Here is a 53,953-nt window from a genome sequence, read left to right as displayed (position 1 = left end):
CCGTGGCCGTGCGGGCGGAATCTTGAAGCCATTCTCGAACCTGACGATCGTCGTTCGTCAGGTCGAGGCGAGCGCATAACGGGCGCGGGAGAGAACGATGGGTCAGAAGATCAATCCGATCGGGCTGCGTCTCGGCATCAACCGGACCTGGGATTCGCGCTGGTTCGCCGGCAAGAGCGAGTACGGCAAGCTGCTGCATGAGGACGTGGAAATCCGCAAGATCCTGATGAAGGAGCTGAAGCAGGCTGCTGTCGCCCGCATCGTGATCGAGCGGCCGCACAAGAAGTGTCGCGTGACGATCCACTCGGCGCGTCCCGGTGTCGTGATCGGCAAGAAGGGCGCCGACATCGACAAGCTGCGCAAGCGGGTGGCCGACATCACTGCGTCCGATGTGGTCATCAACATCGTCGAGATCCGCAAGCCGGAACTCGACGCGACGCTGGTCGCCGAATCGATCGCCCAGCAGCTCGAGCGCCGCGTGGCGTTCCGCCGGGCGATGAAGCGGGCGGTGCAGTCGGCGATGCGTCTCGGCGCCGAAGGCATCCGGATCAACTGCTCGGGCCGTCTCGGCGGCGCCGAAATCGCTCGCATGGAGTGGTATCGCGAAGGCCGCGTGCCGCTGCATACGCTTCGCGCCGACGTCGACTACGGCGTTGCGACGGCGTTTACGACCTTCGGCACCTGCGGCGTCAAGGTGTGGATCTTCAAGGGCGAGATTCTCGAGCATGATCCGATGGCGCAGGACAAGCGCATGGCCGAAGGCGATAGCGGTCGTCCGCGTCGCGACGCGGCATAAGGAATTGAAGGCTTAACAACCATGCTGCAACCCAAGCGCACCAAATTCCGCAAGGCCCACAAGGGCCGGATTCACGGCGTCGCCTCTTCGGGCGCGACGCTGTCGTTCGGTCAGTTCGGGTTGAAGGCGATGGAGCCGGATCGTGTCACAGCGCGCCAGATCGAGGCAGCCCGCCGCGCACTGACGCGCCACATGAAGCGCGCCGGACGCGTCTGGATCCGCGTGTTCCCGGACGTGCCGGTATCGAAGAAGCCCGCCGAAGTGCGGATGGGCTCGGGCAAGGGCACCCCGGAATTGTGGGTCGCGCGTGTCAAGCCGGGCCGCATCCTGTTCGAGATCGACGGCGTGACGAACCAGACCGCGCGTGAGGCGCTGGATCTGGCCGCCGCCAAGCTTCCGATCAAGACGCGCTTCGTCGCGCGTATCGCGGAGTGAGTGAGATGGCCGAATTGAAGGTCGAGGATATCCGGCGGATGACCGCCGACCAGATGGATGACGAGATCCTGAAGCTGAAGAAGGAGCGTTTCAACCTCCGCTTCCAGCGCGCAACGGGTCAGCTCGAGAATACTTCGCGCATGCGCGAGGCGCGTCGTGACATCGCACGAATCAAGACAATCGCCCGGCAGAAGCGCCAGGCCGACAGCAAGAAGGCTTAAGGGGTTCAGATGCCGAAGCGAACTCTTCAAGGCGTCGTGGTCAGCGACAAGCAGAACAAGACGGTCGTGGTGCGCGTCGATCGCCGATTCACGCACCCGATCTACAAGAAGACGATCCGCCGTTCGAAGAACTTTCACGCGCACGACGAGAACAACGAGTACGCGCCGGGCGACGTGGTGTGGATCCAGGAAAGCAAGCCGATTTCGAAGCTCAAGCGCTGGGTCGTGACCCAGGGCGAGAAGAAGACAACCGCCTGAGCGCATTTTGCGCTTCAAGGCTTAGATGAAAGAGGACGAGGTGCATCAATGATTCAGATGCAGACCAACCTCGACGTGGCCGATAATTCCGGCGCGCGCCGTGTCATGTGCATCAAGGTGCTGGGCGGCTCGAAGCGTAAATACGCCAGCGTCGGTGATGTGATTGTCGTGTCGGTCAAGGAAGCGATTCCGCGCGGGCGCGTGAAGAAGGGCGACGTGATGAAAGCCGTCATCGTTCGTGTGGCGAAGGACATTCGCCGCGCCGACGGCTCCGTCATCCGCTTCGACCGCAATGCGGCCGTGCTGATCAACAATCAGGCGGAGCCGGTCGGCACCCGCATCTTCGGGCCGGTGCCGCGCGAGTTGCGCGCCAAGAACCACATGAAGATCATTTCGCTTGCGCCGGAGGTGCTGTGATGGCTGCCAAGATCCGGAAGGGCGACAGGGTGATGGTGCTGAGCGGCCGTGAGAAGGGCCGCACGGGTGAAGTGTTTGAAGTGCGCCCCACGGAGAACCGCGCGCTCGTTCGCGGCATCAACATGGTCAAGCGCCACCAGAAGCAGACGGCCCAGCAGGAGGGCGGCATCATCTCGAAAGAGGCGCCGATCCACCTGTCGAACCTCGCTTACGTTGGCAAGGACGGCAAGCCGACCCGCGTCGGCTTCAAGATTCAGGCGGACGGCACCAAGGTGCGCGTCGCCAAGCGCTCAGGAGCCGAGATCGATGGCTGAGACCGCATATATTCCGCGGCTGCGCACGCAGTTCGACAAGGAAATCCGGACCAAGCTCACCGAGCAGTTCGGTTACGAGAACCCCATGCAGGTGCCGACCCTGGAAAAGGTCGTGCTCAACATGGGCGTCGGCGAAGCCGTCAATGACCGCAAGAAGGTCGAGCTCGCCTCCGCCGATCTTGCGCTGATCGCCGGCCAGAAAGCGATCGTGACCCATTCGCGCAAGGCGATCGCCACCTTCAAGCTGCGCGAGGGACAGGCGATCGGCTGCAAGGTCACGCTGCGCAAGGCGCGTATGTACGAGTTCATCGACCGTCTGGTGAACATCGCGCTGCCGCGCGTCCGCGATTTCCGCGGCCTCAATCCGAAGAGCTTCGACGGTCGCGGCAACTATTCGCTCGGCCTGAAAGAGCACATCGTGTTCCCGGAGATCGACTTCGAGAAGTCGGGCGAGACCTGGGGCATGGACATCACGGTCTGCACGACGGCGTCTGACGACGAGCAGGCGCGGGCGCTGCTGACCGCATTCAATTTCCCGTTCCGGCAGTGAAAGCTGACTGACGCTTTCAAACGCGGAACCTCTGGAGAGACGCATGGCGAAGAAGAGTTCGATCGAGAAGAACAACCGGCGGCAGAAGATGGCCAAGCTGGCCCAGGCCAAACGCGCCAGGCTGAAGGCGATCATCGCCGACAAGAAGAAGCCGATGGAAGAGCGGTTCGCGGCGACGCTCAAGCTCGCGGCCTTGCCGCGCAATTCGTCGCCGACCCGTATCCGCAACCGTTGCGAGCTGACGGGACGTCCGCGCTCGGTCTATCGTAAGACCAAGCTCAGCCGTATCGCGATGCGCGAACTGGGCTCGAAGGGGCTTGTTCCGGGCCTCGTGAAGTCGAGCTGGTGAGGGAGGATCGAGCATGAGCACACACGATCCCATCAGCGATCTGATCACCCGCATCCGCAATGCGCAGATGCGTAACAAGTCCAAGATCTCGACGCCCGGCTCGCGCATGCGCGCCAACGTCCTCGAAGTGCTGAAGTCGGAAGGCTACATCCGCGGTTACGCCACCGTAGAGCATGCCGGCGGACGCAGCGAGATCGAGATCGAACTGAAGTATTCCGACGGCGAGCCGGTAATCCGCGAGATCGACCGGGTTTCGAAGCCGGGCCGGCGGGTCTACGTGTCGGCAAAGAACCTGCCGCGCGTAAACAACGGCCTCGGCATCTCGGTGCTGTCGACGCCGAAGGGAATCATGGCTGACCACGACGCTCGCGAAGCGAATGTGGGCGGCGAAGTTCTCTTCACGGTGTTCTAAAGGAACGCGCCATGTCCCGTGTAGGCAAAAGACCGATTACCATCCCGACCGGCGTTACTGCCAACGTCGAAGGGCAGACCGTGAAGGTGAAGGGGCCGAAGGGCCAGCTTCAATTCGTGGTTCACGATGACGTCGCGGTGAAGTTCGACAAGGGCGAGATCACCGTCGATCCGCGCTTCGAGACCAAGCGCTCACGCTCGCTGTACGGCACCTCGCGCGCGTCGATCGCCAACCTGGTCGAGGGTGTGACCAAGGGTTTCGAGAAGAAGCTCGAGATCACCGGCGTCGGCTATCGCGCGGCAGTGCAGGGCAAGAACCTGCAGCTCTCGCTCGGCTACAGCCACGATGTGAACTATCCGATCCCGGAAGGGATCGCCATCACGACGCCGAAGCCGACCGAGATCCTCGTCGTCGGCACCGACATCCAGCGGGTCGGCCAGGTCGCAGCCGAGATCCGCGACTACCGTCCGCCGGAGCCCTACAAGGGCAAGGGTGTGAAGTACGCCGACGAGTTCATCTTCCGCAAGGAAGGCAAGAAGAAATGACGACGGCTACGTTGTTCGAGTTGTTGCTGCCGGGCGAACTGCTCGTCCGTCGCGAGGACGGATCGCTGTTGCGGACCATGACGGTCAGCGACATCCACGTCGCCCGCGAGCTGGGTCCGGTGAATGTGCGCAAGCTGATGCGCAAGCTCACCGTGGTGAAGCCAGTCAAGAAGAGGTAACTGGTAATGTCGAAGATGAAGATCACGAACGCGCGGCGCAAAGTTCGTGTACGGAACTCGATCAAGCGAGCCGCGGGCGGTCGTCTGCGCCTGTCGGTGTTCCGCTCGTCGAAGCACATCTACGCGCAGGTCATCGACGACGCGAAGGGCGAGACGCTCGCTGCCGCCTCGTCGATGGAAAAGGCGTTGCGCGAGTCCGGTAAGACCGGCGCGAACATCGAGGCTGCGGCGGCGGTCGGCAAGCTCGTGGCCGAACGTGCAGTGAAGGGCGGGGTGAAGGAAGTGGTCTTCGACCGCGGCCAGTATCTCTACCATGGACGCGTCAAGGCGCTCGCCGATGCGGCGCGCGAAGGCGGACTGAGTTTCTAACGGCGGCGGCGGTTTTTCGAAAAGCGGCTAACGTTTTTCGGTCGGATCGCATCCCATAGATAAAGATGATGAAGGGTTCGAGGGCAGCGGCTCTCGTGAACAGATCGGAACAACACCATGGCAGGTGAACGCGAACGCGGCGGACGCGAACGGAGCAGGGATCGGGAAGAGCGCGACAGCGAATTCGTTGACAAGCTCGTCCATATCAACCGTGTCGCCAAAGTTGTGAAGGGCGGACGCCGTTTCGGCTTCGCAGCACTCGTCGTTGTCGGCGACCAGAAAGGCCGTGTCGGCTTCGGCCACGGCAAGGCGCGCGAAGTGCCGGAGGCCATCCGCAAGGCGACCGACTCGGCGAAGCGCAACCTGACGCGCGTTCCCTTGCGCGAAGGCCGGACGTTGCATCATGACGTCGCCGGCCGTCACGGCGCGGGCAAGGTGTTCCTGCGCGCCGCACCTCCAGGCACCGGCATTATCGCCGGCGGCCCGATGCGCGCCGTGTTCGAGACGCTCGGGATGCAGGACGTCGTGGCGAAGTCGCTCGGCTCGTCGAACCCCTACAACATGGTGCGGGCGACGTTCGATGCGCTGAAGCATCAGGATTCGCCGCGTTCGGTTGCGGCACGCCGGAACATCAAGGTGTCCACTTTGCAGTCGCGCCGCGTTGGTGGCGACGCTGAAGCGGCTGCCGACTAAGCGGCGCCGTCAGGAGTAGAGAGCCATGGCCAAGGCCACGAAAACCATCAAGGTCGAGCAGGTCGGCAGCGCGATCCGCCGCCATCACTCGCAGCGCGAGACGCTGGTCGGCCTCAAGCTCAACAAGATCGGCCGGGTCGCTGAACTTCAGGACACGCCTGAGATTCGCGGCATGATCGACAAGGTCAGACACCTCGTCCGTGTCGTGGACGGGAAGTAAGGAAGAGCGAACGATGAAACTCACCGATCTCGCCGACAACCCCGGCTCGCGCAAGAAGCGTATGCGCGTCGGCCGCGGCATCGGCTCCGGCAAGGGCAAGCAGGCCGGCCGCGGCGGCAAGGGCCAGACCGCGCGTTCGGGCGTGCGCATCAAGGGCTTTGAAGGCGGCCAGATGCCGCTGCACCGCCGGCTGCCGAAGCGCGGATTCAACAATATCTTTGCGCTGGATCTGGTTGAGATCAATCTCGATCGTGTCCAGGACGCCATCGATTCCGGCAAGCTCGACGCCAAGGGCGTGGTCAACGCCGAGGTGCTGGTGAAGGCCGGCGCGCTGCGCCGTGCACGCGATGGTGTGCGGTTGCTGGGCCGCGGAGAAATCAAGTCCAAGGTGTCGTTCGAGGTGCATGGCGCGTCGAAGTCGGCGATCGCGGCGGTCGAAAAGGCCGGCGGTTCGGTGAAGATTCTGGCGCCGAAGAAGGAAGAAGAGGCGGCCTAGCGCGTATCGCGCGAGGTTGGAAAGCGGGTTTTGCGACAGGGGATACGCGCCAGCCGGCATTGGTCACTTTGCTGTCATTTGCGGCCGCAGCCCCTAGGCTGTGGGATCAGCCCGTGGATTTTGCGGCAGGCCCATATCATATTGGGCGCGGTGGCTACCGGACGGTCCTTCTCGGGCGACGGTGAAAGAGGCGCGGGAGAAGTCCGAAGATGGTCTCGGCAGCGGAACAGTTAGCGGCGAATATCAACTTCTCCTCCTTCGCGAAGGCGGATGAGCTGAAGAAGCGAATCTGGTTCACGCTCGGCGCGCTCCTCGTCTACCGACTCGGCACCTACATCCCGCTTCCCGGCATCGACCCCAACATCTGGGACCAGGTGTTCCGCTCCCAGGCGGGCGGCATCCTCGGCATGTTCAACATGTTCGCCGGCGGCGGTATCAACCGCATGGCGATCTTCGCGCTGAACATCATGCCGTACATCTCGGCATCGATCATCATTCAGCTTTTGACGACCGTTTCGCCCCAGCTCGAAGCCCTGAAAAAGGAAGGCGAGGCCGGGCGCAAGACGCTCAACCAGTACACGCGCTACCTGACGGTGATCCTGTCGGTTTTCCAGGCCTATGGCATCGCCATCGGTCTCGAAGGCGCCGGCAACGTGGTTGCCGATCCCGGCTGGTTCTTCCGAATCTCCACCGTGATCACGCTGACCGGCGGCACGATGTTCCTGATGTGGCTCGGCGAGCAGATCACCGCGCGCGGCATCGGCAACGGTATTTCGCTGATCATCATGGCAGGCATCGTCGCGGAGCTTCCGTCGGCGATTGCCGGAACCCTCGAGCTCGGCCGTCAGGGCGCGCTGTCGACCGGACTGATCCTCCTGGTCATCGTCATGGCGGTGGCCGTGATCGCCTTCATCGTGTTCATGGAGCGTGCGCAACGCCGCCTGTTGATCCAGTATCCGAAGCGTCAGGTGGGCAACAAGATGTTCGAGGGGCAGTCCTCGCACCTGCCACTCAAGCTCAATACCTCTGGCGTGATCCCGCCGATCTTCGCATCGTCGCTGCTGTTGCTGCCGACGACGATCGCGAGCTTCAATGCCGGCAAGGGCCCGGAATGGTTCCAGTGGCTCGTGACTCAGTTGGGCCACGGCCGGCCGCTGTTCCTCATTCTCTATATCTCGTTGATCATCTTCTTCGCGTTCTTCTACACGGCGATCGTTTTCAATCCGACCGAGACGGCCGACAACCTGAAGAAGCACGGCGGCTTCATTCCGGGCATTCGCCCCGGCGAGCGCACGGCCGAATACATCGACTACGTGCTGTCGCGCATTACTGTCCTCGGCGCCGCGTATCTTTCGGTCGTTTGTCTCATTCCGGAAATTCTGATTTCCTACGCATCGGTGCCGTTCTACTTCGGCGGCACGTCGCTGTTGATCGTCGTCAGCGTGACGATGGACACGGTGGCGCAGGTGCAAGGCTATCTGCTGGCGCACCAGTATGAGGGTCTGATCAAGCGTTCGAAACTGAAAGGCCGTCGCAGATGAGGCTGATCCTTCTCGGGCCACCGGGGGCAGGCAAGGGAACCCAGGCACAGCGTCTCGTTCAGAAATACGGCATCGTTCAGCTTTCGACAGGCGACATGCTGCGCGCCGCGGTCGCGGCCGAGACGCCGATCGGCCTCAAGGCCAAAGACGTCATGGCGAATGGCGGCCTGGTCAGCGACGATATCGTTATTGGAATCATCTCCGACCGCCTCGATCAGGAGGACGCCAGGAACGGCTTCATCCTCGATGGCTTTCCGCGCACGGTGCCGCAGGCCGAAGCGCTCGATCGTCTTCTCAAGGAAAAGGGCCTCAGGCTTGATTCGGTAATCGAATTGCGCGTCAACGAGGCTGTTCTGCTCCAGCGGGTGGAAACCCGTATCGCCGAAATGCAGGCACGCGGCGAGGCCGTCCGGGCGGACGACAATGCGCAGGCGCTGGGCAAGCGCCTTGAGGCCTACCGCGCGCAGACCGAGCCGCTGGTGCACTATTATGGTGACAAGCGGGCGCTGGCGACCGTGGATGGCATGGCCTCGATCGACGAGGTGACCGCCCAGATCAGCCGGATTCTGGAGGCCCAAGTCCAGCCGAAGCCAAAAAAGGCAGCCAATGCGGCCCGAAAAACGGCCCCAGCGGTGAAATCGCCAGCGAAGGCCAAATCTGCCGGCAAGAAGGGCAAGAAGGCCGCCACGGCCAAAAGGCCCGCCCTGAGGGCGAAATCCAAGGCCAAATCGAGGGCGGGAACCCGGACTGCGGCAAAGGCCAAAAAAGCCGCAAAGAAAGTCACCAAAAAGGCCAAGAAGACGGCCGCTAAACGGCGGAATCGGTTGACGAAACGCCGTTGAATACCTTAATAACCCGGACATCCAGTCGGAGAGCTTCAGACGATGCCGGGCCCCGAAAGACCTGCGGGGACGGGCGTCGTATTCGCGTTTGTGGCCCGACGATGATTGAAGCTCAAGACGAACAGCCGAACCGAACAGGACCGGCAACAGGAGAATAAGCCGTGGCTCGTATTGCCGGCGTCAACATTCCGACCAACAAGCGCGTGCTGATCGCGCTCCAATACATTCATGGCATCGGCCAGAAGAACGCGGCCGAGATCATCGAGAAGGTCAACATTCCGGTCGATCGCCGCGTGTCGCAGTTGAGCGACCAGGAAGTGTTGCAGATCCGCGAAGTGATCGACCGCGACTACATGGTCGAGGGCGACCTGCGCCGCGAGGTCGGTATCAACATCAAGCGTCTGATGGATCTTGGCTGCTATCGCGGTCTGCGCCATCGGCGCGGCCTGCCGGTTCGCGGCCAGCGTACGCACACGAATGCGCGCACGCGTAAAGGTCCGGCGAAGGCGATTGCCGGCAAGAAGAAGTAATCAAGCGAATAGTGAGTGGCGAATGGCGAGTAGGGTCCTTCTGCTCGCTGTACGCTTATCAGGTGGAGCCGCTGGCATTACGGCGGTGTCGAGATCGTAAGAAAGGTTTGCAATGGGTAAAGAGGCTGTCGCGCGCGTTCGGCGCCGTGAACGCAAGAACATCGCTTCCGGCGTCGCGCATGTGAACTCGTCGTTCAACAACACGACGATCACCATCACCGACGCGCAGGGCAACACCATCGCCTGGTCGTCGGCCGGTACGATGGGCTTCAAGGGTTCGCGCAAGTCGACGCCGTATGCGGCACAGGTTGCCGCTGAGGACGTGTCGAAGAAGGCGCAGGAGCACGGCATGCGTACCCTCGAGGTCGAGGTCGCAGGCCCGGGTTCAGGACGCGAGTCGGCGCTTCGTGCATTGCAGGCAGCGGGCTTCACGGTGACGTCGATCCGCGACGTGACGCCGATCCCGCACAATGGTTGCCGTCCGCGCAAGCGCAGGCGCGTCTGATTTTTCCTCGCGGGTCGACGTGTGTGGCCCGCGATTTCCACGTAGGTGAGTGAAGCGACGCCGTTCTTCGAACGGCTATGTGTTGAGCGGGCTGGTCCGCAGTCTCCAACGTGATGGGTGAAGAGAGTGACGATCCAGAAGAACTGGCAAGAACTGATCCGTCCGAACAAGCTGCAGGTGACTGCCGGCAGTGATCCGACGCGTATTGCGACGATGGTCGCCGAGCCGCTCGAGCGTGGCTTCGGCCAGACGCTCGGCAATGCGCTTCGCCGCATCCTGCTGTCGTCGCTTCAGGGCGCCGCGGTGCAATCGGTGCACATCGACGGTGTGCTGCACGAATTCTCCTCGATCGCCGGTGTGCGCGAGGACGTGACCGACATCGTGCTGAACATCAAGGACATCTCGATCAAGATGCAGGGCGAAGGCCCGAAGCGGATGGTCGTCAAGAAGTCCGGCCCCGGAGCCGTCACCGCCGGTGACATTCAGACCGTGGGCGATATCACGGTTCTGAACCCGGAGCTGCAGCTCTGCACCCTCGACGAGGGCGCGGAAATCCGCATGGAGTTCACGGTCAACACCGGCAAGGGCTATGTCGCCGCCGAGCGCAACCGTCCCGAGGATGCGCCGATCGGTCTGATCCCGGTCGACAGCCTGTTCTCGCCGGTGAAGAAGGTGTCCTACAAGGTTGAGAATACGCGCGAAGGCCAGATCCTCGATTTCGACAAGCTGACGCTGACGGTCGAGACCAACGGCGCGGTGACGCCCGAGGACGCGCTCGCTTATGCAGCGCGCATCCTGCAGGATCAGCTCAACGTGTTCGTCAACTTCGAAGAGCCCCGCAAGGAAGTCGCGCAGGAGGTCATCCCCGATCTCGCGTTCAATCCGGCTTTCCTCAAGAAGGTGGACGAGCTGGAGCTGTCGGTCCGTTCGGCAAACTGCCTGAAGAACGACAACATCGTCTACATCGGTGACCTCGTGCAGAAGTCGGAAGCGGAAATGCTGCGCACCCCGAACTTCGGCCGCAAGTCGTTGAACGAGATCAAGGAGGTGCTGGCGCAAATGGGCCTGCATCTCGGCATGGAAGTGCCCGGTTGGCCGCCGGAGAACATCGACGAGCTGGCCAAGCGGTTCGAGGACCACTACTGATCGAAAGATCATCGTCATGGCCGGGCATAGCCGTTCGAAGAACGGCTTCGCTAGCCTATGCCGGCCATTTATCTGGGCGAACGCAGGCAGCCCACCTGAGCAGCACGTCCGGCGTACCGTCGCGACGAGAGAAAAGAGAGACAAGACCATGCGTCACGGCAAGGTACACCGCAAACTCAATCGCACCGCCGAGCACCGGCGTGCGATGTTCGCCAACATGTCGGCGGCGCTGATCAAGCATGAGCAGATCGTCACCACGCTGCCGAAGGCGAAGGAGCTTCGCCCGATCGTCGAGAAGCTGGTGACCCTCGGCAAGCGCGGCGGGCTGAGCCTGCGCCGCCAGGCAATCGGCGAGCTGCGTGATCCCGCAATGGTCAGGAAGCTCTTCGACGTGCTCGCGGTTCGCTACAAGGACCGTCAGGGTGGCTACACCCGCATCATCAAGGCCGGCTTCCGCTATGGCGACAACGCTCCCATGGCGGTGATCGAATTCGTCGACCGCGACGAGGATGCCAAGGGCCAGGATTCTGGTCCGGAGCAGGAGAAGGCGGCGGAAGCGGCATAATTTCGCGAACCCGAGCAGATCTGAAAAGGGCGGCGCACAGGCCGCCCTTTTTTGTGCGTCCCTCACGTCTGCGTGCGACGTGTTGCGAGGCGGACGACCGGCGCTGATATCAGGCGAGCAACAGACAGGGCTCGTATCTCATGAATATCGATCTTTCCGGCAAGACGGCGCTGGTGACCGGTTCGACCAGTGGCATCGGCTTTGCCATTGCAAAGGGATTGGCCGAGTGCGGCGCCGAAGTCGTTGTCAACGGCCGCACGCAGGCCAATGTCGACAAGGCGCGAACCGCGATCACGAAGGCGGTGCCGAAGGCGAAAGCCGCAGGAATTGCCGCCGACGTCTCGACAGCCAAAGGCCACGAGCAGCTTCTGGCGGCGATGCCCGAGGTGGATATCCTGGTCAACAACGCCGGGATTTTCGAGCCCAAGGATTTCTTCGATATTTCCGACGAGGAGTGGCGAAGATTTTTCGACGTGAACGTTCTGTCCGGTGTGCGACTGTCGCGCGCCTATCTGAAGGATATGCTGCAGCGGAACTGGGGACGCATTGTTTTCATCTCCTCGGAATCGGCGCTGCATATCCCACCCGAGATGATCCACTACGGCGTCAGCAAGACGGCACAGCTCGGCGTATCGCGCGGGCTTGCTGAGCTGACGGCGGGCACCGGCGTGACGGTCAACGCAGTGCTGCCGGGGCCGACGCTGTCGGAAGGCGTCGAGGAGTTCGTCGCGGCCCTCGCAAAGCAATCGGGTCAGAACGCCGAGACCGCGGCCGCTTCGTTCATCAAGCAGCACCGGCCGACGTCATTGATCCAGCGCTTTGCGACCGTCGAGGAGGTCGCCAACATGGTCGTCTACGTCTGCTCGAAGGAAGCCTCTGCCACGAATGGCGCGGCGCTGCGTGTCGATGGCGGCGTCGTGAGAACGATAGCCTGATGACCGCCTACGTCATTTCCGAGGTTGAGGCACGCGACACCGTTGCTTTCGAACGCTATCGGCGACTTGCGGCGGACTCGATCGTGGCGCATGGCGGGCGCTACCTGGTTCGGGGCGGCGCCGCAGAGACGGTGGAGGGAGGGCCGCCGCCAAAGACCCTGATCGTCGTCGAATTTCCCTCCATTGCTCAGGCGCGCGAATGGTACGCATCGGCCGATTACGCAGAGGCCCTGAAGGTTCGAGGGGCCGCCCTGGATCGCCGCCTGATCTTTGTCGAAGGTGTGCCGCCCAGTGATTGATTCGCGCCGGCCATTGGCTCGTTTTGCCTTCAAATGAAGGCCTGCGGCGATTATATCTAGGGAAATGGCTGCTTCGCCCCAGGTCTTGTCGGGAGACGTCCTCAATGCCCCACGCATCGCGGCTGCTGCTTGCAGCGATGGCGCTCATTTCAGTCGCCTTTCCCGCCCTGGCCCAGGATCGACGGGTTCCGGCATCGCCGACTGAACTGAAGCTCTCATTCGCGCCGATCGTGCAACGGACGACGCCTGCGGTCGTCAACGTCTACGCCGCGAAGATGGTGCAGAACCGCAATCCGCTGCTCGACGATCCGATCTTCCGACGCTTCTTCGGCATTCCTGGCAACCAGTCGCCGGAGCAGATGCAACGCTCGCTCGGCTCTGGCGTAATTGTCGATCCCTCCGGCCTGGTCGTCACCAACAACCATGTCATTGAGGGCGCCGATCAGGTGAAGGTTTCGCTCGCCGACAAGCGCGAGTTCGAGGCAGAAATCGTGCTGAAGGACAGCCGCACCGATCTCGCCGTGCTGAGGTTGAAAGCGGCGCGTGAACAGTTCCCCGCACTCGAGCTGTCCAACTCCGACGAACTGCTGGTCGGCGACGTGGTGCTCGCAATCGGCAACCCGTTCGGCGTCGGCCAAACGGTGACGCACGGTATCGTCTCCGCGCTTGCTCGCACCCAGGTCGGCATCACCGACTACCAGTTCTTCATTCAGACCGACGCTGCGATCAATCCCGGCAATTCGGGTGGCGCGCTGGTCGATCTCTCCGGCAAGCTGATTGGCATCAATACCGCGATCTTCTCGCGCTCGGGCGGTTCGCAAGGTATCGGCTTTGCGATTCCGACCAATATGGTGCGCGTCGTCGTCGCCTCCGCAAAGAGCGGCGGCAACGCCGTCCGCCGGCCATGGCTCGGTGCGCGGCTGCAGGCCGTCACGTCGGAAATCGCCGATTCGCTCGGACTGACGCGACCGTCTGGCGCGCTGGTGGCGAATGTCGCGCAAGGCAGTCCCGCCGCGCGCGCCGGCCTTCGTCTGAGTGATCTCATCACCGGCATCGACGGGCAGGTGGTCGACGATCCCAATGCTTTCGACTATCGTTTCGCCACGCGGCCGCTTGGCGGCACTGCGCATATCGATATCGTTCGCGCCGGCAAGCCTCAGCGCCTTACGATCGCACTCGAAACTCCCCCCGATACCGGCCGCAACGAGATCGTCATCAAGTCACGCTCGCCGTTTCAGGGCGCGAAAGTCTCCAACATCTCGCCGGCGGTTGCGGACGAGTTGCGGCTCGATTCGAACATTGAAGGTGTCGTGATCGTCGACGTCGGTGACGATGGACCCGCCCAGGGCGTCGGCTTTCGGAAGGGTGATGTGATCCTGAACGTCAACAACCAGAAGATTGCCAAGACCGCCGATCTTGATCGGGTGACACGTGAGCCCGCTCGGCTCTGGCGGATCACGGTTCTGCGTGACGGGCAGCAGATTTCCGTCACGCTCGGCGGATGAGCGCCAAACGCCCGCGCGAAGGCCCGTCGCTGTTCACGGCCGCAGGTCTTGAACAGGACGCACCGCGCCCGCTTGCCGATAAGCTGCGGCCGCGCTCGCTTGCCGACGTCGTAGGGCAGGATCGCATTCTCGGGCCCGATGGCGCGTTGACGCGCATGCTCGAGACCCGCACGCTCGGGTCGCTGATCTTCTGGGGACCGCCGGGGACCGGCAAGACCACAGTGGCGCGGCTGCTCGCGGACGCCACTGAGCTGGAATTCGAGCAGATTTCCGCGGTGTTTTCTGGCGTCGCCGATCTGAAGAAGGTGTTCGATGCTGCGCGCGCCCGCCGCGAGGTCGGCAGGGGCACGCTGCTGTTCGTCGATGAGGTGCACCGGTTCAATCGTGCCCAGCAGGATTCGTTTCTGCCGGTGATGGAAGACGGCACCGTCGTGCTCGTCGGCGCGACCACTGAGAATCCATCGTTCGAGCTGAATGCGGCGCTCCTGTCGCGCGCGCGGGTGCTGGTGTTTCAGTCGCTCGATGCGGAAGCCATCGAAAAGCTGTTTGCGCGGGCGGAGGAGGTGGAGGGTCGCAAGCTGCCGCTTGACGCCGACGCTCGCGCCTCGCTGGTGCGCATGGCCGACGGCGACGGTCGCGCCGCACTGACACTCGTTGAGGAGGTCTGGCGGGCGGCGCGCGAAGGCGAGGTCTTCAATGCCGACGAGTTGCAGGATGTGCTGCAACGAAGGGCGCCGATCTACGACAAGTCGGCCGATGGCCACTACAACCTGATATCGGCGCTGCATAAGTCGGTCCGCGGCTCCGATCCGGATGCGGCCCTGTACTATCTCGCCCGGATGCTTGATGCCGGCGAAGATCCGCTCTATCTCGCGCGGCGGATCGTGCGCATGGCGATCGAGGACATTGGACTTGCCGATCCGCAAGCGCTTATCGTCGCCAATGCGGCGAAAGACGCCTACGACTTCCTGGGCTCGCCGGAGGGTGAGCTGGCAATCGCGCAAGCCGTGATCTACGTCGCCACCGCGCCGAAATCGAATGCGGCCTACACCGCCTTTGGCGCAGCCAAGCGGGTGGCCAAAGAACACGGCTCGCTATTGCCGCCGAAGCATATCCTGAACTCGCCGACCCGGCTGATGCAGGATGAGGGTTACGGTGCGGGCTACGAATATGATCACGATACGGCCGAAGGCTTTTCCGGACAGAATTATTTCCCCGATCAGCTCGAACGGCAGACATTCTACGATCCGCCCGAGCGTGGGTTCGAACGAGAAATCAGGAAGCGGCTGGACTATTGGGCCAAGTTGCGCAGTGGAAAGAAGACATGAGCCGCAGAGACAAGAAGCCGCTTGCAAAAGGATCGCGGCGACCAGGCGACCGGCCGCGCGGCGCACGTCCCTTTGTGGACAAGGTGCGGGGCGACAGGAGCAAAGGCAAATCCACTTTCGGCGATCGAGCCGGCGGCAAGGCTTCGGTTCGTTCGACGCCTGCGGCCCCGCAGCGGTTGCGATCTTCGGCACCTGCCGAGGAGCCGCGAAGAAAGGCGCCTGATGCAAAGCCGCTGCCGACCAAAGTGCAGACGGTCACGGTGACCGCGGACGAAGCCAACATGCGCGTTGACCGGTTTCTCGAGGCGCGGTTTCCGGGGCTCAGTTACTCGCACATCCAGCGCATAGTACGGAAAGGCGAGCTGCGCCTCGACGGCAAGCGCGCCGACAGCAAGGACCGGTTGAAGGCCGGGCAGGCGGTGCGCATTCCGCCGCTGCATCTGGAGGCGCCGAAGAAGTCGTCGGGCCTGAGTGAGGCGGAGCAAAAGACGCTTGCTGCACTCCAAGAGATGACGCTGTTCGAGGACGACGATGTGCTGGTGCTGAACAAGCCGGCCGGGCTTGCGGTGCAGGGCGGTTCGGGTACGACACATCATGTCGATAGGATGCTGGAGGTGATGCGCGACGCGAAGGGGCAGAAGCCGCGCCTCGTGCACCGACTCGACAAGGAGACGTCCGGCTGCCTGCTCGTCGCCAAGACACGCTTTGCCGCGTCGATGCTGACCGGCGCATTCCGCTCGCGTTCAGCACGCAAGATCTACTGGGCGTTGGTCGCCGGCGTGCCGAAACCGAAACAAGGCCGGATCTCCACCTTCCTTGCCAAGGAGGAACGCGAGGATGATTCATTCATGCGGATCGCCGAGCACGGCGACGAGGGCGCAAGCCACGCGGTGACGTACTACGCGGTGGTGGAAACGGCGGCGCAGAAACTCGCCTGGGTGTCGTTGAAGCCGGTGACCGGACGCACGCATCAACTGCGCGCGCACATGGAGCATATCGAGCATCCGATCGTCGGTGATCCGAAGTATTTTGACATCGAGAACTGGGAGTTGCCTGGCGGCATCCAGAACCGGCTGCATCTGCTGGCGCGGCGGATCGTCATTCCCCATCCGCGCGGCGGGCTCATCGATGCGTCGGCGCCGCTGCCGCCTCACATGCAGCAGTCCTGGAACCTGCTGGGACTCGATACCTCGCGGTTCGATCCGATCGAGGACGCGCCGGAAGAGTAGGGGGCTTGCCCGGCGCGGTTGCGATGACGATATCTTTGTCATGAGGACAATCGCCGCCTGTCTGCTGTCGATCGTCGTGAGCCTGCTGGTCATTCACGGGAGCGTGATACCTGCAGCGCTGGCGCAGGACCTCAGGTCACCGCCGCCAAAGATACTGCCGCCGCCTCCACCACCTCCACCGCCACCACGAATCGAAGTGCCGCGGGTTCCGCAACTGAACGAAATCCCACCTTCGCCGAGGGCGGCCGTACCGCGGCCGACGTCTTACAGCGATCGCGTGCGCGGATGCATCCACCAGGGTGCCGCGATGGGGCTCCGCCCGAACGCTCGCGCCGCCTATACCCGCGCGTGCGCGAACAGGTAAGGCGAACCAATTCGTGGCGAAGAACTGAGGTGCGCTAGCGCAGGCTGGCGTTCAGCTTTTCCAGTGCGCTTTGGCCCGGGCACAGCTCCTTTGCGTTGAGCTGATTGAGCGGCGTTTCGACCGTGCCGAAGCTTGCGTGCAGATCGTCGGGATCCGGCTCGATGTAGAGGAGGCCTGTGACCACTTCGCCCTTGGCGGCGTGGCGCTGCAGGAAATTCTGTGCGGCGAGCCGATCCGTCGGATCATAGTCGTTGTTCAGCTTGCGCAGATTGATCGACGAGCCGTCATGCTGCTGCACCGTAACGACGTTGCCCGGCTCGTAGTCGACGGTGATCGCTGCACGCCCGATCATGATGTCGAGAGCATTGACGGCTTCATTGTGCTCACGCACGTAGTCGAAGCTTTTGGTCGAGCCGGCGTGATTGTTGAAGGCGATACAAGGCGAGATCACGTCGATGAACGCGGCGCCGCGGTGCTGGATCGCGGCCTTGATCAGCGGCACGAGCTGCGTCTTGTCGCCGGAGAAGGAACGCGCGACGAAGGTCGCACCGAGCTGCAACGCGATCGCAACGAGGTCGATCGAGGAGTCGCTGTTGAGGACACCCTTCTTCGACTTCGAGCCCCGGTCGGCCGTCGCCGAGAACTGCCCCTTGGTCAGGCCATACACGCCATTGTTTTCGACGATATAGGTCATGTTGACGCCGCGCCGCATCGCGTGGCCGAACTGGCCGAAGCCGATCGATGCGCTGTCGCCATCGCCGGACACCCCGAGATAGATCAGGTCCCGGTTGGCGAGATTTGCTCCCGTCAGGACCGACGGCATTCGCCCGTGCACCGAGTTGAAGCCGTGGCTCTGCCCGAGGAAGTAGTCCGGCGTCTTTGACGAGCAGCCGATACCGGAAATCTTGGCCACACGATGGGGTTCGATCGCCAGCTCGAAGCAGGCTTCGATGATGGCGGCCGAGATCGAATCGTGTCCGCAGCCCGCGCAGAGCGTCGAGGTGGAGGCCTCGTAGTCGCGGCGGGTAAAGCCGAGTTTGTTGGTCGGCAGGGACGGGTGGTGGAATTTCGGCTTCGTCAAATAGGTCATGGGCGAAATATACCCATGTTTTCACTTACTTGACCAGCCTTTCGCCGTTATAGTCCGCCGCGTTTCCAGGGCTGCAGGTATGCTTTTCAACTCACCGCAATTCATCTTCGGCTTCCTGCCTGTCTCCCTGATCGGTTTCTTCCTCCTCGGTCAATTTGGATGGTATCGGCTGGCGATCCTGTGGCTCGGGTTTGTTTCGCTCGTCTTTTACGGCTTCGACAATCCCGCACTGCAACTGCCGCTGATTCTGGCGTCCATAACCTTCAATTTTACCGTAGGCCGGTATCTCGCGACTGCGAAAAGCCGCAACCTGTTGATCGCGGGCGTTGCTGGAAATCTGCTGCTTCTGGGCTTCTTCAAATATGCAGGCCTGCTGGCCAGCACGTTCAATGCGATCACCGGCCTTGCTGTGCCCGATCCGCACATCCCGCTGCCGATCGGCATCTCCTTCTACACGTTCACGCAGATTGCCTTTCTGGTCGATGTCTACCGCAGGGAGGCGCGCGAGTACGAATTCGCCAAGTACGGCCTGTTCGTCACCTTCTTCCCGCATCTGATCGCCGGTCCGATCCTGCATCACAAGGAGACGGTGCCGCAGTTCGATCATCCGAAGGTCTTTCGTCCCCAGCCCGACCGCATCGCGCTTGGGACAGGCTGGCTCGCGATCGGCATGTTCAAGAAGGTGATGCTGGCCGACAGCGTTGCGCCGTTCGCCGACGCGGTGTTCGGCGCGGCACAGAAGGGGGCGGCAATCGATTTTGCTGACGCCTGGATCGGCACGCTCTGCTACACGCTGCAAATCTATTTTGACTTCTCCGGCTATTCCGACATGGCGATCGGGCTGGCGCTGCTTTTCGGCATCACCTTTCCGCTGAACTTCAATTCGCCCTACAAGGCGCAGTCACTGATCGAGTTCTGGCGATGCTGGCACATGACGCTCTCGCGTTTCCTGCGCGATTATCTTTACGTGCCGCTGGGCGGAAATCGACGCGGCGCGCTGCGCCGCTATATCAACTTGTTCATCACCATGGTGCTTGGCGGGCTTTGGCATGGCGCAAGCTGGAATTTTGCGATCTGGGGTGCTCTGCATGGTGCAGGACTGGCGCTGAACCATCTTTGGCGAGGCATCGCGGCGCGGACCGGGCTAGGCATTCCCGCCGGTTTTGGCTGGCTTCTGACCTTTGGCGTCGTGGCTTTCGCCTGGGTGCCCTTTCGTGCCGATACGTTGGCGGCCTCGACCACCATCTGGCAGGCAATGCTGGGACTCGGGGAGCCTGCAGCCGCGCTGGGCGGCAATCCGCTTCTGCCGGTGATCTGGATTGTCGGTCTCGGCGCGATTGCGCTGTTCGCGCCCAATACGCAGCAGATCATGTCACATCCCTGGATCGATGAGCGCGCCCGGATTTCCTGGACACCACGGCCGGTATGGGCGATCGCCCTCGGCTGCCTGTTTGGTATTGCCGTTGCCGGCACGTTCGGGCGGGAAACTGTGTTCCTGTATTTCCGGTTTTAAGATGCGAACGAGCCTGCGTGCGTACCTTGCGATGTTCATCGTCGCCGCCGGCATCGTCGGCCTCGGCTATCGAGCCGTCGATCGCTGGTGGGCATCGATCGGATGCTATCCGCAGGCACCGGCGGGGTATTTCCTGGCCTACTGCGCATCGCCGCAGTTCGGCAACTTCGAGCATGGCGCCTACTACTACAATCTCGAGCCGGAAGCCGTTGCTTCGCTGAAGCGGAGCGAGGTCCTGTTCTTCGGGACGAGCCGCGCGCAATTCGCGCTGTCGACGCGCAAGCTGTCCGATTTCTTCGCAAGTCTCGGCATCGCACCGTATCTGCTCGGGTTTGGCTACAATGAAGCGGGGGCGTTTCCGTTGGCGCTGATCCGCGAGTATGAGCTGAAGCCGAAGGCCATCGTCATCCTTGCGGACCCGTTTTTTCGCGACTGGAGCACGTCGCACATCCGCGTCACGCAGTATTTTCGCTGGCGCGTCATCACTGAGCTCTATGAGTATCTGCAGAAGCAGGCATTCATTCAGGTCGGGTCCCGGCTGTGCGGTTTGCGGCCCTCGCTGTGCGAGACGACGGACCCGGTCGTCTATCGGTCCAAAAGCGACGGCTGGTGGCGGCCGGTGAGGTTCGATTTCGCCCGGCAATCCGCGGTCGGCCAAGAAGCGGCGATCACCTACACGGCCGCGATGGCATCCGCAGATGTGGCCTTCGCCGAACGCTTTCTTGCTGCAACCGGCGTTTCGCGATCCTGCGTCGTGCTGTCGGCCGCACCGAGCGCATCGGTGAATTCCGACGCCTATGTGACCGAGATGGGCAGGCTACTGGGCGTTCGCGTATCGCTTCCGCGGCTGGATGGGCTGACGTCGTTCGACGGCAGCCACCTCACGCCGGCAAGCGCGGAGCGCTGGTCGGCGGCGCTTCTGGCCGATATCGGCAAGACGGTCTCAGCCTGCGCGGGAAAATAAGGCGGCTTGCCCGAGGACGCGCCTCACGTTTCATTTTCGTTAGGGCGCGAACACATTCTCTTCATTCATTGTGCGAGCGGGAGATCCGTCAGACTCCGCGAGCGCCTGTCGAACAGTTTCGATGAGATCCACGGCGACCGGCGACGGGCTGCGCTGTACAGGAAGAACGGCAGCGAACTCGAATTCGATCCGCGGAAGAAAAGGCCGCGTGACGACGCCGCGCGTTGCAAACTCCTGCGCAGTGAAGGGATCGCAGATTGCAACGCCGAGCCCGGACGAGACCAGACCGCACATGATCTCCGACAAAGCTGTCTCCACGCGCAAAACGCGGCGGACGTCGTCGCGGTTAAAGGCCTGGTCGATCAGATGCCGACCGCTCGATCCAGCGGACAGCGAAATGAACGTTTCGCCCTCAAAATCGCGTGGCTGCAAAACCTGCTTCGCCGTCAGGCGATGCCCGACCGGCAGAATGGCGACGCGCGGCGGCGACGGCATCCGCAGGCTCGGCAGACCGGAATGGGCGATGGGGACTTCGGCGAAACCAATGTCGCACTGATTGTTCAGCACCCAATCGACAACAAGCGGTGAGATCACCCCGAAGAAGGAGAGTTTCAGGTTGGGACGTTCCTTAAGAAAATGGCCGGCAAGACGTGGCAGGTAGCCATTCGAGAGCGCCGGCAACGCCGCGATCCGCAAAGTGCCGGTCCGGCGGCCGCGTATTTCTTCGGCCGCAGCGGTGATGCGCTCGAGGCCCACAAACGAGCGCTCCACCTCCGTATAAAGCGCCGTCGCGGCCGCGGTGGGCACGAGCCCGGTGCCACGGCGTTCGAACAACTCCATTTTCAAGAGTGCCTGGAAGTCACGCAGGAGCCGGCTGACCGCGGGCTGCGTCACGGCCATCAACTTCGCTGCCTCGGTCACGCTGCCCGTCAGCATCGTCGCGCGGAAGGCTTCAACCTGTCGCGAATTGATCCGCGCCATTCCGGAACCTTTTTCCATAACATTTAGGTATGCAGAGGGTGCCATTATTCATTGGACGGCGAAAGCGTTGATTGCGATCTTTTTCATCAACACTGGAGGCCGCCTGTTTTTTCGGCAGTGCCGGTCAGGCCGGGGACGTTGCCCAGAACGACAGCCCTTGAGAGGCCTTGCCGTGACTGCCGGTCGCTTTGGCCGTCAGATCGTCAGCACATCGCCTCGTCCACGAATGGAGATGGATCCCATGAAGCTCCTCAACCTCCTGACAGCGGCCAGCATCACGGCGCTCACCGTGCTCCCGTCAGGCGCTTCGGCTCAGCAGAAGACGCTCTATGTCGCCGGCTACGGCGGATCGTTCGAGAAGACGATGCGCGATGAGGTGATTCCGGAGTTCGAGAAGGCAAATGGCGTCAAGGTCGAATATGTCGCCGGCAATTCAACCGACACGCTGGCCAAACTGCAGGCGCAGAAGGGCAATCAGCAGATCGACGTCGCCATTGTCGACGACGGGCCGATGTACCAGGCGATCCAGCTGGGCTTCTGCGGCAAGGTCGACGGCCTGCCTGCCGACCTCTACGACGCGGCCCGTTTCAAGGATGACCGGGCGGTCGGCGTCGGCCTGGTCGCGACCGGCCTGATGTACAATACGAAGGTCTTTGCGGAGAAGGGCTGGGCACCGCCGACCTCCTGGAATGACCTGAAGGATCCGAAGTACCAGAAGCAGATCGTCATTCCGCCGATCAACAACACATATGGTCTGCACACGTTGTTGATGCTGGCCAAGATGAACGGCGGCAGCGAGAGCAATGTCACCGCCGGTTTCAAGATATTGAAGGACGAGGTCAATCCCAACGTCCTGGCCTATGAGCCGTCGCCGGGCAAAATGACGGAGCTGTTCCAGTCCGGTCAGGCTGTGCTGGCGGTGTGGGGTTCGGCCCGCGTGCAGAGCTTTGCCAACACCGGCTTCCCGGTTGATTTCGTCTATCCCAGGGAAGGCGCAGTGACCCTGCTGACGACGGCCTGTCCGATTGCGAAGCCGAACGCCTCGCCGTTGGCATCGAGTTTCGTCAAGCTGCTGCTCGATCCGAAGGTCCAGCTCGTGATGCTGAAGGAGTATGGTTACGGGCCGGTGGTGAAATCGGTCGTCGTGCCGCCGGAACTCGGCAAAATGGCTCCGATCGGTGAGCGCACCACCAAGCTCTACACGCCTGACTGGAGCATCATCAACGAGAAGCGCGAGGAGTGGACCAAGCGCTGGAATCGCGAGGTCGAGCGCTGAACCACGATCGAACAACGGAGAGAGACTGATGTCTTTTCTCGAGCTCGACCGAGTGGGCAAACGCTTCGGCCCGACGACTGTCGTCGACGACTTCAGTCTTGTGGTCCGCAAAGGGGAGTTCATCTCCTTCCTTGGTCCGTCCGGCTGCGGCAAGACCACCACCTTGCAGATGATCGCAGGCTTCCTTGACCCATCCCGAGGCGCAATCCGGCTGGAAGGGAAGGATCTGACTGCAGTGCCTCCGGCGAAGCGCGGGCTTGGCATCGTGTTTCAGAGCTACGCGCTGTTTCCGCACCTGACGGCGGCTGAAAATGTCGCCTTCGGTCTCGAGATGCGGCGCGTGCCACGCGCCGAGCGCGGTGAGCGTGTTCGCGCGACCCTCGCCATGGTCGGGCTCGAAGGCTTCGAGGAGCGCTATCCGCGCCGGATGTCGGGTGGTCAGCAACAGCGCGTGGCGCTCGCCCGCGCTCTCGTCATCCGCCCGAGTGTCCTTCTACTCGACGAGCCGCTCTCGAACCTCGATGCCAAGCTGCGCGAGGAGATGCAGATCGAATTGCGGCAGATCCAGCGCAATCTCGGCACCACCACTATTCTCGTGACCCACGACCAGAGCGAGGCAATGTCCTTGTCCGATCGGATTGTCGTCATGAGCCAGGGACGCATCGAGCAGATCGGCACGCCGCAGGAGACTTATGAGCGGCCGGCCACGACCTTTGTGTCCCAGTTCCTCGGCAAGACCAATGATTTCGCCGCGGAGATTGATCGCGGCACGGCTCCGGCGCGGCTGATTGCAGGATCCTGGAGCGCGCCCGCGCCACCCGGAGTTGCTGGCCCCGTGACCATCAGCGTGCGCCCCGAACGGATCGGCTTCGGCGAGGCGGGGCTGACCGCTGCGGTGGTCACCCGCATCTTCCAGGGCAACCACTGGCTGTTCCAGTGCGACAGCGAATGCGGCCCGGCGATCGTCATCCGTCAGAATGATGGGACGCCGCAGCCGGCCGAAGGTGAAGCGGTGCGGCTCACCTGGCGGACCGAAGACATGAGCTTGCGCGCTCGAGGGTCCGTATGAGCGCGATGGTCGACACGGCTCCGGCGCATCCCGTTGCACCGGCGCGCGATGAGGGCCGTGCGTCGGCGCCGTGGGCGCTTGCAGCGCCGGCGCTGATGCTGTTCCTCGGCGTGCTGGTGATTCCGCTCGCGATGACGGTACTTCTGTCGTTCCATGACTGGGGCCAGTACAAAGGCATCGAGCCGGTGCTCATCCTGAAGAACTGGCACGAGATCGCGACCGATCCATACTATCTGGAGATGTTCGGGCGGACCTTCCGGATCGCTCTCCTTACCACCCTGATTACGGCCGTGCTCGGGGCGCCCGAGGCGTACATCCTCAACCGCATGGCCGGGCCCTGGAAGAGCTTCTTCCTGCTCGTGATCCTCGGCCCATTGCTGATCTCCGTCGTGGCGCGCACGCTTGGCTGGGCGTTGCTGTTCGGCGGCAACAACGGGCTCGTCAACAAGCTCCTGATGTCGCTCGGGCTGATCGATGCGCCGCTGCCTTTCATGTTCACCGAGACCGGCGTGGTCGTGGCGCTGGCGCATGTGATGATGCCGTTCATGGTGTTGTCGGTCTGGGCCGCGCTCCAACGCCTCGACCCGCAGATCGAGAATGCCGCGACCTCGCTCGGCGCCGGCTCGTTCACGATCATGCGGCGCATCATCATGCCGCAGATCATGCCGGGCGTGCTGGCGGGGGCCATTATCGTGTTCTCGCTCTCCGCAAGTGCGTTTGCCACACCCGCGATCATCGGCGGCCGCAGGCTGAAGGTTGCCGCGACACTCGCTTATGACGAGTTTCTCAACACGCTGAATTGGCCACTTGGCGCGGCTGTCGCCGTCCTTCTCCTGGTCGCGCTGGTGTTGATCGTCGTCGGCAGCAACGCGCTGATCGAGCGACGCTATGCGGAGGTGTTCCGATGAGACGGAATGGACCTCTGGCGCTGACGTTCCATGCGATCTTCGTCATCGTCATGCTGGCGCCGATCGCGGTCGTCTGCCTCGTCGCCTTCACACCTGAAGGCTACCTGTCGCTGCCGACCAACGGTTTTTCGCTGCGCTGGTTCAGGGCGATTGCGAATTACCCCGAGTTCGTCCGTGCATTCTGGGTCAGCCTCGGTCTCGGCGCGCTGTCCTCCTTGATGGCACTGCTGTTCGCCATCCCCGCCGCGCTTGCCATCGCGCGTTACAAGTTTCGCGGTCGCGACACGCTTGCGGCGCTGTTCCAGTCGCCGCTGATGATTCCGCATGTGGTGCTTGGCATCGCCTTTCTGCGCTTCTTCACCGCGATCGGCATGGGCGGCACGTTCGGGGCACTGCTGGTCGCGCATGTGATCGTCGTGTTTCCGTTTGCGCTCCGCCTGACTCTTGCCGCCGCAACCGGCATGGACCGTTCGGTGGAAATGGCGGCGATTTCGCTCGGCGCGGGCGGCTGGACGCTGTTCCGTCGCGTGACGTTGCCGCTCATCCTGCCCGGCGTCGTCAGCGGCTGGGCCTTGGCCTTCATTCAGTCCTTCGACGATCTGACGATGACCGTCTTTCTCGCAACGCCGGGCACCGAGACGCTGCCCGTTCGCATGTTCCTTTACATCCAGGACAATATCGATCCGCTGGTGACCTCGGTCTCTGCCTGCGTGATCGCGATCACCATGGCTGCCCTCGTTCTGCTGGACCGCTTCTACGGGCTCGATCGCGTGCTTGCGGGCAAGAGCGACACCGGTCGATAGAAGGGCTGGCGACAGGAGAACTCATGCATCGCGATTATGACGTCGCCGTTGTCGGCGGCGGCTTACTTGGCTCCGCTATCGCCTGGGGTCTCGGCCGGCTCGGCAAGAAGGTTGCCGTTCTCGATGAAGGCGACCTCACGCGCCGCGCGTCACGCGCGAACTTTGCGCTGGTCTGGGTGCAGAGCAAGGGGCTCGGCATGGCCGCCTACACCGGCTGGACGGTGCGGGCGTCCGAGAGCTGGGGCAGGCTGGCTGCGGAATTGAAAGAGCAAACGGGCCTGGATGTCTGCCTTCAGCAGAATGGCGGCTTCCATCTCACGCTTGGCGAGGATGAGTTTGAGCACCGCGGTCAGCTTGTCACGCGCATGCACAACCAGGTCGGTGCCGCCGACTACAAGATGGAAATGCTGTCGGCATCCGAGGTCAAGAAGATGCTGCCGATGATCGGTCCGGAGGTCTCCGGCGGCAGTTTTTGTCCGCTCGATGGTCACGTGAACTCGCTCCGCACGTTCCGCGCCTTCCATACCGGCTTCAGGGAGTTCGGCGTTGACTATCTCCCGGAGCAGCCGGTCTCGCAGATCGCCCATCGCGGCGGTGAGTTTGAGCTGACGACGCCGAAGGGTGAGATTCATGCCGGCAAAGTCGTGCTCGCTGCAGGAAATGCCAACCAGACGCTGGCGCCGATGGTCGGTTTGTCGGCGCCCATGGCTCCGACACGCGGTCAGATCTTGGTGACGGAGCGCACGGTGCCGTTCCTGCCGCATCCGCTGACCACGATGCGGCAGACCGACGAGGGGACGGTGATGATCGGCGACAGCAAGGAAGACATCCTTGATGATCGCGAGCTGAACCAGGGCATCAATGCGGTCATGGCGGATCGTGCACAGCGGATGTTTCCTCATCTGGCGCGCCTCAACGTCATCCGAAGCTGGTCCGGCATTCGCGTCATGCCGCAGGATGGCTTTCCGATCTACGACCAATCGGTGAGCCATCCCGGCGCTTTCGTCGCCTGCTGTCATTCCGGCGTGACGCTCGCCTCGAACCACGCCTTCGAGGTCGCGCGCATGGTCGCGGCAGGTGCGCTCGAATCCGGGTTGGTCGGTGCGTTCTCGGCCAGTCGTTTCGTCATGAACACCGCTGCCGCAGGCAACTGTCACCACTGACTTCAGAAGGAGCCCTGGAGGCATCCCATGTTCAAACGATCCGATCAGGACCAGCGACCATCGGTGCAGATCTTCGTGGACGGAGTGGCCGTCCAGGCCCGCGGGGGCGACACCGTCTCCGCGGCGCTGCTGGCGTCGGGCCGCGACGTGCGCCGCAAGACTGCCGTCAGCGGGGCACCGCGCCTGCCTTATTGCATGATGGGCGTTTGCTTCGATTGCCTCGTGACGGTCGACGGCGTCGGTAACCGCCAGGGCTGTCTGGTGCCGGTCGCCGAAGGCATGACGATCGAGATCCAGAAGGGCAAGCGGGAGATCGAACGATGACAACCATCGCCAAGCGCGACAGCTACGATGTCGTCGTGGTCGGCGCCGGGCCTGCCGGGTTGGCTGCCACGGCGATGCTTGCTGAGGCCGGCCTGTCGACCCTGTTGCTGGACGAGAATGCCGGTCCGGGCGGACAAGTCTGGCGGGCGATTGCCTCTACGCCCGTGACCAAGCGTGAGCAACTCGGTGCGGACTATTGGGCGGGCGAGGATCTCGTGCAGAAGGTTCGCGCGAGCAGTGCCGAAATCATTCAGCGCGCGACTGTCTGGAGTCTCGATTGCAACCTCGAGATCGGCGTTTCGGCCGGCGGAGTCTCGATGTTCGTCAAAGCACGCCGTGTCATCCTTGCAACCGGCGCGCAGGAGCGCCCCTTTCCGATCCCGGGCTGGACCTTGCCGGGCGTGATGACGGCAGGTGCGGCGCAGACAATGCTGAAGTCGTCGGCGCTGGTGCCGGATGGGCGCACCATTGTGGCAGGGCAGGGGCCGCTGTTGTGGTTGCTTGCAGCACAGATCCTGCGCCTCGGTGGTCGTATCGATTGCATTCTCGATACGACCGAGCGTCGGAACTATTTCGGCGCGCTGCCGCACGCGTTCACCTTTCTCACCTCGCCTTATTTCGCCAAGGGATTGGCGCTGATGAAGGAGGTGCGCGCGAAGGTGCCGGTCGTGAAAGGCGTCAGCGAGCTTGCCGCCACCGGGGACGGTCAGCTGACGAGCGTGACGTATCTGGCTGGCGGCCGGCGTCAGACCGTGCCTGCAGACCTGCTGCTGCTGCATCAGGGCGTCGTACCCAACGTCAACCTGGCGATGGCGGCTGGCATCGAACACCGCTGGGACGATCGGCAATTGTGCTGGTCACCGGTGCTTGATGGCGATGGCAACTCGTCCGTTCAGGGCATTGCGATTGCGGGCGACGGTGCCGGCATCGGCGGTGTGGACGCGGCAGTGTTTCGCGGTCGTATCGCCGCGCGTGCGACGGTGGAAGCGCTTACGCCGGCGGCTGCCGCTGGGCTTGCGCCGACCGCGTCGTTCAGAGCGGACCTCGCTCGCGCCGAGCGCGGCCGTGCGTTTCTCGATTGCTTATTCCGCCCCGCGCCGCAGTTCCGAATTCCTTCGGGCGATACCATTGTCTGCCGCTGCGAAGAGGTCACAGCGAAAGACATTCTCGATGCGGTGGCAATAGGGGCGACTGGCCCCAACCAGCTCAAGGCCTATCGGCGTACCGGCATGGGTCCGTGTCAGGGCCGGCTCTGCGGTCTCACTGTTACCGAGCTGATGGCGCAGGCCCGCGGCAAGAGCCCGCAGGAGATCGGCTATTACCGGCTGCGTGCTCCCGTGAAGCCGATCACGCTCGCCGAACTGGCGGCCGGTCCGAAGACCGATGCGAGCGTCAAGGCGGTGGTGCGCGGATGACAAAGCTCGTGGATGCGATCGTCGTAGGCGGCGGCATCCATGGCTGCTCGACCGCGCTTCACCTCTGCCTTGCCGGGATGAAGCCGGTGTTGATCGAGAAGGACTATGCCGGTCGTCATGCTTCGGGGGTGAATGCCGGCGGCGTCCGTCAGCTGTCACGACATATTCCCGAGATCCCGCTCTCGATCCGCTCGATGGACATCTGGGAGCGCATTCAGGAACTGCTGGATGACGATTGCAGCTTCGAAAGTCATGGCCAGGTTCTGGTCGCCGAAGATGCGGCAGAACTCGAAGCATGTCGCGCCCGCGTCGCGGAGCTGAATGCCCTGGGCTTCACGCATGAGGAGTTGATTGACGCCCATGAGCTGCGGCGGCTCGTTCCGGCTGTGGCGGAGACCTGTCCTGGTGGCGTGGTGTCGCGACGCGACGGCGCGGCAAATCCGGCCCAGACGACGACTGCATTTCGGCGCAAGGCGTCTGCGCTGGGCGCGACTGTCCGAGAGGGCGTCGCGGCGAACAACATTCGGCAGCGCAATGGATTATGGCAGGTGGACGCCGGAACGGAGAGCTTTGCCGCGCCGGTGCTTGTCAACGCCGCCGGCGCGTGGGCAGGCAGGATCGCCGCGGCACTGGGAGAGCCGGTGCCGGTCGAGACTGTCGCACCGATGCTGATGATCACGTCACGCGTGCCTCACTTCATCGATCCGGTCGTGATCCTGCGAGGCCGCAAACTGTCTTTCAAACAATTTGCCAATGGCACGGTTCTGATCGGTGGCGGCCATCTGGCAACGGCGGATCAGGATCGCAACGAAACCGTGCTGGACTGGAGCAGCCTGGCCGTGAGCGCGCGTACGGTGTTCGAGCTGTTTCCGATCATGCGCGGCGCGACAATCGTCCGGGCCTGGGCCGGTATCGAGGCGCGGACGCAGGATGACCTGCCGGTGTTCGGGCCCAGCGGCCGCCACAAGGGCCTCTATCACCAGTTTGGTTTCTCGCTGCACGGCTTCCAGCTTGGCCCCGGCGCCGGCGCGGTCATGTCGGAGCTGATCGTGAACGGCGGCAGCCAGACCCGGGTCGGCGACCTCGGCATCGGTCGCTTCTCACCCTCCACATCCTAACCAGAAAATGAGGATCCCATGAGCATTACCCGCAACATCCGCACGCCCATCATGCACCGTGCGGTCGAAGCCAACGGTTTTGTCTTCGTCGGCGGCACGATCGCCGATGACACCAGCGTCTCGATGGGCGAGCAGACCCGCAACATCCTCACCAAGATCGGTGGCTATCTGAAAGAGGCGGGAACCGACGCGTCCCGCGTGGTCAGCGCCTCGATCTTCGTCACCGATCTCTCCAAGAAGAAGGAGATGGATGCCGCTTGGACGGAGTTCTTCGGCGACAATCTGCCGACGCGTGCGACGGTCGGTGTTGCGGACCTCGGCGGCGGCGCCCTGATTGAAGTGGTGGTTACCGCACTTAAAGCCTAAGCGCTGCCCGGTGAGTGCCGGCGAAGCGTCGCCAACGCCGGCACGATCACCGGGACCGTGACACGTCGAAGAATTGAGCTGCCAGAGACTTACGAGACGGCCTTGCGGAGCGGGCGGACCTTCAGCGTATCGAGCCGGTCACCGATGGCGCCGACAATGAAACGCGCAGTGATCGGCGTGCCGTCATAGTGCAGGATCGGCACCAGCCGCACCGGATCGATGCCGAGCTCGTTGACGATCAAGGACCGCATCTGCGAGTCGCGGTTCTGCTCGACCACGAAAACGAAATCGTGGTCGGCAATGAAGCTGGCGACGTCCTGGTGGAACGGGAAGGCGCGAATCCGCAGCATGTTGAGGTGATAGCCGTTGGCTGCGAGCGTCTCTGCCGCCTCGTCCATCGCTGGTGACGTCGAGCCATAGTAGATCACGCCATAGCGCGTTCCCTTGACGGAATCCTTGCGCAACGGCTTCGGCAGAATGTCCTTTGCCGTGTCGAGCTTGCGCAACAGCCGCTGCATGCCCTCGACATAGGCCGAGCCTTGTTCGCTATAGCGCGCGCGGCTGTCATGCGACGTGCCGCGGGTGAAGAACGCGCCCTTGTCTGCATGTGTGCCGGGGTAGGTGCGATACGGGATACCGTCGCCGTCCACGTCCATGTAGCGGCCGAAGTCCTTGGCCTTCTCGAGCTCGTCCGCCGACAGCACCTTGCCGCGATCATACTGGCGTTTGTCATCCCAGGTCAGCGGGCGGCAGAGGCGGTGATTCATGCCGATGTCGAGATCGATCATCACGAACACCGGGGTCTGCAGCCGGTCCGCGACGTCGAATGCATCGGCCGCAAAATCGAAAGTCTCGGCCGGGTCTTCCGGGATCATCAGTGCATGCTTGGTGTCGCCGTGCGAGGCGTAGGCACACGCCATGATGTCGCATTGCTGTGTGCGCGTCGGCATGCCGGTCGAGGGGCCGGCGCGCTGCACGTCGAACACCACCGCCGGAATTTCCGCGAAATAGGCGAAGCCGAGAAACTCCTGCATCAGCGATATGCCGGGGCCCGAGGTCGCTGTGAACGCACGCGCACCGTTCCAGGCGGCGCCGATCACCATGCCGATCGACGCAAGTTCGTCTTCGGCCTGCACGATCGCGTATTTCGCCTGGCCCGTCGCGGGATCGTGACGGAATTTCTTGCAGTAGTTTGCAAATGCCTCGGCCAGCGACGACGACGGCGTGATCGGATACCAGCCGCATACGGTGGCGCCGCCATAGACCGCGCCGAGCGCGGCCGCGGCGTTGCCCTCGAGCAGAATACGGTGGCCAACGTCGTTTGCACGCTTGATGCGCAGGCCGATCGGCTTGAGATTCGCTTTCGCCCAGTCCTTGCCCATGTGCAACGCATGCACGTTCGGCGGAATCAGTTTGTCCTTGCCTCGATACTGCTCACCGATCAGCTTTTCGACTTCGGCGAAGTCCATGCCGAACAGCTCGGTGAGGACGCCGAGGCAGATGATATTCTTGAACAGCTGCCGCTGGCGCGGATCGGTATATTCCTTGTTGCAGATCGCGGTCAGCGGTACGCCGATCACATTGATGTCGGTGCGCATCTTGCCGGGCGGCAGCGCGCGGGTGTTGTCGTAGAGCAGGTAGCCGTCCGGTTCGATCGATGCGACGTCCGCGTTGAACGTCTGCGGGTTCATCGCCACCATGAAGTCGGTGCCGCCGCGCGCGCCGAGGTGGCCTTTGGCCGAGACGCGGATCTCATACCAGGTCGGCAGACCCTGAATGTTCGACGGAAACACATTGCGCGGCGCGACCGTCACACCCATGCGCATGATCGCGCGTGCGAACATCTCGTTGGCGGACGCCGAACCGGAGCCGTTGACGTTGGCGAAACGGATGACGAAATCGTTGACGGCTTCTATCGGCATGCCGGTCCTGCGTGAGTCATTTCGAGATAGAACTTGTTCATGTCCCACGCTCCGGTCGGGCAGCGCTCCGCGCACAGGCCGCAGTGCAGGCAGACGTCTTCGTCCTTCACCATCACACGACCCGTCTTGAGGCCATCCGCGAGATAGAGCGACTGGTCCTTGTTGCTGGCCGGCGCCCGCAAGCGTTCGCGCAGGTCATCCTCATCGCCGTTGCTGGTGAAGGTGATGCAGTCCATCGGGCAGATGTCGACGCAGGCATCGCATTCGATGCACAACGGGGCGGTGAAAACGGTCTGTACGTCGCAGTTCAGACAGCGTCCGGCTTCCGAAAGCGCCAGGTTCGGGTCGAAACCAAGCTCGACTTCCGCCTTGATGTCGGACAGCGCCACGGCGTTCTCACGGTGCGGAACAGCGTAGCGCTCATCGAGCACGACCTCGTTTTTGTAGCTCCATTCGTGGATGCCCATTTTCTGATTGACGACGGTGACGGCGGGCAGGGGACGAACAGCGATGTCCTCGCCGTTCAGCATCTTGTCGATCGAGACGGCAGCCTCGTGGCCGTGCGCCACCGCCCAGATGATGTTCTTGGGGCCGAACGCAGCGTCGCCGCCGAAGAAGATCTTCGGGTGAGAGGAGCGGAACGTCGTCTGGTCGACGACCGGCATGCCCCATTCGTCAAAGTCGATGCCGATCTCGCGCTCGATCCATGGAAACGCATTTTCCTGGCCGACGGCAACCAGCACGTCGTCGCATTCGAACGTCTGGTCCGGCTCGCCGGCGTTGACCAGCTTGCGGCGGCCCTTGGCGTCGTATTCGGCGCGAACCTTCTCGAACACCATGCCGGTCAGTTTGCCGTTAGTGTGCAGGAACGCCTTCGGCACCAGGTAATTGTGGATCGGAATGCCTTCGCGGGCGGCATCTTCCTTCTCCCACGGCGAGGCCTTCATCTCCTCGAAGCCGGAGCGCACGATCACTTTCACGTCGCTGCCGCCAAGCCGGCGCGCCGAGCGGCAACAGTCCATGGCGGTGTTGCCGCCGCCGAGCACGATCACGCGCTTGCCGATCTTGTCGATGTGGCCGAACGAGATGCTGGATAGCCAGTCGATCCCGATGTGAATGTTGGCGGCGGCCTCCTTGCGGCCGGGAATGTCGAGATCGCGGCCGCGCGGGGCTCCCGAGCCGACGAAGATAGCGTCGTAACCCTGGTCCAGCAGTTTCTTCATGCTGTCGACGTATTCACCTCCTCGGAATTCGACGCCGAGGTTGAGAATGTAGCCGCATTCCTCATCGATCACGCTGTCGGGCAGGCGAAACTTCGGGATCTGTGAGCGGATCATGCCACCGGCGCGCTTGTCGCCGTCGAACACGACACATTCATAGCCAATCGGTGCAAGGTCGCGCGCAACGGTGAGGGAGGCGGGTCCGGCTCCGACAAGGGCGATGCGCCTGCCATTTTTCGTCTTCGCAGGCTGCGGAAGCAGCGCCTGGATGTCGTCCTTGTAGTCGGCTGCAACGCGCTTGAGCCGGCAGATCGCGACCGGTTCTTCCTCGACCCGCACTCTGCGGCAAGCCGGCTCGCAGGGACGGTCGCAGGTTCGGCCGAGCACGCCCGGAAACACGTTGGATTTCCAGTTGATCATGTAGGCGTCGCTGTAACGGCCCGCCGCGATCAGCCTGATGTATTCGGGAACGGGCGTATGGGCAGGACACGCCCACTGACAGTCGACCACCTTGTGAAAGTAGTCGGGGGCCGCGATATTGGTCGGTCTCATTCCCACCTCATCCACGCGGCAGCGCAGGCCGCGCCACGTGGTCAGTTAGTTTCCTCAATCCGCCGAAGCGGTTCTCGTTCTTTATTGTAGTTGGATATCGAAGTTTTGAATTGGAAGTATTCAATATGACCCGAGATGTCATTGAAAGTCATTTCTGCTTGATTCTGCTGGCGAATTAGTGCTGCAACGCACAAATTGCAGCATGTGACGGTAAGGTCTGACCGATGCGGGACTTTTTTGAGCAAGACGCGAACGGCGCACCAGCCGATCCGAACGAATCCGCCCGCCGGGCGGCACGGCCGGTGTTGCGCAACCGTTTCTTCACCTCGGCCGGGACCGAAGCGGTTTCGGAGGGATTTTCGATTACGCTTGACGGCAAGCCGGTGCGAACACCGGCTCGGCGGCTGCTCGCTGCACCAAGGCCGGCCATTGCGGAAGCTCTGCGCGCCGAGTGGGATCAGCAGACGGAGACCATCGATCCTGCACGCATGCCGCTGACGCGGCTCGCCAACAGTATCATCGATGGCGTCGCCGACCGGCGGGAGGCTGTTGCCGAGGATATCGTCAAGTATCTCGGCTCGGATCTGCTGTTTTACCGCGCCGACAGCCCGGAGGGCCTCGTCGCGAAGCAGAGCGCCGCGTGGGAGCCGGTGGTTCGCTGGGCCGCGGACGACCTCGGTGCGCGTTTCGTGCTGGCCGAAGGCGTCGTCCATGCCCGGCAACCCGATCACGCCATCGAAGCTGCGCGCAGCGCCATACCTACCGACGCCTGGCGGCTCGGCGCTTTGCATTCCGTCACGAGCTTGACGGGCTCGGCGCTGTTGGCGTTGGCGCTGATGCGGGGTTTCGGCGATGCCGCCTCGGTCTGGCGTGCCGCGCATGTGGATGAGGACTGGAATTTCGAGCACTGGGGTTTCGACGATCTCGCCATGACTCGTCGCGCAGCGCGCGAAAGCGAGTTCAACGCTGCTGCATTGGTGCTTGATGCGATGCGGGATCCCATCGAGCCACGATGAGAGGCCCGTTCTCGATATTGCCACCGTGCCTTGGATCAACCGCGGCGAGACTTCCGTCGCTTCGTTGTGGGCGCTGACGCTTCGGCCCCGGCAGCTGCCCGCTTCCCTTCAATCAGCGCACGCTGTTTGGTGAGATGACCGGCGACGAAGTCGAGAACAGTCCTCACCCGAGCAACGCGCCGCAGGTCCGGATGAGTCAGTAGCCATAACGAGGCTTCCATGGCCATGAGCGGTGGATGAATCCGCCGCAGGGCCGGATCTGCGTCTCCGAGGTAGCAGGGGAGTGCTGCGACGCCCATGCCTGCGCGGGCCGCGGCGCGAAGAGCCATGAGCGAATTCACCCGGCAGACAATTCGATCACGCGCGACATGCGCGTCCAGCCATCTGGCCGAGCCCAGATGGCCAAGACTGTCGTCAAAGCCAACCCACTCGTGCGCCGCAAGATTGGTTTGGCCACTCCACCGGGCGAGGTACGCCTGCGAAGCATACGGCGCCGTTGCCACCGCTGCGACGCGGCGCGCCACCAGGGTCTCTGGCGCTACAATCGCCGGGCGGACGGCGATGTCTGCGTCGCGCTTCGTCAGCGTCAGAAATGAATTGTCAGCCGCGAGCTCGATGGTGATCGCAGGATGCTCGGCGCGCAACTCGGCGAAGATCGGGCCGATCAGTTCAAGCAATGTGTCGGCCGTCGTCACCCTGACAACCCCCGACGGTCGTCGATCCTCGCCGGCGAGGCGGAACTCGAGCGCGTTCAGGTCGTCGAGGATTCGTGCCGCCGTGGCGACCGCTGCTTCCCCGGCCGACGTCGGCGTGTAGCCATTGCGGGCGCGTTCAAACAGATGCGCTCCGAGGCGTTTTTCCAGGCTGCTGAGCCGCCGAAACGCGGTCGAATGGTCGACGTTCAAGCGACGGGCTGCGCCGGTGAGCGTGCCGACCTCGCTGATCGCCTGTATCAGGCGCAAGTCGTCCAATGCGAAGAACTCTTGCATGTTTCCCACGCCCAGCCGTCATGACTTTCGATATTGGGGTTTAGCATCATGCCATTTCGGGCCTTTTCAGTCTCGCAGAGGTGACTCGCGCCTATCGTTCGAGGCTGGTCACGAAGGTCCCTGAAGCAGAGCTTGTAATACGTGCAAGCTGAGCTTTCTTCGTGGCCGGGTTTTGTAGCGGACCGCCAATGCCGACATTGATCGCACCGAAACCGACAAAGGAGGTTGGCATGGGCGCTCCTTCACCTGAGCTCTGCAATTTGTGGCTCGCACGCGCCTTCAACGCCCAGGACGTCGAGGCCGCTGCTGCCATGTATCACCCGGAGGCCTCGATCGTGCAGGTCGACCAGGTCCACGGCGGCACCCGGACGGCTCGAGGCGCCGACGGCATCCGCGAGACGATGGCTGCCTATATCGGCATGAAGCCGCATATGGATGTCATCACCCACCACACAACCATCGCCGGCGACTTCGCCATGACCCGCTCGCAGTGGCTCATCAAAGGACGCGACAAAAACGGCAAGCCGACGCAAGTGCACCATCACGGGATGGAGGTGCACCGCAAGCTGCCGGACGGGACCTGGGCTTTCTTCATCGACCATCCGTTTGGCGCTGATCCGTCCTGGGCCGTCGACGCGCCTCCAAAGACGGAGTAGTCGGACTCGCGCGCCGACCGACCAGCGACAGGGCCGCAGCGGTCGTCTAGGACGCAGGCAAGACCCCACCGCTTTCATCCCGCAGTCCAAATACCCGCTGCGGCCGTGCAAATCCAGGAACGGCGAATTCGCCAATGTCCATCCAGTCGCCGCGCGTGTGGCTGGCAAATTCAGGTGAAGCCAGCACGTTGCGGCCGAGACCACCGGTGAGCTTTTCCAGGCGGGCGGCGAGATTGACTGCGGGACCGATGCAGGTGAAGTCGAGACGATGTCGTCCGCCGATATTCCCGTAGAGGACGTCGCCGACGTGCAGGGCCAGGCCGAAATTCACCGCTTCGGCCGGGCTGCCTTCCTCCAGGCAGCCGAGGGATTTGATTGCGGCTCGCGCCTCGCGCGCCGCGACGAGAACCGCGGCGCAGATCTCTCGCTCATCGCTTCCATCATCGGCGGTCGGAAATACCGCCAGCAATCCATCGCCCATGAATTTGAGCACCTCGCCGCCGGCCTTCAGAATCGACGGCACCTGGCAATCAAAGTAGCGATTGAGCAGATCGACGACCGTGCGCGGCGGCAATCGGTCCGACAAGGCGGTAAAGCCGCGCAGATCGGAGAGCCAGATCGCTGCATGCAGTGTTTCGGCGTCGCCGCGGCGGATCTGGCCGGCCAGAATGCGAGCGCCTGTGCGATTGCCGACATACGTATCAAGCAACGTGATCGCGGTCCGCTGCAACGTCCGCACCTCGGCCAGCCGCGCGAGCAGTGGTACGATTTTCCCAAGGACGTCGATTTCGGCTTCCGCGAAGCCGGCGAGTTCCTTCGTCTGCATCGAGGTTGCGTGTACCGAGCCATCGGTGAAGACGAGCGGAAAGGCGAGGTAATCCGTGATGCCCTCAGCCCGCATCTCTTCGAGTACCAGCGAGCGCAGCGGCACGTTTTGCGTCAGCCGATGTCGCACCATCGTCGTCGTACGTATGGCGGTATGCAGCGGACTCGTCTGGAATTCTTCCGTGTCGGGAAAGCTGAAGTCCGCAGCCCCTTCTTCGACCTGCTTTCCGAGGCGCCAGATGTAACTGCGGCCGAACACGTCCGGGTGCAGCGTGCGAACGAAAACGCCGACCCGCCAAATAGGAACGCCGCTGTCGACAAGACGCTCGCATAGCTGGGCGACCAATTCAGCCGGACCTGCCGCCGATCGAGCGCCATCGACGAGCCAGTCCATGATTTCCTGCAGGCGATCCGCCGACATGACGATGTTCCGGCTCTTTTGGTCGGGTCCGAGACGTATCCTAGGGTAGACTTAGCTGATGCTGCCTGAGGTGCAACGTGGCTTACGCCCGATTTTCGGCCAAGCGAGGTCAAGTGTCGCGCCGGAACGGGAATGCCGCCTAGGATTCCTTGATCGGGATCGTGTCGTTGTCGCGAGGTGTCGCGTGCTCGTAAGAGGTGATCGCCTCGTCGGTCGAGCCGCGATACTGCTTGAGCGTCTGTGGGGCACGGTCACGCATGGCAATAAGGTGGGCGAGAAAGGTTGCGCCTAGTCCTGAGAACTTGTCGAATTCGTCAGGCGGGGTTTTTTGCGACACCGGGACAAGCGCGCGGCTGCGCCGCGCCTCCAGTCGGGCGGCGGCAGCGGATACCAGGTCGGAAAATCTGGCCGGGCCTTTGCTCATGACCGGCATTAGACCAGCAGCCGAGGCGATTGTTCCGTGCCGTTGCGCGGCATGGTTAGGCGGGCGTAAAGGCACTGGTTGCCCGCTTGGCGGAGAGCCCCGGAGCGGCCGCAAAGCGTGCATGGTTAAGACAAGATTAGGCGGCATTTGCGAGCAATGTTGTCCGGGCGAGGGCAGGAGGCCGCTGCGCATATGAGAGCCGCCGGACTGGCATTGGTCTGCGTCGTCATCGGCGGGGGTATGACCTTTGGCTACGTGGCGGCAGGTCGCGATTACCTCGCGAGCCTGCGCGTGCTCGATTTCCTCGATCGCGAGCAGCGCGACAGCGAGGCCTACCCTGAGGCGAATCGCGAGGGTAAGCACGATCGCATGGTGTCGCTTCGGTCCGGGGGGGCGGACGACATGCCCCAATCAAACGTCCAGCGGCGAGGAGACTCGCTTCGTCAAAGCTATGCCGCGGTCGATCCTGTCGATCCGGTTGATTCCGTCACCCCGCAGTCACCGCAGTCACAGCCTGCGTTCGCTGAACCGCCGCCCTTGCCGAAGCCGCGACCGAAAGCGCTGTTGTTGCGCCGGCAGCAGGCCGTCTACACGCTGCTCAGCGATTTGCAGATCGACGCAATCAAGGCGCGGCTGAAGCTGACGCCGGCGCAGGAGCGCAATTGGCCGGCAGTCGAGGTTGCGCTGCGCGATCTGGCGGGGCGCTTGCAGGCGATGAAAAAGTCCGGCGAAGCATCGACGGACCTGCCGCCGGACAGCGCCGAGTTCGCCAAGCTGAAAGCGGCGGCAACGCCGTTCGTGGCTCAACTGACGGCTGATCAAAAACGCGAGCTGAAGATGCTTGCCCATCTGATCGGATTAGGAAAAGTCGTCGCACAGCTTTAGGCGCGCCCAGTGTCTGGCCGCGAACCCTTCGTGCGAGCGTCAGCACCGCATTGCGGCGAGGTTAATGAGGCGTTTACGGCACGTGCGCTAGCCTTTTGCCAGAAAGGCTGCCGATGTCCGCCGTCATCACCCAGATCGGTTCGCTGTCGCAACCCGCCGGCGCGTCAGCGGCTGTGGCCGACCTCATATTACAGCCAGGCACGGTGATCGATGCGCGTGTTCTCGCGGTCCGTGAGTATCTCGTACGCCTTCTGATCGCCGGACAGGCGATCGAAGTGCTGAGCAAAACCGTGCTGCAGCCCGGCGCTACCCTGAAGCTTGCGGTTTCGCAAGGCGCGGACGGGAGCGTACGACTTGCGATCGTGCCGGCGAATATGCCGGGCACGACGGCCGGTGCGGCCGCGCCGCGGATCGTTTCGGCTTCCGCGATCGAGCAAGTGCCTGCGCCTTCAAGTGAGGAAGCGATTGCGCTCTCGCATGCGGTGCAGATATCCGCGTCGCGACAGGCAAGCCTCGCGCCACTGTTTGCGAATCTTCCCGTCATCGTTGCCGCAAGTGACGTGCCGGAGCAGGTGCAGAACGCAGCCACGCGGCTTCTGACGAACCGGCCGCCGCTCGAAGGCACGCTGACTGCGGCCGATCTGCGGCAGGCGTTTCAGAAGTCGGGCCTGTTCCTTGAAGCGACGCTTGCGCGCGGCGCGGCGCCTGCAGGTCGGCCCGACCTGAAGGCGGCGCTGGTTGTGTTCAAGCAGGTTCTGAGCAACTGGCTTGAAACGGCAAGTCTAACCACGCCATTTTCGTCGCCCGGAACGCCACCCACGGCGCCCTCGCGACCGCCGCACAATTCGCAACCGGATCCTGCATTGACTGGCGCACCGTCAGCTGTCGCGCCCGCCGTTTTCAAGGCGGCCGCTTTGTCTGCCGAGATTGCAGTGGTCGCGGTGGATGCAGGCGATCGCTCGACCGAAGGTCAGGCGAATGGTTCCAGCTTCGCTGCGCTACGGCCGACGCCGCAGGCGGCCGAAGTGGTGCGAGGGCCGGTCGCGAGCACCGCCGCGCAGGCGTTCCCACATAACGGAGCCGCGCTGTCGCGCGGGGCGCGGCAACCAAACGATGACGATCCTGCAAGCAGGCCGCCGCCGGAGCGGGCCCAACCCGTAGCCGCAGCGAGGCCGTCTGATCCTGCGCCGCCGCTGCGTGGCGCGCTGCCGGCGGCGCAACCGGTCGCATCGCCGTCCTTTTCGGCTGATGCCGCGCCAACCGACATGGGACAGAAGCTTCTGGAGCAGTCCGACGCGGCACTGGCCCGGCAGACACTGTTGCAAGTCGCCTCTCTGCCGGATCGCACGGAAACCGGCAGTGCGAACCAGGCTGCGCAGGCGCGCTGGAGCTTCGAGATACCGTTCGCGACACCGCAAGGCACGGCGGTTGCGCAATTCGAGGTCGCACGGGATGGCGGCAGCGACGTCGAGGCGTCCGCATCGCGCATCTGGCGTGCTCGCTTCAGTCTCGACGTCGAACCGGCCGGGCCGGTGCACGCCCTGATCTCGCTGGTCGGTGAGAAGGCTGCGGTCCGGATGTGGGCGGAGCGGCCTGAGACTGCTGCAGAGCTTCGTGCCAATGCTGATACGCTGAGCCTGGCCCTGCGCCAGGCTGAGCTAGAGCCCGGCGACATCCTGGTCGCCCACGGGGCGCCGCAGCCAGCACGACTGAGCGCCGGCCAGTTTCTGGATCGCGCGACATGAGCACGAAGACTGAGAACCAGCTCGCCGTGGCGCTGCATTATGACAAGCAGGGGGCGCCGCGCGTTGTTGCCAAAGGCAGGGGCACGATCGGCGAAACGATCATCGAGGTGGCGAAGGCCAACAACATCCCGATCGAGGAGAACGAGATCCTGGCTGGCGCGCTGTCGAATGTCGAACTCGGCGATGAGATTCCCGAGGAACTCTATAAGGCGGTCGCCGAAGTGCTGATCTTCGTGCTGCGGCTGTCGGGGCGGGTGAGGTAGGCGTTGTCATCGCCAGCGAAGCGAAGCAATATTGGTTGAGCTGGAGTTTGCAAGAAATGGCCGGAAAGCAGCATCGCTATCGCCCAATTGTGGCCTGGACCGGCAACACGGGTGAAGGCACCACGAGTTACAAGGGCTACGAACGGGCGCACGCCATAACTGCGCAAGGCAAGGCGGAGATTGCCGGGTCGTCCGACGCAAGCTTTCGTGGCGACGCCGGCCGATGGAATCCTGAGGAACTGTTTGTCGCGTCAGCCTCCACCTGCCACATGCTCTGGTATCTGCACCTGTGCGCGACGAACGGCGTGGTCGTTCTCGACTATCGGGACGAGCCGGAGGGGCTCATGATCGAGGAGGCCGACGGCAGCGGTGCTTTCGCGCGTATCGTGCTCAGACCGCAGGTCAAGCTCTCCGCAACCTCGAGTGAAGAGAAGGCCCGAGAGTTGCATCACAAGGCGCATGAGATGTGCTTCATCGCCAATTCGGTGAAATGCGAAATCTCGACTGAGCCGTCGTTCAGCCGCTGAGGCCGGACTCCCTGTCAGCAGCGCTGTCGGCATGGCGCCCTGCCGCAGATCAGCCTATCGGGCCATTTTCCGCTCCTCAAATCCTTGCTAAGCGATGGGGAAAGCATGAGACATCGTGGGTCGGGCAGCCGGCCTTGGGGGTAAGGGTACGTCAAATGAAGAACATCCTCGAAGCGCTGGACGAACGCCGGGCCAACGCCAAGCTCGGTGGCGGAAAGAAGCGCATCGCCAGCCAGCATGAGCGCGGCAAGCTGACCGCGCGCGAGCGTATCGAGCTTTTGCTCGATAAGGGCTCGTTCGAGGAGTTCGACATGTTCGTGGAGCATCGTTCGACCGAGTTCGGCATGGAGAAGTCGAAGGTCCCGGGTGACGGCGTCGTTACTGGCTGGGGCACGGTCAACGGACGCAAGATCTTCGTCTTCGCCAAGGACTTCACGGTGTTCGGCGGCTCGCTGTCGGAGACGCACGCGCAGAAGATCACCAAGCTGCAGGACATGGCGATGAAGGCGCGCGCGCCGATCATCGGCCTTTACGACGCGGGCGGCGCGCGCATCCAGGAGGGCGTTGCGGCACTCGCGGGCTATTCCTACGTCTTCCGCCGCAACGTCATCGCGTCGGGCGTGATCCCGCAGATCAGCGTCATCATGGGGCCGTGCGCGGGCGGCGACGTCTATTCACCAGCAATGACCGACTTCATCTTCATGGTGAAAAACACGAGCTACATGTTCGTTACTGGTCCCGACGTGGTGAAGACTGTGACGAACGAGGTTGTCACGGCGGAGGAGCTTGGCGGCGCGTCTGTGCACGCGACCAAGTCGTCCATCGCCGACGGCGCGTACGACAACGATGTCGAGACACTGCTGCAGATGCGCCGGTTGATCGATTATCTGCCGTCGAACAACACCGATGGCGTGCCTGAGTGGCCGAGCTTCGACGACATCGAGCGGGTGGAGATGTCCCTCGACACGCTGATCCCGGAAAATCCGAACAAGCCCTATGACATCAAGGAGCTGATCCTGAAGGTCGTGGACGAGGGCGACTTCTTCGAGATTGCCGAGACGTTCGCGAAGAACATCGTTACCGGGTTCGGCCGCATCGCCGGTCGCACGGTCGGTTTCGTCGCCAACCAGCCGATGGTGCTCGCCGGAGTGCTCGACAGCGATGCGTCGCGCAAGGCTGCGCGCTTTGTCCGCTTCTGCGACGCCTTTAACATTCCGATCGTGACCTTCGTCGACGTGCCGGGCTTCCTGCCGGGAACGGCGCAGGAGTATGGCGGCCTGATCAAACACGGCGCCAAGCTTCTGTTCGCCTATTCGCAATGCACCGTGCCGCTCGTGACGATCATCACCCGCAAGGCCTACGGCGGTGCGTTCGACGTGATGGCGGCCAAGGAGATCGGCGCTGATATCAATTACGCCTGGCCGACGGCGCAGATCGCGGTGATGGGCGCCAAGGGCGCGGTCGAGATCATTTTCCGGCAGGACATGAAGGACGCGGAGAAGATCGCCGCGCGCACCAAGGAGTACGAGGACCGCTTTCTGTCGCCATTCATCGCCGCCGAGCGCGGCTACATCGATGACGTGATCATGCCGCACTCGACGCGCAAGCGGATTGCACGCGCGCTAGCGATGCTGCGCGACAAGAAGGTCGAGATGCCGGCGAAGAAGCATGATAATCTGCCGCTGTAATTGAGGCGGAACAGAAATGTCAACGCCAGCGCAAAGAGGTGTTTTTCATGCCGCACTTCCTGACCGTCCGCGCCATTGTCTCTGATCCCGCCAAGCGGGAGGCCTTTGACGACTGGTACCACCGTGAACATCTGCCCGATGCAGCCAAGACGTTCGGCGCCGAGAAGGCATGGCGGTTCTGGAGCGTGAGTGATCCCTCTCAGCACCTTGCGACGTACCAGTTTCCCGATCTCGCCGCGCTCGAGCGTGCGATGGCCGGCGGCGAAATGACGCGGCTCGTCGCGGACTTTGACAAGGCCTTTCCAGGGATTCCACGCACGCGCGAGATCACGGCGCTGGCAGAGGAGTGGAAAAGGGGCTGAGCCGCAAGTAGCGCAAGCTTCTCCAAGACAATTGCAGGCGGTTGACGTTGGGCGCTGAAGAGGAGTGTCGCGCGCAATTGCGTCTTCGATACGTCGTTGTTGCGCGCGTCCATCATCGCGCTGTCAAGCAGCGGGGAACCTTGTCCCCATTCATTCATTTCCGGTTCAGTCGCACGCGGCCACCTTGTTTGCGTGAGTGATATTGGCATTCGTCACTTGCACGATGCGGGGCAGGAGCGGGGCGAGACGCTTAACCTGAGCCGGAGGTTGGTCGATGGAAAGACGCGAGTTTCTTAAAATTGCATTCGGTTTCGCTGCTGCTGCAGGGGCGGTCGCTACGACTGTCGCAACAGCACAAGCGGCACCATTGCTGCCGCAAGGCATACCACCCGATGGTCCTGCCAAGCCTGACCAGCTCGCGGCGCAGGACGAGGCCGCGAAAGCAGAGCCGGCGATCGCCACGCAGGATGATATCGACTCGATCGGCCCCGAGCAGGTGCAGTGGCGTCGACGTTATTGGCGCCGGCCCTATTGGCGGCGCAGATACTGGCGTCGCCGTTATTGGCGCCCAGGCCCACGCTACTGGTACCGTCGCCGTTGGCGTCGCCGGCCGATCTACATGTAAGCGTTGGCTGTCCGTCGTCGGCGAGCGTACCGTTCTTCGAATGGCGGTGTGCTCGCGGCGGCGTCACGAGCGACTGCGCCGTTACCTCAGTCCGGCGCAGTTTGCATAGAAGGTCGTCGTTGCAGGCCAGTCCGAGAAGACGCCGCGTACGCCGACCTGCTTTGCCAGCACGTCGAGCACAGTCAGCGTGTCGCCGTCCCGGTCGATCGCGGCCTTGATCGAGCGATGATAGAAGCCGCCGCCCTTGTCGAGCGGGCCGTCGCGCTCCAGCGACCAGGCGATCAGGTCGAGGCCCGCGCTTTTCGCTGCTTTCGCGTAGGCCGACGGAACGATCTCATTCTTTTCGTTCAGTGCCACCAGCATGTAGATCGGCGGTGCGAGAATCTTGACGCCGGCCTCCGCCATCTCCTTCATGCCGGGCTTTAGAAGCTCCGGCCTGGTGTGATCGAAACCAGGCTGCTCATAGCGTCCATCAAGGTAAACGGCTTGCGTACCGAACGCCGGTTCTGCCTTGATCCAGTACAGCACGTCCGCATAGTTGAAGCTCTGCGCGAACACGTCCTTGGGATTTATCCCTGCTGCCTTGTACTCGTCGAGCATCGCCTGGGCGTATTTCTCTTGCGTGTAGTCGCCACCGAACGGCATCGGCACCTCCGGCGACTTCAGCTCGGGCGTGAATTTCGCGCCGAAGCCCTTGATCAGCGCAATGCTCTCGGCGTGCGTCAGGAGCGTGCCGTTCGCCGCATAAAGGTCGGTGCGCCAGGGCGCCGTGCCGCGCATGTAGTCGGCCACGGTCGTCGCGTTCGCGTTGGCTGCATCCATCTTGCCCTGCAGGGTGCGGAACTCGGCGAGCGTGATGTCGCTGGTGCAGCATTTCGCTGACGCCTTCTTGCCGGTCGCCGGATCGGCAGGACTGAATCCTTGCGAACATTTTGCCGCAAGCTCCGGTCTGGCGAGAATGTTCGTCGTGGTGTGCAGGTCGCATTGTGCGTGGCGGCAGACCAGCTGACGATCCTTGGTGAACGTGACGTCGCACTCGATCACGCCCGCGCCCATGCGCGCGGCCGCTTCGTAGGACTCCTTGGTGTGTTCCGGGAACTGCAGGGGTGCGCCGCGGTGACCGATCGAAAAATCGGTTTTGCGGAACGGGCCGGTGCACTGCTTGAGGGCGGCCTTCAGCGGGCCATCCTTCATTCGTTCGACGAGATAGAAGGGGCGGGGACCGAGCTGCGGTGGCATGCTCTCCGGTTGCGCGGGGGCTGTGCCACTGCCCAAAAGCATCGTCGTTGCGACGAGGACGGCTGCAAATCGGATCATCATAATTCCCCCGCGATCTGAGCGGCGCTGGCAACCTTCGATCATTGTCCTGTGACGGGCGTTTGTCACCGATTCGGGCCTCCGCAAGCGCGCGAGCTGCCAGGAAATGACCAAAGGTCATATTGCCAACGGCGCTGGCGGGTGCCGTAATCGGACAAACAATTGAGCACAGTGCCAATATGATCGGGGGAAAACCAATGTTTCGACTGACGTCGTGGATCGCCATCCGTGCAGCCGCGGTCCTCACCGCCGCCGTTGCCGCCCTTGCCGGCGCCACTCCGCCCGCGTCGGCGCAAAGCTGGCCGCAACGTCCCGTCAATCTGATCGTGCCGTTCCCTGCAGGTGGCGGCACCGATGCTTTTGCCCGGCCGCTTGCCGCTCAGCTTGAAATTCAGCTCAAGCAGCGCTTCCTGATCGACAACCGTGGAGGGGCGGGAGGCACGATCGGTGCGAGCGCTGCGGCGAAGGCGGAGCCAAACGGTTACACATTTCTGGTTGGCGCCGCCCATCACGCAATTGCGCCATCGCTGTACCCGAAGCTCGACTACGACATCGAGAAGGACTTTATCCCGGTGGCGGTGATCGCGATGCCGCCGCAGGTAATCGTCGTCAATCCAGGCAAGGTGGAAGCCAAGACCCTGGCCGAGTTCATCGCCTACGCCAAGGCTAATCCCAACAAAATCAACTACGCGTCAGCCGGCGCGGGCACGACGCATCACCTCGCGGGAGAGCTGTTCAAGATCCTGACGCAGACCCAGCTGAACCACGTGCCTTATCGCGGTGCGGGTCCGGCCATGCAGGATCTCGTCGCAGGCCACGTGCATGCCATGTTCGATGGCCTCGGCTCGTCGGCCAACCAGATCCAGAGCGGCGCGCTGCGCGGACTGGCAGTGGCGGCGACAACACGCTCGCCGGCAATCCCCGAGGTGCCTACGTCGGCGGAGGCCGGGCTCAAAGGCTATGAGGTCTCCACCTGGTACGCGGTGTTCGCGCCGAAGGGAACGCCCGAACCGATCGTGGATCAGATCACGACGGAGATCCGCAAGGCGCTGGACGCGGATGCGATCAAGGAAGCGTGGAAAAAGAACGGGTCGCCGACCCCGACCCTGGTACGCGCGGACTTCGGCAAGTTTGTCACGTCAGAAGTCGCGCGCTGGGGCAAGGTGGTCAAGGACGCCGGCATCAAGATCGAGGCGCCGTAAGTCCGTCCGTGCTTAAGGTCGCTCGTTAGTCTAGACACCAGGCTCCGCAAAGTGACGGGCGTCGGCATCGACGTCCCGCCACGCGGGCCTGTCTGAAAAGCGCGGCCTACTGCTTCGGTGCATCAGCCGGTGCCGTCGGTGCCGGCTGCGAGGGCGCTGCGCCGGTCGTCGTGCCCGGCGCCGGAGCCGGCCGCTGAGCTGTGCCGGTCGCCGGCGTGTTCGATGCGGTGTCATTGTTGGTCGCCGTCGACATGCCGTAGAACAGTGCACCGACCAGTGCCAGCACTGCCAGGGCGTATAGCGCGACGCGGGTGCCGCTGACCGGGCCAGCGTCGTCAAACCGGTCGGACTGCAGCATCGGGTCGGCGCTGCGCGGAATGTCGTCCGTTGGCGGCGGCGTGATGAACGGATCGTTCGGGTTCGGTCGATAGGCCATCTCGGTCCTCCATTGGCTCTTCTGAAGACAATGGCGCTTGGGCCAACCGGTTCCGGCAAACATTACACTTTGGTAGGGAACAATACAGTAGAGGAACCTGATTCAGGTTCCCGGACGCGGAACGAGGAGCACACCGCGCGCCGTTCACGGTTACTGCTGATTCACTATGGCACGTGATTCGAGCGCCTGAGCTCATCGTCATCGCAGGCGTAAACGAGCCGTGACTTCTTTTCGACATGGTCCTGCGTTGTCGGCGACGCTGCGTCAGTTTGCGCCGTGCAACGCACGCGGCGCTCGTCGGAAGCGACGGCGACTCGCCGTGGCTGATTCGCGAGTACCGGACTCCGAACGCCGCGCGGCCCACGCCTACCGCTGCTGCGGCGCATCAAGCTTGCGCAGCTTTTGGTCAAAGCGACGCCGATAATCGGCATAAGGCTGCGTCGGCTTGCGCGCAGCCGGCACGAAGTTGCCGTGTCGCAGTGGCCCTAGACCTGTCTTAGATTCTTGATGCTTTTGCAGGCGAAACATATTTAGATTGCTTCAAAGGTAGCGATGCGGCGTTCAACGCCGCTCACCGTTCAGAGGCAGACATGGGAATCAATCAAGGCCCGATCAGTCTCGACCAGAAATACACTGCCCGATCCGGCCACATCTTCTTGACAGGGACACAGGCGCTGGTTCGGCTGCCGATGGCGCAGATCCGGCGCGATCGTGCGAACGGCTTGAACACTGCGGCGTTCGTCTCCGGCTATCGCGGCTCGCCGCTCGGCGGTTACGATCAGCAGCTACACGCTGCGCGCAAGTATCTCGACGAGTATGGCGTCAAATTTCAGCCCGGCGTGAACGAGGATCTCGCCGCGACCGCCATCTGGGGGTCGCAGCAGCTTCAGCTGTCGCCGGGCGCAAAGCATGATGGTGTCGTCGGCATCTGGTACGGCAAGGGCCCCGGCGTCGATCGCTGTGGCGATGTTTTTCGCCACGGCAATACCGCAGGCTCGGCGAAACACGGCGGCGTGCTGTGTCTTGCGGGCGACGACCACGGCGCGAAATCGTCCACCGTCCCGCATCAGTCCGATCACGCGTTCATCTCGGCGCTGATGCCCTATCTCTATCCCTCCAGCATTCATGAAATGATCCAGATGGGGCTGCTCGGCATAGCCCTGTCGCGCTACTCCGGCTGCTGGGTCGGCATGAAGGTGATCACCGAAACGGTCGAGACGACCGCCGAGATCAACCTCGCCGACGAGATGAATCCCTTCATCATTCCGACCGATTTCGAAATGCCGCCGGGCGGCTTGAACCTGCGCTGGCCGGACGACCGCATTGAACAGGATCGCCGGCTGCAGGAATACAAGGGCTTTGCCGCGATCGCCTTTGCCCGCGCCAACAGGATCAACCGCGTCACGCTGGATTCGCCGAATGCGCGCTTCGGCATCATGGCTTCCGGCAAGAGCTATGAGGACGTGCGGCAGGCGCTGCGCGAGCTCGGCATTACGCCCGAGGTCGCCGCCCGCATCGGGCTCCGCCTGTACAAGATCGGCATGCCGTGGCCGCTGGAGCCCCAGGGCGTGCGCGAGTTTGCCGTCGGGCTCGAGGAGATCTTCATCGTCGAAGAGCGGCGCGAGATCGTCGAAAACCAGGTCAAGCAGGAGCTGTTCAACTGGCGCGACGACGTGCGTCCCCGGATTGTCGGCAAGATGGACGAGCACGACAAGCGCTTCCTGCCGTTCGAGGCGGAGATCAGCGTTGGATCGCTCGCGGTCTCACTCACGGAACGGCTGCTGCGTCTCAATCTGAATCCTGAGATCGCCGACATGCTTCGCGCCAGAGCCGACTGGTTCAACGGCCGCGAAGCGTCGCAGGTGCAGGCGGTGGCGCCTGTCGTGCGCACGCCGTACTTCTGCTCGGGCTGTCCGCACAACACCTCGACGAAAGTGCCCGAAGGCAGCCGCGCGATGGCCGGCATCGGCTGCCACTTCATGGCGCTCTGGATGGACCGCAACACCGAAACCTACACGCATATGGGCGGCGAGGGCGTCCCGTGGGTGGGGACCGCGCCGTTCACAACCGAGAAGCACGTCTTCGCCAATCTCGGCGACGGCACCTATTTTCACTCCGGCAGTCTCGCGATCCGCCAGGCGCTCGCCTCGAAGGCAAACATTACCTACAAGATCCTCTATAACGATGCCGTCGCCATGACCGGCGGTCAGCATGTGGACGGCGATCTCTCGCCGCAGCAAATCACGTTCCAGCTTTACGCCGAAGGTCTGCGCGAGATCTATCTCGTCTCGGAAAATCCGGACGAGTATCCGGCGGGAACGATCGCGCCCGGCGTCAAGCTGGCGCATCGCGATCAGCTCGATCAGGTGATGCGGACCCTGCGCGATACGCCGGGCTGTTCGGCGATCGTCTTCGTGCAGACCTGCGCCGCCGAGAAACGCCGCCGCCGCAAGCGCGGTCTCATGGAAGACCCCGCCCGTCGGATCATGATCAACGCCGCCGTGTGTGAAGGCTGCGGCGACTGTTCGGTGCAGTCGAACTGCATTTCGGTCGAGCCGTTGGAAACTGAGTTTGGCCGCAAGCGTGCGATCAACCAGTCGAGCTGCAACAAGGACTATTCCTGCGTGAAGGGCTTTTGCCCCTCGTTCGTCTCGATCGAGGGCGGGACCCTGCGCAAACGTGCGCCGGCCGAGCTCGGTGATCTCGGCGACTGCCCGGAACCGGCCTTGATGCCGTCACTGGAGAAGCCGTGGAACATTGCGGTGGCCGGTGTCGGAGGCACCGGCGTATTGACCATCGGTGCGCTGCTCGGCATGGCGGCGCATATCGAAGGCAAGGCCAGTATGATCCTCGACATGTCGGGCCTGGCGCAAAAGGGCGGGGCGGTGCTGAGCCACGTCCGTCTGTCGCAAGATACCGAGGAAGTGGCCTGTTCGCGCATCGTCAGCGGCACCGCCGACGTACTGCTTGGCGCCGACGAGGTGGTTGCGGTTGCGAAGGAAACCATCACGCTTTGCGACTCGCAGCGCACCAACGGCGTCATCAACACCCACCTGATCCCGATTGCGGATTTTATCCACAATCGGGATTTTGATTTCCAGCACGGCAAGGTCAATCACGTGCTGGAAGCATCGCTCAAGCAGGGCTCGACCTTCTTCGATTTCACCCACGTGGCCGAAACACTGCTCGGCGACAGCATCGCTACCAACATGATGATGATGGGCTATGCCTATCAGCGGGGACTGCTGCCGCTCGGTGCAGGAGCGATCGAGCAGGCGATCATCGTCAACGGTGTCTCGGTCAAGATGAACACCGAGGCCTTCCGACTCGGCCGGATCGCTGTGGCCGATCCGAAGCGGCTGGCCGCGATGCTGCACGAGGAGACGACGGTTGCCAAGACTCAGGGTGAGATGTCGCTCGACGAGTTGATCGCCCATCGCACGAGGCATCTGACCGCTTATCAGAATGCCGCCCTCGGCAGGCGCTATCGCAAACTGGTCGACGACGTCGCGGCCGCAGTCAAGGCGAAGGGGCTGAGTGAGTCGCTGACGCGGGCGGCGGCCATCGGCTACGCCAAGCTGCTCGCCTACAAGGACGAATACGAGGTCGCGCGCCTGTACTCCGACGGATCCTTCGAAAAGGAGCTGCGGGAGCATTTCGAGGGCGATTTCAAACTCAAATATCATCTCGCGCCGCCGCTGCTGCCCGCGCAGGACGATGGCGCCGGCCGGCCGAAGAAGAAGACGTTCGGTCCCTGGATGATCAACGGCTTCAAGGTGCTGGCGAAGCTCAAAGGCTTGCGCGGCACGCCGCTCGATCCGTTCGGCTGGTCGAAGGACCGCCTGCTGGAGCGTGAACTGATCGCCGACTATGAAAGCGACGTGCGCTCAGTGCTCGCGAAGCTTTCGGAGCAGACGGAGCCGATCGCGCTCGCCTTGCTGTCGCTGCCGGAAGATATCCGTGGCTATGGCCCTGTGAAGGAGAAGGCGGTGCAGCAGGCGAGGGCGAAACGGGCAGCGCTGCTAAAGGATCTTTCCGACCCGCCGCCACTGGTCGCTCCGTCGATCGCAGCGGAATAGGTGCTCTCGTCATTGCGAGCGCAGCGAAGCAATCCAGTCGGCGGTTATCATAACCTCAGACTGGATTGCTTCAGAGCTCACGCTCCTCGCAATGACGAGCAACGACGGCTCAATGCTCCGCTGCGCTCTTCTTCGCAGCCTCGTTGTTCAGCACGATCAGTCCGTCCACCGCGACACCGGCCTTGGTATTGATCAGGAACGGATTGACGTCGATCGAGGCGATCCGCCCCTGGGCGTCGGCCATCAGGTTGGAAAGCCCGACCAGCGCCTTTACGACCGATGGCTCGTGCAGCGCAGGCTTGCCGCGGTAGCCCTTCAGCTTTACGCCTGCCTTGGTGCGGTTGATCAGCTCCTTGGCGTCGTCGGTATCGAGCGGCGCGCCGGCCAGCGCGACGTCCTTCATCAATTCGATGTCGACGCCGCCGGTGCCGAACAGCACCACCGGGCCCATCTCCGCGTCGAGTGAGCCGCCGACCACAAGCTCGAGCTCGGACTTGACCATCTGCGCGATCAGCACGCCTTCGATTACCGGCTTGCCCTTGATCTTCTTCATCCGCGCCATGATGTCGTTGAAGGCCTTCTTCACCTCGGCAGCGGTCTTCAGATTGAGCACGACGCCGCCGACGTCCGACTTGTGCAGGATCTGCTCGCTGACCACCTTGGCGACCACCGGAAAGCCGATTTTCTTGGCGATCTTTGCCGCATCGTTGGCGGTCGTTGCGATCTCCTCCTTCGACACCGGAATGCCGTAGGCCTTCAACAGCTTCTTCGAGGCGACCTCGTCCAGCGCCGCGCCGTTGGCGGCTTTCAGCGCCTTCTCCAGCGCCGCCTTGGCGGACGCGCTCGAGGAGGACTGTACGTCGGGCACGTTCTTGCGCAACCGGCTATAGTCGATGAGCTGCTTGATTGCGCTCACCGCGCGATCGGTGCCCTGCATCACGGCGACGTTCGGCACCGACTTGCGCAAGCTCTTGGTGAACTCCGTGAAGCCGACCGACAGCGCGCTGATGTAGACGACCGGCTTTGATGCCGCGCCGGCCAGATCGTTCACGAGGCGGATGTTGCGTTCGCGCAGTTCGTGCGGCGCTTTCGGGAACTCGGCGTCGATCAACACGATGTCGGTGTCCGGATCCTCGATCATCAACTGCACCGACTTGATGTAGACGGTTGGGTCGACCACCGCGGCGAACCCCGCATCCAGCGGGTTGCCGACGATGCTCCCCGGACCGAGCATCTGGCTGAGCTTTTCCTGCAGCGTCTGGCTCAGGGGACGGAAGTTCAGGCCGGCCGACGAGAACGCGTCGATCATCAAGCCGCGCTTGCCGCCGGACAGGGTGACAGCGGCAAGGCGATCGTCATTCAGTGGCTTCACGTGCACGAAGCATTCAGTGGTCTCGATCAACTCGTCGAGGCCGCGCACGCGGATCACGCCCTCGCGGGTCGAGATCGCGTCGAACGTCTCGATCGAACCGGCAAGTGCGCCGGTGTGCGCCATGGCCGCGGCGCGGCCGCCTTCCGACGCGCCGAGCTTCAGGGCGATGATCGGCTTGCCGGCCGCGCGTGCAGCCTTGCAGGCGTCACGGAACGTTTTCGTATTCCGCACGCCTTCGAGGTAGACCACGATCACGCGGATGCTCGGGTCGGCGGCAAAGTAGGCCATGAAGTCTGGAGTCTCCAGGCCCGACTCATTGCCGGTTGTGACCATGTAACCGACGTCGATGCCGCGATCCTCCAGCGCCTGACGGATCTGCATCACCACGGCGCCGGACTGCCCGGCCACGGCGACCGGACCCGGCACCATCGATACGGGGCGCTCGTCGATGTTGGTGAAGATGCGCTCACCGGAGGAGAGATTGCCGAGGCAATTCGGGCCGGTGACGGCGATGCCGGTTTCCTGGATCGCCTGCTTGAGCTCGACCGCGAGCCTTTGGCTCTCCTCATCCACCAGTTCGCTGAAACCGGAGGTGACGATGGTCGCGGTGCGCGCGCCTGCCGCGGCGGCGTCGCGGATCACCTGAACCGCAAAGCGTGCGGGCACGAGCACGAGCACATGGTCCGGCTTCTCGGGAAGCTCGTTGAAATCCTTGTAGCACTTCACGCCCCAGATCGTCTCGCGACGGGCGTTTATGGGATACATGCCGCCTTCGTACTTGTACTTGACGAGGTTGTTCCAGATGCGCTCGGCGTAGTTGCCGGGTTTGTCGGTCGCGCCGACCACGACGATGTTGCGCGGATGCAGCATTGCATGGATGCTTTTGACCACCTCGCTGGCGCTCGGAGCTGGCTCCCACTTCGTCGTCAGATCGGAATTGTCGGTGACCGCGGCGTCCATCGGCGTGACCTCGTTGCTGTCGTCTTTGATGTTTCGTTGTGCGTCGATCTTAGATGTCGGCCTGCGTCCGATCGACAACGCAAGCCAAAGCAAATCCTTGGCAGCATGGCAATGCGCGACTTTTGAACTGGCCCTCCATACCAGAATAGGTCCAATGAAATTTGCGCGGTTGCAGCTAAGCAGAGCTTGGTGCTTAGAACATGGCAACGGCTTCGCGTGTTGCGGAACGCAAGGCGCGGGATAAACTGAAAGCCATAAGACTGAAGAGCCAAGGGCGAGACACGATCTGGGAGAAGGGGCGCGGCGAGGCAATCGCCTGCCCGGGGCGCAGATGACAGGCTTATTGCATCGCACCATGCAAGATGAGCGACAAGCGGGCGGATGCCGGCTTGGTTGCCGCCGCAGGCAAATGGTGGTCGCCGCCCGCGAGCATG

General features: G+C 62.9%; 60 protein-coding genes (1 of these 60 running past the window's edge). 50 read left to right on the top strand and 10 right to left on the bottom strand.

Annotated features, from left to right (window positions below; all coding sequences use genetic code 11):
• The 28 genes from rplV to RCO31_RS01775 all read left to right on the top strand — a co-directional run.
• A protein-coding gene (rplV, locus tag RCO31_RS01910; protein ID WP_308966499.1) for a 50S ribosomal protein L22 crosses the window boundary here: on the top strand, nt 1–79 show its 3' portion. Its footprint begins 302 nt before the window's first position; the window shows 79 of its 381 coding nt (coding positions 303–381); the start codon falls outside the window, past its left edge; it ends in the stop codon at nt 77–79.
• Between the two features lie 18 nt (nt 80–97).
• Nucleotides 98–796 carry a 30S ribosomal protein S3 gene (gene rpsC / locus RCO31_RS01905; protein WP_308966498.1) on the top strand — a complete coding sequence of 233 codons (699 nt, stop codon included), beginning with the start codon at nt 98–100 and terminating at the stop codon, nt 794–796.
• 21 nt (nt 797–817) lie between these two features.
• On the top strand, nt 818–1,231 hold the full coding sequence (rplP, locus tag RCO31_RS01900; RefSeq protein WP_308966497.1) for a 50S ribosomal protein L16: 414 nt from the start codon (nt 818–820) through the stop codon (nt 1,229–1,231).
• 5 nt (nt 1,232–1,236) lie between these two features.
• The gene (rpmC, locus tag RCO31_RS01895; protein WP_308966496.1) at nt 1,237–1,452 is read left to right on the top strand and encodes a 50S ribosomal protein L29; all 216 of its coding nucleotides are present in this window, start codon (nt 1,237–1,239) and stop codon (nt 1,450–1,452) included.
• A gap of 9 nt (nt 1,453–1,461) precedes the next feature.
• The gene (gene rpsQ / locus RCO31_RS01890) at nt 1,462–1,710 is read left to right on the top strand and encodes a 30S ribosomal protein S17 (protein WP_308966495.1); all 249 of its coding nucleotides are present in this window, start codon (nt 1,462–1,464) and stop codon (nt 1,708–1,710) included.
• Between the two features lie 48 nt (nt 1,711–1,758).
• Nucleotides 1,759–2,127 (top strand): 50S ribosomal protein L14, encoded by a 369-nt coding sequence (gene rplN / locus RCO31_RS01885; protein ID WP_308966494.1) that lies wholly within the window; start codon nt 1,759–1,761, stop codon nt 2,125–2,127.
• Nucleotides 2,127–2,441, top strand: a complete 315-nt coding sequence (rplX, locus tag RCO31_RS01880; protein WP_308966492.1) for a 50S ribosomal protein L24 — start codon at nt 2,127–2,129, stop codon at nt 2,439–2,441. Before rplN ends, rplX begins: the two co-directional genes overlap by 1 nt.
• Nucleotides 2,434–2,991: a 50S ribosomal protein L5 gene (gene rplE / locus RCO31_RS01875; RefSeq protein ID WP_308966491.1), complete on the top strand. Its 558-nt coding sequence runs from the start codon at nt 2,434–2,436 to the stop codon at nt 2,989–2,991. The genes rplX and rplE overlap by 8 nt, the downstream gene beginning before the upstream one ends.
• A 43-nt stretch (nt 2,992–3,034) precedes the next feature.
• Complete coding sequence (gene rpsN, locus RCO31_RS01870) at nt 3,035–3,340, top strand: 30S ribosomal protein S14 (protein ID WP_308966490.1); 306 nt, start codon at nt 3,035–3,037, stop codon at nt 3,338–3,340.
• A gap of 13 nt (nt 3,341–3,353) precedes the next feature.
• Nucleotides 3,354–3,752, top strand: a complete 399-nt coding sequence (rpsH, locus tag RCO31_RS01865; RefSeq protein WP_308966489.1) for a 30S ribosomal protein S8 — start codon at nt 3,354–3,356, stop codon at nt 3,750–3,752.
• Between the two features lie 11 nt (nt 3,753–3,763).
• Nucleotides 3,764–4,297: a 50S ribosomal protein L6 gene (gene rplF / locus RCO31_RS01860; protein ID WP_308966488.1), complete on the top strand. Its 534-nt coding sequence runs from the start codon at nt 3,764–3,766 to the stop codon at nt 4,295–4,297.
• Nucleotides 4,294–4,476 carry a hypothetical protein gene (locus tag RCO31_RS01855; protein ID WP_308966487.1) on the top strand — a complete coding sequence of 61 codons (183 nt, stop codon included), beginning with the start codon at nt 4,294–4,296 and terminating at the stop codon, nt 4,474–4,476. The genes rplF and RCO31_RS01855 overlap by 4 nt, the downstream gene beginning before the upstream one ends.
• Before the next feature lie 6 nt (nt 4,477–4,482).
• The gene (rplR, locus tag RCO31_RS01850; protein WP_308966486.1) at nt 4,483–4,845 is read left to right on the top strand and encodes a 50S ribosomal protein L18; all 363 of its coding nucleotides are present in this window, start codon (nt 4,483–4,485) and stop codon (nt 4,843–4,845) included.
• A 117-nt stretch (nt 4,846–4,962) separates the two neighbouring features.
• A complete protein-coding gene (gene rpsE / locus RCO31_RS01845; protein ID WP_308966485.1) occupies nt 4,963–5,538 on the top strand; it encodes a 30S ribosomal protein S5 in 576 nt (191 codons plus the stop codon).
• Nucleotides 5,539–5,563: 25 nt separating this feature from the next.
• The gene (gene rpmD / locus RCO31_RS01840; protein ID WP_308966484.1) at nt 5,564–5,758 is read left to right on the top strand and encodes a 50S ribosomal protein L30; all 195 of its coding nucleotides are present in this window, start codon (nt 5,564–5,566) and stop codon (nt 5,756–5,758) included.
• 13 nt (nt 5,759–5,771) lie between these two features.
• Nucleotides 5,772–6,254, top strand: coding sequence for a 50S ribosomal protein L15 (gene rplO / locus RCO31_RS01835; RefSeq protein ID WP_308966483.1), 483 nt, complete (start codon nt 5,772–5,774; stop codon nt 6,252–6,254).
• Nucleotides 6,255–6,463: 209 nt separating this feature from the next.
• On the top strand, nt 6,464–7,795 hold the full coding sequence (secY, locus tag RCO31_RS01830) for a preprotein translocase subunit SecY (protein ID WP_308966482.1): 1,332 nt from the start codon (nt 6,464–6,466) through the stop codon (nt 7,793–7,795).
• The gene (locus RCO31_RS01825) at nt 7,792–8,637 is read left to right on the top strand and encodes an adenylate kinase (protein WP_308966481.1); all 846 of its coding nucleotides are present in this window, start codon (nt 7,792–7,794) and stop codon (nt 8,635–8,637) included. The genes secY and RCO31_RS01825 overlap by 4 nt, the downstream gene beginning before the upstream one ends.
• Before the next feature lie 161 nt (nt 8,638–8,798).
• The gene (gene rpsM, locus RCO31_RS01820; RefSeq protein ID WP_308966480.1) at nt 8,799–9,167 is read left to right on the top strand and encodes a 30S ribosomal protein S13; all 369 of its coding nucleotides are present in this window, start codon (nt 8,799–8,801) and stop codon (nt 9,165–9,167) included.
• Between the two features lie 112 nt (nt 9,168–9,279).
• The gene (gene rpsK / locus RCO31_RS01815) at nt 9,280–9,672 is read left to right on the top strand and encodes a 30S ribosomal protein S11 (RefSeq protein ID WP_308966478.1); all 393 of its coding nucleotides are present in this window, start codon (nt 9,280–9,282) and stop codon (nt 9,670–9,672) included.
• 126 nt (nt 9,673–9,798) lie between these two features.
• A complete protein-coding gene (locus tag RCO31_RS01810) occupies nt 9,799–10,818 on the top strand; it encodes a DNA-directed RNA polymerase subunit alpha (protein WP_308966477.1) in 1,020 nt (339 codons plus the stop codon).
• A gap of 148 nt (nt 10,819–10,966) precedes the next feature.
• Nucleotides 10,967–11,383, top strand: a complete 417-nt coding sequence (rplQ, locus tag RCO31_RS01805; RefSeq protein WP_308966476.1) for a 50S ribosomal protein L17 — start codon at nt 10,967–10,969, stop codon at nt 11,381–11,383.
• 140 nt (nt 11,384–11,523) lie between these two features.
• Nucleotides 11,524–12,318, top strand: coding sequence for an SDR family NAD(P)-dependent oxidoreductase (locus tag RCO31_RS01800; protein WP_308966475.1), 795 nt, complete (start codon nt 11,524–11,526; stop codon nt 12,316–12,318).
• Nucleotides 12,318–12,617 carry a DUF1330 domain-containing protein gene (locus RCO31_RS01795; RefSeq protein WP_308966474.1) on the top strand — a complete coding sequence of 100 codons (300 nt, stop codon included), beginning with the start codon at nt 12,318–12,320 and terminating at the stop codon, nt 12,615–12,617. Before RCO31_RS01800 ends, RCO31_RS01795 begins: the two co-directional genes overlap by 1 nt.
• 104 nt (nt 12,618–12,721) lie before the next feature.
• Nucleotides 12,722–14,122, top strand: a complete 1,401-nt coding sequence (locus RCO31_RS01790; protein WP_374991407.1) for a DegQ family serine endoprotease — start codon at nt 12,722–12,724, stop codon at nt 14,120–14,122.
• Entirely contained in the window at nt 14,119–15,450 is a 1,332-nt protein-coding gene (locus RCO31_RS01785) for a replication-associated recombination protein A (protein WP_308966473.1), read from the top strand. Before RCO31_RS01790 ends, RCO31_RS01785 begins: the two co-directional genes overlap by 4 nt.
• A complete protein-coding gene (locus tag RCO31_RS01780; RefSeq protein WP_308966472.1) occupies nt 15,447–16,679 on the top strand; it encodes an RluA family pseudouridine synthase in 1,233 nt (410 codons plus the stop codon). The genes RCO31_RS01785 and RCO31_RS01780 overlap by 4 nt, the downstream gene beginning before the upstream one ends.
• Nucleotides 16,680–16,719: 40 nt before the next feature.
• Nucleotides 16,720–17,043: a hypothetical protein gene (locus RCO31_RS01775; RefSeq protein ID WP_308966471.1), complete on the top strand. Its 324-nt coding sequence runs from the start codon at nt 16,720–16,722 to the stop codon at nt 17,041–17,043.
• A 34-nt stretch (nt 17,044–17,077) separates the two neighbouring features.
• On the opposite strand, the gene RCO31_RS01770 is transcribed toward RCO31_RS01775, so the two are convergent.
• Nucleotides 17,078–18,133 (bottom strand): 2-oxoacid:ferredoxin oxidoreductase subunit beta, encoded by a 1,056-nt coding sequence (locus RCO31_RS01770; protein WP_308966470.1) that lies wholly within the window; start codon nt 18,131–18,133, stop codon nt 17,078–17,080.
• Between the two features lie 79 nt (nt 18,134–18,212).
• Here RCO31_RS01770 and RCO31_RS01765 point away from each other — a divergent pair, with 79 nt between their 5' ends.
• Together RCO31_RS01765 and RCO31_RS01760 are read left to right on the top strand one after the other, a co-directional pair.
• Nucleotides 18,213–19,646, top strand: coding sequence for an MBOAT family O-acyltransferase (locus RCO31_RS01765; RefSeq protein WP_308966469.1), 1,434 nt, complete (start codon nt 18,213–18,215; stop codon nt 19,644–19,646).
• A 1-nt stretch (nt 19,647) separates the two neighbouring features.
• The gene (locus tag RCO31_RS01760) at nt 19,648–20,610 is read left to right on the top strand and encodes a hypothetical protein (protein ID WP_308966468.1); all 963 of its coding nucleotides are present in this window, start codon (nt 19,648–19,650) and stop codon (nt 20,608–20,610) included.
• A 39-nt stretch (nt 20,611–20,649) separates the two neighbouring features.
• Here the strand turns inward: RCO31_RS01760 and RCO31_RS01755 are convergent, their stop codons facing one another.
• Nucleotides 20,650–21,591, bottom strand: coding sequence for a LysR substrate-binding domain-containing protein (locus tag RCO31_RS01755; RefSeq protein WP_308966467.1), 942 nt, complete (start codon nt 21,589–21,591; stop codon nt 20,650–20,652).
• Between the two features lie 241 nt (nt 21,592–21,832).
• On the opposite strand from RCO31_RS01755, the gene RCO31_RS01750 reads away from it, so the two are divergent.
• From RCO31_RS01750 to RCO31_RS01710, 9 genes are read left to right on the top strand one after another with little or no spacing between them, the layout of a single operon-like run.
• Nucleotides 21,833–22,867, top strand: coding sequence for an ABC transporter substrate-binding protein (locus RCO31_RS01750; RefSeq protein ID WP_308966466.1), 1,035 nt, complete (start codon nt 21,833–21,835; stop codon nt 22,865–22,867).
• Nucleotides 22,868–22,895: 28 nt separating this feature from the next.
• Entirely contained in the window at nt 22,896–23,936 is a 1,041-nt protein-coding gene (locus RCO31_RS01745) for an ABC transporter ATP-binding protein (protein ID WP_308966465.1), read from the top strand.
• Nucleotides 23,937–23,941: 5 nt separating this feature from the next.
• Nucleotides 23,942–24,844 carry an ABC transporter permease gene (locus tag RCO31_RS01740; RefSeq protein ID WP_374991411.1) on the top strand — a complete coding sequence of 301 codons (903 nt, stop codon included), beginning with the start codon at nt 23,942–23,944 and terminating at the stop codon, nt 24,842–24,844.
• Complete coding sequence (locus tag RCO31_RS01735) at nt 24,841–25,647, top strand: ABC transporter permease (protein ID WP_308966463.1); 807 nt, start codon at nt 24,841–24,843, stop codon at nt 25,645–25,647. Before RCO31_RS01740 ends, RCO31_RS01735 begins: the two co-directional genes overlap by 4 nt.
• A 23-nt stretch (nt 25,648–25,670) precedes the next feature.
• Nucleotides 25,671–26,810 carry an FAD-dependent oxidoreductase gene (locus tag RCO31_RS01730; RefSeq protein ID WP_308966462.1) on the top strand — a complete coding sequence of 380 codons (1,140 nt, stop codon included), beginning with the start codon at nt 25,671–25,673 and terminating at the stop codon, nt 26,808–26,810.
• 27 nt (nt 26,811–26,837) lie between these two features.
• Complete coding sequence (locus RCO31_RS01725) at nt 26,838–27,134, top strand: (2Fe-2S)-binding protein (RefSeq protein WP_308966461.1); 297 nt, start codon at nt 26,838–26,840, stop codon at nt 27,132–27,134.
• Nucleotides 27,131–28,549 carry an NAD(P)/FAD-dependent oxidoreductase gene (locus tag RCO31_RS01720; protein ID WP_308966460.1) on the top strand — a complete coding sequence of 473 codons (1,419 nt, stop codon included), beginning with the start codon at nt 27,131–27,133 and terminating at the stop codon, nt 28,547–28,549. The genes RCO31_RS01725 and RCO31_RS01720 overlap by 4 nt, the downstream gene beginning before the upstream one ends.
• Nucleotides 28,546–29,667, top strand: coding sequence for an FAD-dependent oxidoreductase (locus RCO31_RS01715; RefSeq protein WP_308966459.1), 1,122 nt, complete (start codon nt 28,546–28,548; stop codon nt 29,665–29,667). The genes RCO31_RS01720 and RCO31_RS01715 overlap by 4 nt, the downstream gene beginning before the upstream one ends.
• Before the next feature lie 18 nt (nt 29,668–29,685).
• On the top strand, nt 29,686–30,033 hold the full coding sequence (locus tag RCO31_RS01710) for a RidA family protein (protein ID WP_308966458.1): 348 nt from the start codon (nt 29,686–29,688) through the stop codon (nt 30,031–30,033).
• 89 nt (nt 30,034–30,122) lie between these two features.
• On the opposite strand, the gene RCO31_RS01705 is transcribed toward RCO31_RS01710, so the two are convergent.
• Nucleotides 30,123–31,955 (bottom strand): 2-oxoacid:acceptor oxidoreductase subunit alpha, encoded by a 1,833-nt coding sequence (locus tag RCO31_RS01705; RefSeq protein WP_308966457.1) that lies wholly within the window; start codon nt 31,953–31,955, stop codon nt 30,123–30,125.
• Nucleotides 31,946–33,727: an FAD-dependent oxidoreductase gene (locus tag RCO31_RS01700; RefSeq protein WP_308966456.1), complete on the bottom strand. Its 1,782-nt coding sequence runs from the start codon at nt 33,725–33,727 to the stop codon at nt 31,946–31,948. The genes RCO31_RS01705 and RCO31_RS01700 overlap by 10 nt, the downstream gene beginning before the upstream one ends.
• Nucleotides 33,728–33,951: 224 nt before the next feature.
• On the opposite strand from RCO31_RS01700, the gene RCO31_RS01695 reads away from it, so the two are divergent.
• Nucleotides 33,952–34,743: an ATP12 family protein gene (locus tag RCO31_RS01695; RefSeq protein ID WP_308966455.1), complete on the top strand. Its 792-nt coding sequence runs from the start codon at nt 33,952–33,954 to the stop codon at nt 34,741–34,743.
• 35 nt (nt 34,744–34,778) lie between these two features.
• Here RCO31_RS01695 and RCO31_RS01690 read toward each other — a convergent pair whose 3' ends face one another.
• Nucleotides 34,779–35,732: a LysR family transcriptional regulator gene (locus tag RCO31_RS01690; RefSeq protein ID WP_308966454.1), complete on the bottom strand. Its 954-nt coding sequence runs from the start codon at nt 35,730–35,732 to the stop codon at nt 34,779–34,781.
• Nucleotides 35,733–35,962: 230 nt separating this feature from the next.
• On the opposite strand from RCO31_RS01690, the gene RCO31_RS01685 reads away from it, so the two are divergent.
• Nucleotides 35,963–36,388 carry a nuclear transport factor 2 family protein gene (locus tag RCO31_RS01685; protein WP_308966453.1) on the top strand — a complete coding sequence of 142 codons (426 nt, stop codon included), beginning with the start codon at nt 35,963–35,965 and terminating at the stop codon, nt 36,386–36,388.
• A 46-nt stretch (nt 36,389–36,434) separates the two neighbouring features.
• Here RCO31_RS01685 and RCO31_RS01680 read toward each other — a convergent pair whose 3' ends face one another.
• Together RCO31_RS01680 and RCO31_RS01675 are read right to left on the bottom strand one after the other, a co-directional pair.
• Nucleotides 36,435–37,634 carry an adenylate/guanylate cyclase domain-containing protein gene (locus RCO31_RS01680; RefSeq protein ID WP_308966452.1) on the bottom strand — a complete coding sequence of 400 codons (1,200 nt, stop codon included), beginning with the start codon at nt 37,632–37,634 and terminating at the stop codon, nt 36,435–36,437.
• Between the two features lie 139 nt (nt 37,635–37,773).
• On the bottom strand, nt 37,774–38,058 hold the full coding sequence (locus RCO31_RS01675; protein ID WP_308966451.1) for a hypothetical protein: 285 nt from the start codon (nt 38,056–38,058) through the stop codon (nt 37,774–37,776).
• A gap of 192 nt (nt 38,059–38,250) precedes the next feature.
• Between RCO31_RS01675 and RCO31_RS01670 the strand changes: the two genes are divergently transcribed.
• The 7 genes from RCO31_RS01670 (at nt 38,251) to RCO31_RS01640 (ending at nt 44,153) form a co-directional block, all read left to right on the top strand.
• A complete protein-coding gene (locus tag RCO31_RS01670) occupies nt 38,251–38,943 on the top strand; it encodes a hypothetical protein (protein WP_308966450.1) in 693 nt (230 codons plus the stop codon).
• A gap of 113 nt (nt 38,944–39,056) precedes the next feature.
• Complete coding sequence (locus tag RCO31_RS01665) at nt 39,057–40,688, top strand: flagellar hook-length control protein FliK (RefSeq protein WP_308966449.1); 1,632 nt, start codon at nt 39,057–39,059, stop codon at nt 40,686–40,688.
• Nucleotides 40,685–40,951, top strand: coding sequence for an EscU/YscU/HrcU family type III secretion system export apparatus switch protein (locus RCO31_RS01660; RefSeq protein WP_308966448.1), 267 nt, complete (start codon nt 40,685–40,687; stop codon nt 40,949–40,951). The genes RCO31_RS01665 and RCO31_RS01660 overlap by 4 nt, the downstream gene beginning before the upstream one ends.
• 56 nt (nt 40,952–41,007) lie before the next feature.
• Complete coding sequence (locus tag RCO31_RS01655) at nt 41,008–41,478, top strand: OsmC family protein (protein WP_308966447.1); 471 nt, start codon at nt 41,008–41,010, stop codon at nt 41,476–41,478.
• Between the two features lie 155 nt (nt 41,479–41,633).
• A complete protein-coding gene (locus RCO31_RS01650) occupies nt 41,634–43,166 on the top strand; it encodes an acyl-CoA carboxylase subunit beta (RefSeq protein WP_308966446.1) in 1,533 nt (510 codons plus the stop codon).
• A gap of 47 nt (nt 43,167–43,213) precedes the next feature.
• The gene (locus tag RCO31_RS01645; protein WP_308966445.1) at nt 43,214–43,528 is read left to right on the top strand and encodes a hypothetical protein; all 315 of its coding nucleotides are present in this window, start codon (nt 43,214–43,216) and stop codon (nt 43,526–43,528) included.
• A gap of 274 nt (nt 43,529–43,802) precedes the next feature.
• Nucleotides 43,803–44,153 (top strand): twin-arginine translocation (Tat), encoded by a 351-nt coding sequence (locus tag RCO31_RS01640; protein ID WP_308966444.1) that lies wholly within the window; start codon nt 43,803–43,805, stop codon nt 44,151–44,153.
• 81 nt (nt 44,154–44,234) lie between these two features.
• Here the strand turns inward: RCO31_RS01640 and RCO31_RS01635 are convergent, their stop codons facing one another.
• On the bottom strand, nt 44,235–45,473 hold the full coding sequence (locus RCO31_RS01635; protein ID WP_374991406.1) for a glycerophosphodiester phosphodiesterase family protein: 1,239 nt from the start codon (nt 45,471–45,473) through the stop codon (nt 44,235–44,237).
• A gap of 194 nt (nt 45,474–45,667) precedes the next feature.
• On the opposite strand from RCO31_RS01635, the gene RCO31_RS01630 reads away from it, so the two are divergent.
• On the top strand, nt 45,668–46,672 hold the full coding sequence (locus tag RCO31_RS01630; protein WP_308966443.1) for a tripartite tricarboxylate transporter substrate binding protein: 1,005 nt from the start codon (nt 45,668–45,670) through the stop codon (nt 46,670–46,672).
• A gap of 106 nt (nt 46,673–46,778) precedes the next feature.
• Here the strand turns inward: RCO31_RS01630 and RCO31_RS01625 are convergent, their stop codons facing one another.
• Nucleotides 46,779–47,108, bottom strand: a complete 330-nt coding sequence (locus RCO31_RS01625) for a hypothetical protein (RefSeq protein WP_308966442.1) — start codon at nt 47,106–47,108, stop codon at nt 46,779–46,781.
• Nucleotides 47,109–47,698: 590 nt separating this feature from the next.
• Between RCO31_RS01625 and RCO31_RS01620 the strand changes: the two genes are divergently transcribed.
• Nucleotides 47,699–51,187: an indolepyruvate ferredoxin oxidoreductase family protein gene (locus tag RCO31_RS01620; RefSeq protein WP_308966441.1), complete on the top strand. Its 3,489-nt coding sequence runs from the start codon at nt 47,699–47,701 to the stop codon at nt 51,185–51,187.
• 109 nt (nt 51,188–51,296) lie between these two features.
• Here RCO31_RS01620 and RCO31_RS01615 read toward each other — a convergent pair whose 3' ends face one another.
• Entirely contained in the window at nt 51,297–53,519 is a 2,223-nt protein-coding gene (locus RCO31_RS01615) for an acetate--CoA ligase family protein (protein WP_308966440.1), read from the bottom strand.
• Nucleotides 53,520–53,953 lie beyond the last annotated feature (434 nt).

The organism is Bradyrhizobium sp. LHD-71 (assembly GCF_031157255.1).
GTDB lineage: Bacteria > Pseudomonadota > Alphaproteobacteria > Rhizobiales > Xanthobacteraceae > P52-10.
The sequence above is the reverse complement of the archived record's forward strand: the minus strand, read 5'-3'. Positions and strand labels throughout refer to the sequence as shown.

What these genes read in the sequence shown, in the direction of transcription:
- RCO31_RS01725 (WP_308966461.1), top strand. Translation starts at nt 26,838, where the DNA reads ATGTTCAAACGATCCGATCAGGACCAGCGACCATCGGTGCAGATCTTC.
- rplP (WP_308966497.1), top strand. Translation starts at nt 818, where the DNA reads ATGCTGCAACCCAAGCGCACCAAATTCCGCAAGGCCCACAAGGGCCGG.
- secY (WP_308966482.1), top strand. Translation starts at nt 6,464, where the DNA reads ATGGTCTCGGCAGCGGAACAGTTAGCGGCGAATATCAACTTCTCCTCC.
- RCO31_RS01705 (WP_308966457.1), bottom strand. Translation starts at nt 31,955, where the DNA reads ATGCCGATAGAAGCCGTCAACGATTTCGTCATCCGTTTCGCCAACGTC.
- RCO31_RS01720 (WP_308966460.1), top strand. Translation starts at nt 27,131, where the DNA reads ATGACAACCATCGCCAAGCGCGACAGCTACGATGTCGTCGTGGTCGGC.
- RCO31_RS01825 (WP_308966481.1), top strand. Translation starts at nt 7,792, where the DNA reads ATGAGGCTGATCCTTCTCGGGCCACCGGGGGCAGGCAAGGGAACCCAG.
- rplQ (WP_308966476.1), top strand. Translation starts at nt 10,967, where the DNA reads ATGCGTCACGGCAAGGTACACCGCAAACTCAATCGCACCGCCGAGCAC.
- rplR (WP_308966486.1), top strand. Translation starts at nt 4,483, where the DNA reads ATGTCGAAGATGAAGATCACGAACGCGCGGCGCAAAGTTCGTGTACGG.
- rplX (WP_308966492.1), top strand. Translation starts at nt 2,127, where the DNA reads ATGGCTGCCAAGATCCGGAAGGGCGACAGGGTGATGGTGCTGAGCGGC.
- rplO (WP_308966483.1), top strand. Translation starts at nt 5,772, where the DNA reads ATGAAACTCACCGATCTCGCCGACAACCCCGGCTCGCGCAAGAAGCGT.
- RCO31_RS01800 (WP_308966475.1), top strand. Translation starts at nt 11,524, where the DNA reads ATGAATATCGATCTTTCCGGCAAGACGGCGCTGGTGACCGGTTCGACC.
- RCO31_RS01715 (WP_308966459.1), top strand. Translation starts at nt 28,546, where the DNA reads ATGACAAAGCTCGTGGATGCGATCGTCGTAGGCGGCGGCATCCATGGC.
- RCO31_RS01645 (WP_308966445.1), top strand. Translation starts at nt 43,214, where the DNA reads ATGCCGCACTTCCTGACCGTCCGCGCCATTGTCTCTGATCCCGCCAAG.
- RCO31_RS01690 (WP_308966454.1), bottom strand. Translation starts at nt 35,732, where the DNA reads ATGCAAGAGTTCTTCGCATTGGACGACTTGCGCCTGATACAGGCGATC.
- RCO31_RS01780 (WP_308966472.1), top strand. Translation starts at nt 15,447, where the DNA reads ATGAGCCGCAGAGACAAGAAGCCGCTTGCAAAAGGATCGCGGCGACCA.
- RCO31_RS01775 (WP_308966471.1), top strand. Translation starts at nt 16,720, where the DNA reads ATGAGGACAATCGCCGCCTGTCTGCTGTCGATCGTCGTGAGCCTGCTG.
- RCO31_RS01635 (WP_374991406.1), bottom strand. Translation starts at nt 45,473, where the DNA reads ATGATGATCCGATTTGCAGCCGTCCTCGTCGCAACGACGATGCTTTTG.
- RCO31_RS01640 (WP_308966444.1), top strand. Translation starts at nt 43,803, where the DNA reads ATGGAAAGACGCGAGTTTCTTAAAATTGCATTCGGTTTCGCTGCTGCT.
- RCO31_RS01670 (WP_308966450.1), top strand. Translation starts at nt 38,251, where the DNA reads ATGAGAGCCGCCGGACTGGCATTGGTCTGCGTCGTCATCGGCGGGGGT.
- rplF (WP_308966488.1), top strand. Translation starts at nt 3,764, where the DNA reads ATGTCCCGTGTAGGCAAAAGACCGATTACCATCCCGACCGGCGTTACT.
- RCO31_RS01695 (WP_308966455.1), top strand. Translation starts at nt 33,952, where the DNA reads ATGCGGGACTTTTTTGAGCAAGACGCGAACGGCGCACCAGCCGATCCG.
- RCO31_RS01790 (WP_374991407.1), top strand. Translation starts at nt 12,722, where the DNA reads ATGCCCCACGCATCGCGGCTGCTGCTTGCAGCGATGGCGCTCATTTCA.
- RCO31_RS01755 (WP_308966467.1), bottom strand. Translation starts at nt 21,591, where the DNA reads ATGGCGCGGATCAATTCGCGACAGGTTGAAGCCTTCCGCGCGACGATG.
- RCO31_RS01745 (WP_308966465.1), top strand. Translation starts at nt 22,896, where the DNA reads ATGTCTTTTCTCGAGCTCGACCGAGTGGGCAAACGCTTCGGCCCGACG.
- RCO31_RS01760 (WP_308966468.1), top strand. Translation starts at nt 19,648, where the DNA reads ATGCGAACGAGCCTGCGTGCGTACCTTGCGATGTTCATCGTCGCCGCC.
- rpsN (WP_308966490.1), top strand. Translation starts at nt 3,035, where the DNA reads ATGGCGAAGAAGAGTTCGATCGAGAAGAACAACCGGCGGCAGAAGATG.
- RCO31_RS01665 (WP_308966449.1), top strand. Translation starts at nt 39,057, where the DNA reads ATGTCCGCCGTCATCACCCAGATCGGTTCGCTGTCGCAACCCGCCGGC.
- RCO31_RS01660 (WP_308966448.1), top strand. Translation starts at nt 40,685, where the DNA reads ATGAGCACGAAGACTGAGAACCAGCTCGCCGTGGCGCTGCATTATGAC.
- rpsK (WP_308966478.1), top strand. Translation starts at nt 9,280, where the DNA reads ATGGGTAAAGAGGCTGTCGCGCGCGTTCGGCGCCGTGAACGCAAGAAC.
- RCO31_RS01685 (WP_308966453.1), top strand. Translation starts at nt 35,963, where the DNA reads ATGGGCGCTCCTTCACCTGAGCTCTGCAATTTGTGGCTCGCACGCGCC.
- RCO31_RS01630 (WP_308966443.1), top strand. Translation starts at nt 45,668, where the DNA reads ATGTTTCGACTGACGTCGTGGATCGCCATCCGTGCAGCCGCGGTCCTC.
- rpmC (WP_308966496.1), top strand. Translation starts at nt 1,237, where the DNA reads ATGGCCGAATTGAAGGTCGAGGATATCCGGCGGATGACCGCCGACCAG.
- RCO31_RS01795 (WP_308966474.1), top strand. Translation starts at nt 12,318, where the DNA reads ATGACCGCCTACGTCATTTCCGAGGTTGAGGCACGCGACACCGTTGCT.
- RCO31_RS01735 (WP_308966463.1), top strand. Translation starts at nt 24,841, where the DNA reads ATGAGACGGAATGGACCTCTGGCGCTGACGTTCCATGCGATCTTCGTC.
- RCO31_RS01675 (WP_308966451.1), bottom strand. Translation starts at nt 38,058, where the DNA reads ATGAGCAAAGGCCCGGCCAGATTTTCCGACCTGGTATCCGCTGCCGCC.
- RCO31_RS01650 (WP_308966446.1), top strand. Translation starts at nt 41,634, where the DNA reads ATGAAGAACATCCTCGAAGCGCTGGACGAACGCCGGGCCAACGCCAAG.
- RCO31_RS01615 (WP_308966440.1), bottom strand. Translation starts at nt 53,519, where the DNA reads ATGGACGCCGCGGTCACCGACAATTCCGATCTGACGACGAAGTGGGAG.
- rpmD (WP_308966484.1), top strand. Translation starts at nt 5,564, where the DNA reads ATGGCCAAGGCCACGAAAACCATCAAGGTCGAGCAGGTCGGCAGCGCG.
- rpsC (WP_308966498.1), top strand. Translation starts at nt 98, where the DNA reads ATGGGTCAGAAGATCAATCCGATCGGGCTGCGTCTCGGCATCAACCGG.
- RCO31_RS01620 (WP_308966441.1), top strand. Translation starts at nt 47,699, where the DNA reads ATGGGAATCAATCAAGGCCCGATCAGTCTCGACCAGAAATACACTGCC.
- RCO31_RS01730 (WP_308966462.1), top strand. Translation starts at nt 25,671, where the DNA reads ATGCATCGCGATTATGACGTCGCCGTTGTCGGCGGCGGCTTACTTGGC.
- RCO31_RS01785 (WP_308966473.1), top strand. Translation starts at nt 14,119, where the DNA reads ATGAGCGCCAAACGCCCGCGCGAAGGCCCGTCGCTGTTCACGGCCGCA.
- RCO31_RS01680 (WP_308966452.1), bottom strand. Translation starts at nt 37,634, where the DNA reads ATGTCGGCGGATCGCCTGCAGGAAATCATGGACTGGCTCGTCGATGGC.
- RCO31_RS01765 (WP_308966469.1), top strand. Translation starts at nt 18,213, where the DNA reads ATGCTTTTCAACTCACCGCAATTCATCTTCGGCTTCCTGCCTGTCTCC.
- rpsQ (WP_308966495.1), top strand. Translation starts at nt 1,462, where the DNA reads ATGCCGAAGCGAACTCTTCAAGGCGTCGTGGTCAGCGACAAGCAGAAC.
- RCO31_RS01655 (WP_308966447.1), top strand. Translation starts at nt 41,008, where the DNA reads ATGGCCGGAAAGCAGCATCGCTATCGCCCAATTGTGGCCTGGACCGGC.
- RCO31_RS01855 (WP_308966487.1), top strand. Translation starts at nt 4,294, where the DNA reads ATGACGACGGCTACGTTGTTCGAGTTGTTGCTGCCGGGCGAACTGCTC.
- rpsH (WP_308966489.1), top strand. Translation starts at nt 3,354, where the DNA reads ATGAGCACACACGATCCCATCAGCGATCTGATCACCCGCATCCGCAAT.
- RCO31_RS01625 (WP_308966442.1), bottom strand. Translation starts at nt 47,108, where the DNA reads ATGGCCTATCGACCGAACCCGAACGATCCGTTCATCACGCCGCCGCCA.
- rpsE (WP_308966485.1), top strand. Translation starts at nt 4,963, where the DNA reads ATGGCAGGTGAACGCGAACGCGGCGGACGCGAACGGAGCAGGGATCGG.
- RCO31_RS01750 (WP_308966466.1), top strand. Translation starts at nt 21,833, where the DNA reads ATGAAGCTCCTCAACCTCCTGACAGCGGCCAGCATCACGGCGCTCACC.
- rplN (WP_308966494.1), top strand. Translation starts at nt 1,759, where the DNA reads ATGATTCAGATGCAGACCAACCTCGACGTGGCCGATAATTCCGGCGCG.
- rplE (WP_308966491.1), top strand. Translation starts at nt 2,434, where the DNA reads ATGGCTGAGACCGCATATATTCCGCGGCTGCGCACGCAGTTCGACAAG.
- RCO31_RS01740 (WP_374991411.1), top strand. Translation starts at nt 23,942, where the DNA reads ATGGTCGACACGGCTCCGGCGCATCCCGTTGCACCGGCGCGCGATGAG.
- RCO31_RS01700 (WP_308966456.1), bottom strand. Translation starts at nt 33,727, where the DNA reads ATGAGACCGACCAATATCGCGGCCCCCGACTACTTTCACAAGGTGGTC.
- RCO31_RS01770 (WP_308966470.1), bottom strand. Translation starts at nt 18,133, where the DNA reads ATGACCTATTTGACGAAGCCGAAATTCCACCACCCGTCCCTGCCGACC.
- RCO31_RS01710 (WP_308966458.1), top strand. Translation starts at nt 29,686, where the DNA reads ATGAGCATTACCCGCAACATCCGCACGCCCATCATGCACCGTGCGGTC.